The organism is Enterobacter sp. 302C9, from assembly GCF_034106085.1.
In the GTDB taxonomy this organism is placed as follows: Bacteria; Pseudomonadota; Gammaproteobacteria; order Enterobacterales; family Enterobacteriaceae; genus Enterobacter; species Enterobacter asburiae_B.
Window position 1 is genome coordinate 224,706 of record NZ_JAWNBW010000003.1, and the last position, 56,281, is coordinate 280,986.

Sequence of the window (56,281 nt, forward strand, 5' to 3'; positions counted from 1 at the left end):
GGCGCAGCGCATCATGCACCTGTTCAGTACCCGCACCTCGTCGGGCATTCTGTATGAAGTGGATGCCCGTCTGCGTCCGTCCGGCGCGGCGGGCATGCTGGTGACCTCAACGGAATCCTTCGCCGATTACCAGAAGAATGAAGCCTGGACGTGGGAGCATCAGGCGCTGGTGCGCGCTCGCGTGGTGTATGGCGATCCGCAGCTCAAAACGCAGTTTGACGTCATCCGTAAGGAGGTTATGACCACCGTGCGTGATGGCAGCACGCTGCAAACGGAAGTGCGCGAAATGCGCGAGAAAATGCGCGCGCATCTCGGCAATAAACACCGCGATCGCTTTGATATTAAAGCCGACGAGGGCGGGATTACCGATATTGAGTTCATTACCCAGTATCTGGTGCTGCTGCACGCCCACGACAAGCCGAAGCTGACGCGCTGGTCCGATAACGTGCGCATTCTGGAGCTGCTGGCGCAAAATGACATCATGGACGAGCAGGAGGCGCAGGCCTTAACCCGCGCCTACACGACGCTTCGCGATGAGCTTCATCACCTGGCGCTGCAGGAGCAGCCGGGGCACGTGGCGCTGGACTGTTTTGCTCATGAACGTGCTCAGGTAACGGCCAGCTGGCAGAAGTGGCTGGTGGAACCGTGCGTAACAAATCAAGTGTGATATTATCGCGCGCAAATTGTGAATCTTTCTGGAGTCAGGAATGAAAGTAACACTGCCAGAGTTTGAACGTGCTGGGGTAATGGTTGTTGGGGATGTGATGCTGGATCGCTACTGGTATGGGCCTACCAGCCGCATCTCTCCGGAAGCACCGGTACCGGTGGTTAAGGTCGACACCATTGAAGAGCGTCCCGGCGGCGCGGCAAACGTGGCGATGAACATTGCCTCTCTGGGCGCGCAGTCGCGTCTGGTGGGCCTGACCGGCATCGACGATGCGGCGCGCGCGCTGAGCAAGTCGCTGGCGGACGTGAACGTGAAGTGCGACTTCGTTTCTGTTCCGACCCACCCAACGATTACGAAACTGCGCGTGCTGTCGCGCAACCAGCAGCTGATCCGCCTCGACTTTGAAGAAGGGTTCGAAGGCGTTGATCCTGAGCCGCTGCACGAGCGTATCAACCAGGCGCTGGGCAATATTGGCGCGCTGGTGCTGTCCGACTACGCCAAAGGCGCGCTGGCGAGCGTGCAGACGATGATTCAGCTGGCGCGTAAAGCCAGCGTGCCGGTGCTGATCGACCCGAAAGGGACCGATTTTGAGCGCTATCGCGGCGCGACGCTGCTGACGCCAAACCTCTCCGAGTTTGAAGCGGTGGCGGGCAAATGCAAAACCGAGGAAGAGCTGGTTGAGCGCGGCATGAAGATCATTGCTGACTTCGAGCTGTCCGCGCTGCTAGTGACCCGCTCCGAGCAGGGGATGACGCTGCTGCAGCCGGGCAAAGCGCCGCTGCATATGCCAACCCAGGCGCAGGAAGTGTACGACGTGACCGGTGCCGGTGATACGGTGATCGGCGTGCTGGCGGCGACGCTGGCAGCAGGAAACTCGCTGGAAGAGGCGTGCTACTTCGCTAACGCCGCGGCGGGCGTGGTCGTCGGTAAACTCGGTACCTCAACCGTTTCGCCAATCGAGCTGGAAAACGCGGTGCGCGGTCGTGCGGATACCGGTTTTGGCGTCATGACCGAAGACGAGCTGAAGGTGGCCGTCGCCGCCGCGCGCAAGCGTGGTGAAAAAGTGGTGATGACCAACGGCGTGTTCGACATTCTGCACGCGGGCCACGTTTCGTATCTGGCGAACGCGCGCAAGCTGGGCGATCGTCTGATTGTGGCGGTTAACAGCGATGCATCGACGAAACGCCTGAAGGGTGAAACGCGTCCGGTGAACCCGCTCGAGCAGCGCATGATTGTGCTCGGCGCGCTGGAAGCGGTGGACTGGGTGGTGTCGTTTGAAGAAGATACCCCGCAGCGCCTGATTGCCGGTATTCTGCCGGACCTGCTGGTAAAAGGTGGGGATTACAAGCCGGAGCAAATCGCGGGTAGCGAAGAGGTCTGGGCCAACGGCGGCGAGGTGATGGTGCTCAACTTTGAGGACGGGTGCTCAACCACCAACATCATCAAGAAGATCCAGAAAGACAATCAGTAAAAAAAAACGGGCCAGCTGGCCCGTTTTTTTATGTCGGGTGGCGGCTGCGCCTTACCCGACCTACGCGTTCATGTAGGCCCGGTAAGGCGTAGCTGCCACCGGGCACAACAGGCCGCACTTACTCCTGGTCATCCACCGGTGGAATGGCCGGTGCCGGCTTCACTTCTTCCGGCGCATTGCGGTTTTCCAGCTCGCTCAGACGCTGTTCCAGCAGCGCCAGCTTCTCGCGGGTGCGCAGCAGAACCTGGGTCTGCACGTCAAACTCTTCGCGGCTGACTAAATCAAGGCGAACCAACTGCGCCTGCAGCGTCTGGCGGATTTTCTTTTCTACGTCATCACCAAATTCACGAATGCCTTTTGGCATAGATTCATGAACCTGACGCGCGATCTGCTCAATTTTTTTCGGGTCAATCATTGGCGTTTCCCTTGATGGAAAAGTGTTAGTGTCCATTGTAGCGCGTCATGCCCGGGGTAAACAAAATTGTTTGATGCTTATGCATTGCCCAGGATAATCAATAGCGTTATAGTTATCTCGCTTATTCTCAGGGCGGGGCGAAATTCCCCACCGGCGGTAAATCAGCGTGACGCTGAAAGCCCGCGAGCGCTTTGGGTGAAAACTCAAAGGTCAGCAGATCCGGTGTAATTCCGGGGCCGACGGTTAGAGTCCGGATGGGAGAGAGTAACGATCAAGTCGGGCATGGGCCCGCTCACGTTATCTTTTTGCCGCTTATACGGCGCTCCTAAGACTGCCCTGATTCTGGTAACCATAATGTTAATGAGGTTTTTTTACCATGAATCAGACGCTACTTTCCTCTTTTGGCACTTCAACTCAACGTGTTGAACATGCACTGGATGCACTGCGCGAAGGCCGCGGTGTGATGGTGCTTGACGATGAAAACCGTGAAAACGAAGGCGACATGATTTTCGCCGCCGAAAACATGACCGTTGAACAGATGGCGCTGACCATCCGTCACGGCAGCGGCATCGTATGCCTGTGTATTACCGAAGATCGTCGTAAGCAGCTCGATCTGCCGATGATGGTCGAAAACAACACCAGCGCCTTTGGTACCGGTTTTACTGTGACCATTGAAGCGGCGCATGGCGTGACCACAGGTGTGTCTGCGGCTGACCGTCTGACCACCGTACGTGCAGCGATTGCTGATGGTGCGAAGCCATCCGATCTGCACCGTCCAGGCCACATCTTCCCACTGCGTGCGCAGGCGGGCGGCGTGTTGACCCGCGGTGGTCACACCGAAGCGACGATCGACCTGGTGACGCTGGCTGGCTTCAAACCTGCTGGCGTGCTGTGCGAACTGACCAACGATGACGGCACCATGGCGCGCGCGCCGGAATGCATTACCTTTGCCCGCCTGCACAACATGCCGGTGGTCACGATTGAAGATCTGGTTGAGTATCGCCAGGCGCACGAGCGCAAAGCCAGCTGAAAATAAAAACGCCGGGATATCCCGGCGTTTTTTTACCCGATTCCTGCGGTCTGCAGCAGAACCAGACTTAATCCCATCACCGACATTCCGCACAGCACGCCATAGCTGGGGTTGTTGTTAGGATCGATCTCCTTCGCCAGCGGCATCAGTTCATCCACCGAAAGCGCAACCATGATCCCGGCTACCGCGGCCATAATCGCCGCCATCACTACCGGAGAGACCAGACTACCGAGGATCAGCCAGGCCAGTACGCCGCCAAGGATTTCGGCCATCCCGGAAATGCCCGCCCAGAACACCGCGGTGCGTTTCGATCCCGTTGCGGCATACACGGGTCCGGCGACGGCCAGTCCTTCAGGAATATTGTGTAAGGCGACCGCCAGCGCGATGCCAAAGCCCATCTCAAGATTGCTGCTGGCCGTCACGTAGGTAGCGACCCCTTCCGGGAAGTTATGCAGACTGATGCCAAGCGTTAACAGCACGGCGGTACGCTTGATATTGCGCGGCATGGGCGTCACGTTTTTCTGCATTAAATCCTGCGGATGCGCGTGCGGAAGCATCCGATCGAGGGCAAAGTATCCCAGCAGGCCAAAGACAAACATGCCGTAGCCCAGCAGCGGAGACATGCCTTCTGTGCCCAACGCGGCAGGCAGCATCTCCATCAGGGAGATGAGCAGCATGATCCCGGCAGCAAAGCCCAGTGAAAAGGCCAGTACGCGGTTAGAGGGCTTTTGGCCGAGCACGCCGAGGAGCGCACCGATAAAGGTCGCGGCGCCCGCCAGTATGGTCAGGATCAAGGGGACTGACATGCATTGCTCCTTATGATAATCATTCTCATTAATATAAATGATTCATTTCTGGCAAAGCGAGGGTGAAAACCCGGCTTTACACATTCCTTACATTCAAATTTCCTGATGATGATCTTCACGCTTATCTGCGTTCATCTTTGCCGGATTGCGCGTAATGTAGCACCATTAAATTGACACCTTCTGTAAGGATATCACCATGACTTCTTCCCGTATGCCAGCCCTGTTTTTAGGTCACGGTAGCCCTATGAACGTTCTGGAAGACAACGTCTATACCCGCGCCTGGCGTCATCTTGGCGAGACGTTGCCGCGTCCGAAAGCGATCGTGGTGGTGTCTGCACACTGGTTTACCCGTGGGACCGGCGTGACCGCCATGGAAGCGCCAAAAACCATTCATGATTTTGGCGGCTTCCCGCAGGCGCTGTACGACACGCATTATCCGGCCCCCGGCTCGCCTGAGCTGGCGCAAAAGCTGGTAGAGTTGCTGGCACCTGTCCCTGTGACGCTGGATAAAGAAGCCTGGGGCTTTGACCATGGCTCCTGGGGCGTGCTGATTAAAATGTATCCTGACGCGGATATCCCGATGGTGCAGTTGAGCATCGACAGCACTAAACCGGCGGACTGGCATCTGGAGGTGGGGCGCAAGCTGGCAACCCTGCGTGATGAAGGCATTATGCTGGTGGCGAGCGGCAACGTGGTGCATAACCTGCGTACCGCACGCTGGCACGGTGAGAACACGCCGTACCCGTGGGCAACCTCTTTTAACGACTACGTCAAAGCGAACCTGACCTGGCAAGGCCCGGCCGAGGAGCATCCGCTGGTGAACTATCTGGATCATGATGGCGGTTCGCTCTCTAACCCGACGCCGGAACACTTCCTGCCGCTGCTGTACGTGCTTGGCGCGTGGGATGGTCAGGAGCCGGTTACGATCCCGGTCGACGGTATTGAGATGGGGAGTCTGAGTATGCTGTCGGTGCAGATTGGGTAATAAAAGCAAAACGGCAACCTCAGGTTGCCGTTTTTAGTGTTTGCACCCTCTCCCACAAGGAGAGGGGCGAGGGTGAGGGCATCAGGCTGCGGCCTATTCGACAAAAATGTGCGGATAAAAGCGTGACAGATCCTGCGTGATCAGCGCGCGATCTTCGCGAATACCAATCCCGGCCGGTTGATCGTTGATAAGCCAGCTGCCAATCAGCGTATAGCTGTCGCCAAATTTCGGCAGTTGATAGAACTTCTGGACGATCATCCCTTCTTCGCCGTATGGCCCTTCAACCGCTTCCAGCGTCTTGCCGTTTTCGATAATCGAGACGTTTGCGCCTTCGCGGGAGAAGATCGGCTTAACGACGTATTTCTCCATTTGCGGGTAATCATCTTCCGCAAAATACGCTGGCAGCAGGTTCGGGTGGTTCGGGAACATCTCCCAGAGCATCGGCAGCAGGGCTTTGTTAGAGATGATGCTCTTCCAGGCCGGCTCCAGCCAGCGTACGCCAGCATCTTCCAGCTTGGTGGAGAACATCTCGCGCAGCATGTATTCCCACGGGTAGAGCTTGAACAGGTTGCTTATCACCTGGTCCTGCATATCCGTAAACTGACCTTTTTCACCCAGGCCGATATCCTCGATATAGAGGAACTCGGTCGCCACTTCCGCTTCGGCGGCGCAGTCCTGCAGATACTGAACCGTGCCACGGTCTTCTTCCGTGTCGCGGCAGCAGGCGAGATGGAGCAGGTTAAAGCCATGCTGTTCGCGCAGCTCGGCAAAACGCTCAATCAGCTTTTCCTGCAGGCTGTTAAACTGGTCGCTGCCTTCCGGCAGGTTTCCGGCATTGGCCTGGTCTTCCAGCCAGATCCACTGGAAGAACGCCGCTTCATACAGAGAGGTTGGCGTATCGGCGTTGTTTTCCAGCAGCTTCGGTTCACCTTTGCCGTCCCACGCCAGATCCAGGCGAGAGTAAAGCGAAGGTTGATTCGTTCTCCACGACTGGCGCACAAAGCCCCAGGTGTGCTTCGGAATGCGGAACTTTGCCATCAGCTCGTCGCTGTCGATAACCTTTTCCACGACCTTCAGGCACATCTGGTGCAGCTCGGCCGTCACCTCTTCCAGTTTTTCCACCTGAGCCAGCGTGAGCTTGTAATAGGCGTCTTCACACCAGTACGGCTCGCCGTACATGGTGTGGAAGTTAAAACCGTACTCGGTGGCTTTTTCGCGCCAGTCCGGGCGCTCGGTGATACTGACTCGTTCCATGATCAGCCGCCCATTGAGCGAGTAGAGGAGGTGCCTGTCGCACTACGCTGCATGCTGGTCTGCTTCGCCACAGATTCACCAAACCCGCCGCGGGTGATGGTGCTGGTGGTCGCAGGCTTCGGCGCCATCGCCGTTTTCGGAACGTTCACGGTGCGGCCAGGGGTCGCTGCGCCGTAGCCTTTGCCGCTGGCATCGGTATATTGACCGTAAGCCGGGCTGGCCGGGTTTTTCGAGCTAAACAGCGGCTGCTGCTGGTAGCCCGCACCGCCGCCCATCAGACGACCCATCATGTAGCCTGCCATCAGCGGCATCCAGAAGCTGCCGCTGGACTGAGCCTGCGCCTGATTTTCAGGTGCGGTGCCTGCCTGAGCCGGTGCCTGCTGGCACTGACCTTCACCAAACTCCGCCACGCAGTCTTCGCGTGAGGCATATTTCGGCGCAGTACGTTCCGCTTCTTTCAGAGCGCTGGTGTAAGCCGTTTTACATTCGGCGGCTTTGCCGGTTGCGGCGGAGCAGTCGTCTGCGTTTTGATACAGCGAAACCGTTTCGTCATTTTTCTCACAGCCTGCCAGCATAAAGACAGCCGTGACCGCCAGCGCAACAGGGGTGAGGTGACGCGCGTTCCAGCTCTTGCGGAACGAAGCGTGATTTATGGATTTTGTCCGTTTCATGTTTGTCTTCCAGGACCCAGTGGTAATAACGCTCAGGATAGAGGATGAGTGGTTGAAAATGAAGCGAAGAGGGGCGGAATCAGGGGGATCTTTACGTTGGCTTACGTTCGGATGTGATTCAGATGCGCCCCTCTCCCTGTGGGAGAGGGGCGGGGTGGAGGGCATCAGGCCGCAGTGGGCCTGATAACACTCTTAGTTACGGAACGGATTATTGCCTTTGCTGGCGGATGTAGTGGTACGCGCAGCGGCCGGCTGTGCCGCAGGGGTGCTGCTGTTAGCGTTGAAGTTATCAACCGCGGCAACCTGCTCCGGGTTCTCCGGCGCAACGCTGTCCGGAGAGGTGGAGACCGGTTTGCCCAGTGCGCTGTTCAGCATCTGCAGATCTTGCTCGTTCAGCGTACCCAGAGCCTGTTTGATGTTCAACTGGTTAATCAGGTACTGGTAACGCGCGCTGGAGAGCTGCTGTTTCGCGTTGTACAGCGTGGTGGTCGCGTCGAGCACGTCAACGATAGTACGTGTACCGACCGAGTAGCCCGCTTCCATCGCATCCAGAGAGCTCTGTGCAGACACAACGGCCTGTTTATAGGCGTTGATGCTGCTGATCGAGGCGTTCACGTTGTTGAAGGAGGAACGTACGGTCTGCACCACGTTGCGGTGGGCGCTTTCCAGCTGCTCGCTCGCGCCAACAAAGTTGTACTGCGCCTGTTTCACCTGAGAGTTGACCTGACCGCCCTGATACAGCGGCAGGGAGAAGCTCAGACCCACTTTATTCTGACCCATATTGCTGTCGTCATACTGGGACGTATTGGTTTTAGAGCCGCTATAGGACGTATCAGAGACACCGGTAGACGCGCTCAGGCTCAGGGTTGGCAGATGGCCGTCCTGCGCCTGACGAATTTGCTCGCGGGCCAGGTCCTGGCTCAGACGCGCCTGCAGCAAACTCAGGTTGCGGTTTTCCGCCTCTTTCAGCAGGGCGTTAACGGCCTGCGGTTTATCCGTTTTAAAGCTGTCCACGTTCAGCGACGCCAGCTCAGGATAGTAATTCCCGGTGACCTGACGCAGGGATTCCAGCGCGTTGTCGAGGTTGTTACGCGCGGTCACTTCGTTAGCCAGCACGGTGTCGTACTGTGAACGGGCGTTCTGCACGTCGGTGATCGCGACCAGGCCCACGTTGAAACGCTGGGTGGTTTGATCTAACTGGCGGTAAATCGCCTGTTTCTGCGCTTCGGTGTAGGAGAGTGCGTCAATCGCGCTCAGCACGTTGAAGTACGCCGTGGCGGTGTTCAGGATCAGCGTCTGCTGGTCGGTCTGATAGGTCACATCCTGGATACCCGCGCTCTTTTCCTGCAGGGTCAGGGCGCGCCATTTGGACATATCAAACAGCGTCTGTGTCAATTGCAGTGAGGCGCTGGTAGCATTGGAGTTTACGCCGTTAGCGTCGCGGAAACCGTTGCTGTAGGTATAATCTGCACCTAAACCTAACTGTGGCAGCAAGGGGCTACGCGCTTCGTTAATCTTTTCAAACGCAGCATCACGATCGGCCGCTGATTTACGTAAATCAGGGTTGCCCAGACGTGCCTGCTGGTAGACCTGTAACAGGTTTTCCGCCTGGCTCATTGCACTGAAGCCCGTCAGGCTCAGGCCGATAAGGATGGGGAGCAATTTCTTCATTTGCATTCCTTGTTGTGAAGCAGTATTAGCGCTGATCTAATTAAAAAATAATTGCCGATTCTAACAGAATCTTCCATACCAAAAGGTTGGCGTAACGTGCCATCTGGCGGTAATTTGCACCAATCTACCATATAGCCTTACAAACGGCAGCCAAACAGCCTTGAAATTCACAATTTCATCACCATTGCTACCAGGACTCGACTCATGCAGAAACCAGAAAAGTTGCCCGTGACATTCGCCAAAAACGATGTAGAAATTATTGCACGAGAAACGCTTTATAGCGGTTTTTTTTCAATGGATCTTTACCGTTTCAGGCATCGCCTGTTTAACGGGGAAATGAGCGGCGAAATCAGACGCGAAATTTTTGAGCGCGGGCATGCGGCAGTCTTGCTACCCTTTGACCCAGTGCGTGACGAAGTTGTGCTGGTGGAGCAGATCCGCATCGCCGCTTATGACGTCAGTGAGAGCCCGTGGCTGCTGGAGATGGTGGCCGGAATGATCGAAGAAGGTGAAACGGTTGAAGACGTCGCCCGACGCGAGGCGCTGGAAGAGGCCGGGCTGGTGGTGGGCCGTACAAAACCGGTGCTGAGCTATCTGGCAAGCCCGGGCGGTACCAGCGAGCGCTTGTCCATAATGGTGGGCGAAGTGGACGCCACGACGGCGGAAGGGATCCACGGTCTGGCAGATGAAAACGAAGATATTCGGGTTCATGTGGTGAGCCGGGAACAGGCTTATCAGTGGGTAGAAGAGGGGAAAATCGACAACGCAGCGTCTGTCATCGCCCTGCAATGGCTGCAGCTGCATTATCAGACATTACGAAACGAGTGGAAAAAATGAAGCGCTATACACCTGACTTCCCAGAAATGATGCGCCTGTGCGAAACCAATTTCGCACAATTGCGCCGCCTGCTGCCGCGAAACGACGCACCCGGCGAAACGGTAAGCTATCAGGTGAGCAACGCGCAGTATCGGTTAACGATAACAGAATCAACGCGCTACACTACGCTGGTGGAGATTGAGCAAACGGCACCCAGCATTAGCTACTGGAGCCTGCCGTCGATGACGGTGCGTCTCTATCACGACGCGATGGTCGCTGAAGTGTGTTCAAGCCAGCAGATCTTTCGCTTCAAGGCGCGGTATGATTACCCGAATAAAAAGTTGCATCAACGCGACGAAAAGCATCAAATTAACCAGTTTTTAGCCGACTGGCTAAGATATTGTTTAGCACATGGAGCAATGGCGATTCCGGTTTGTTAGCGTCATAAACCTACCTAAGGACACCATTTGGAAAGCCTGTTGAACCTGACTGTTGCTGGTGGGGCGCCAGTCAGGATATTACAAATCACCGATACCCACCTTTTTGCCGAAAAGCATGAAACGCTACTGGGGGTCAACACCTGGGAGAGTTATCAGGCGGTACTTAGCGCCATTCACGCTGAAAACCGTGCATGCGATCTGATTGTCGCAACGGGCGATCTGGCGCAGGATCAGTCCTCCGCGGCCTACCAGCATTTTGCTGAAGGCATCGCGAGCTTTAGCGTGCCTTGCGTCTGGCTGCCAGGAAACCATGACTTCCAGCCCGCCATGTACAGTTCTCTTCAGGATGCGGGAATTTCTCCGGCGAAATGTGTTTTTGCGGGTGAACAGTGGCAGATCCTGCTGCTCGATAGCCAGGTGTTTGGCGTCCCGCACGGTGAGTTAAGCGAGTTTCAGCTCGACTGGCTTGAGACCAAACTGGCTGCTGAACCTGAACGTCACACGCTGCTGTTGCTTCATCATCATCCTCTGCCGGCGGGCTGCAGCTGGCTCGATCAGCACAGCCTGCGCAACTCCGCGGCGCTGGATCGCGTGCTGGCGAAATTCCCACGGGTGAAAAATCTGCTGTGTGGACATATTCATCAGGAACAGGATCTCGACTGGAACGGACGCCGCATGCTGGCGACGCCGTCAACCTGCGTTCAGTTTAAGCCGCACTGCGCTAACTTTACGCTTGACACCATCGCGCCAGGCTGGCGCTGGCTGGAACTGCATGCCGACGGCACGCTGACCACGGAAGTCTGCCGTTTGACCGGTGCAAAATTCCGCCCGGATACCGCTTCAGAAGGCTATTGATGTCTACGCTCCTTTATCTGCACGGATTCAACAGCTCGCCGCGCTCTGCAAAAGCGACACAGTTTCGCCAGTGGCTGAGCGAGCATCACCCCGACGTTGAGATGATTATCCCGCAGCTGCCGCCTTACCCGGCAGAGGCCGCGGAGATGCTGGAATCTATTGTGCTTGCACACGGCGGCGAAACCTTCGGTGTGGTCGGTTCATCCCTGGGCGGGTACTACGCCACCTGGCTCTCACAATGCTTCATGCTGCCCGCCGTTGTGGTTAATCCGGCGGTACGGCCATTTGAGCTGCTGAGGGACTTTCTTGGCGAAAACGAGAACCCCTACACCGGGCAGCAATATGTGCTAGAGTCACGCCATATTTACGATCTCAAAGTTATGCAGGTCGACCCGCTTGAGGCACCGGATCTCATCTGGCTGCTGCAACAGACGGGTGATGAAGTGCTGGATTACCGCCAGGCAGTGGCGTATTACGCCTCCTGCCGCCAGACTATAGAAGAGGGCGGAAACCATGCTTTCACGGGCTTTGAGAATCATTTCACCCAGATTGTCGATTTTCTTGGACTGCACAGCCACTGACAATCAATGCGAATTGCTAGTTTAAATCATGACGCAAACCTATAACGCTGATGCCATTGAGGTCCTCACCGGGCTTGAGCCGGTTCGCCGCCGCCCGGGGATGTACACCGATACGACGCGCCCAAACCATCTGGGCCAGGAAGTTATTGATAACAGTGTGGACGAAGCGCTGGCGGGCCATGCCAAACGCGTTGACGTCATTCTGCACGCCGATCAGTCGCTGGAAGTCATCGACGACGGGCGCGGCATGCCGGTGGATATCCACCCGGAAGAGGGCGTGCCTGCCGTTGAGCTGATCCTCTGTCGCCTGCACGCAGGCGGTAAGTTTTCCAACAAGAACTACCAGTTCTCCGGTGGTCTGCACGGCGTGGGTATCTCCGTGGTGAACGCCCTGTCCAAACGCGTGGAAGTGAACGTCCGCCGCGACGGTCAGGTGTATAACATCGCGTTTGAAAACGGCGATAAGGTGCAGGATCTGCAGGTTGTCGGCACGTGCGGCAAACGCAACACCGGCACCAGCGTCCACTTCTGGCCTGACGAAAGCTTCTTCGACAGCCCGCGTTTTTCCGTTTCTCGCCTGACGCACCTGCTGAAAGCCAAAGCGGTGCTGTGTCCGGGCGTGGAAATCACCTTTACAGACCACGTTAACAATACCGCACAAACCTGGTGCTATGCCGACGGTCTGAACGACTACCTGTGCGAAGCGGTAAACGGCCTGCCGACGCTGCCGGAAAAACCGTTTGTCGGTAACTTTAGCGGCGATACCGAAGCCGTGGACTGGGCGCTGCTGTGGCTGCCGGAAGGCGGCGAGCTGCTGACCGAAAGCTACGTCAACCTGATCCCGACCATGCTCGGCGGTACGCACGTCAACGGCCTGCGTCAGGGGCTGCTGGACGCGATGCGTGAGTTCTGCGAATACCGCAACATCCTGCCGCGCGGCGTGAAGCTGTCGGCGGAAGATATCTGGGATCGCTGCGCCTACGTGCTCTCCGTGAAGATGCAGGATCCGCAGTTTGCCGGTCAGACCAAAGAGCGCCTGTCGTCACGTCAGTGCGCGGCGTTCGTGTCCGGCGTGGTGAAAGATGCGTTTACCCTGTGGCTGAACCAGAACGTTCAGGCGGCAGAGATGCTGGCCGAAATGGCCATTTCCAGCGCCCAGCGTCGTCTGCGCGCCGCGAAGAAAGTGGTGCGTAAAAAGCTGACCAGCGGCCCTGCGCTGCCGGGCAAGCTGGCGGACTGTACCGCGCAGGATCTCAACCGTACCGAGCTGTTCCTCGTGGAAGGGGACTCGGCGGGCGGATCGGCCAAGCAGGCGCGCGATCGTGAATATCAGGCGATCATGCCGCTCAAGGGTAAGATCCTGAATACCTGGGAAGTCTCTTCTGATGAAGTGCTGGCCTCGCAGGAAGTGCACGATATTTCGGTGGCGATCGGCATCGATCCGGACAGCGACGATCTGAGCCAGCTGCGCTACGGCAAGATCTGTATCCTCGCGGATGCGGACTCCGATGGTCTGCACATCGCCACGCTGCTGTGCGCGCTGTTCGTGAAGCACTTCAAAACGCTGGTGAAAAACGGTCACGTCCACGTGGCGCTGCCGCCGCTGTACCGTATCGACCTCGGTAAAGAGGTTTACTACGCGCTGACGGAAGAAGAGAAAGCGGGCGTGCTGGAACAGCTGAAGCGCAAGAAGGGCAAACCGAACGTGCAGCGCTTTAAAGGGCTGGGCGAGATGAACCCGATGCAGCTTCGCGAAACGACGCTGGATCCGAACACGCGCCGTCTGGTGCAGCTGACGATCAGCGATGAAGACGAGCAGCAAACCAACGCCATGATGGATATGCTCCTTGCCAAGAAACGTTCGGAAGACCGACGTAACTGGCTGCAGGAGAAAGGCGATATGGCGGATATTGAGGCCTGATGCCCTCACCCTAACCCTCTCCCGCCGGGAGAGGGAATGGATCGTAGGCCCGGTAAGCGTTAGCGCCACCGGGCTTTTTTACATCAAAACTCCATCTTCACCGTAAACTGCACTTCGCGCGGATCGCCAATCTGGTTGCCCAGGTTGTTGGTCGCAATCGACGACGTGTAGTAGGTCTTATCAAACAGATTTTTCACGTTCACCTGCAGCGTCACCGGATACTGTAGCTTCATCTTGTACGCCGCAAACGCGTCCGCCACGAAATAGCCCGGCAGATAATAATCCGCACCGTTGGTTGCGGAACGACGGCTTACGCCGTGCCCGCCGCCGCCCAGCGTCAGGGTATTCCCGGCAAACGCATTGTGAATATCGTAGGTCAGGAACAGGGAGCCGGTATGGCGCGGCACGTTCGGCAGCGGTTTGCCCGCATAGTCCGGATCTTCCAGCACCTTCGCGTCGGTATAGCCGTAGCTGGCGATAATGTTGGTGTTCTCGGTCAGCGAGCCGGCAAGATCCACCTCCACGCCCTGAGAGCGCACGCGGCCCGCTGTTTTGGCGACGGTTTCATCACCCACGCTCTCGGTGTACAGCACGTTGCGCTTGTGGATATCAAACAGCGCGATGTTGGCGGTAATGCCGTCGAACAGGTCGAATTTAGCGCCAATTTCATACGCATTTGACGTTTCCGGCGGCAGGTCGCCAATGTAGCTCGCAATGGACGACTGCGGCATAAACGTCTGGGAATAGTTGGCAAACAGCGAGACCGCCGGGGTGAGCTTATACACAAAACCCAGCTTCGGCGTCCACTGGTCGTCGCGGCTGTCGGTGTTCACGTTAAACGGACGGCCTTTCCCCGCGTACTGAGTGTAATACTGATAGCGCATTCCGGCGACGGCGATCCACTTATCGGTCAGGTACAGCGCGTCCTGCGCGTAGGCGGAGTAGCTTTCCTGCTTAATGGTTTGATCGCTGTCGGATGCCGAGACGGTGGTGCACTTGCCGAGGCTGCCGTAGCTCGGGTTGTAAATATTGAAATCCTTAACGTTCTTACAGCGGATCATGTCCGTACGCAGCAGATCGTAATTCTCATACGACACGCCGGTCAGGATCTCATTGTAAAAGCCCGCGATGTCCACGTTTCCCTGCAGATCCGCGCGCGTCGTGTGCATACGCTGGGTCGAGCCCTGGGTCGCATCCACGCGGCGGGTCAGGTTGCCGGTTTTTGAATCGTAGGCCATCACGCGGGCCTGGTTATCGCTGTATTTATCCTGGCTGTAGCTGTAGTCGAGCTTCGCGGTCCACTGGCTGTTGAGGCGATACTCCGCGTTGAGCTGAGCGAGATCGGACTGGCCGTCGGTCACGTTAAACGGTTCGTCGAAGCGGGTTTTACGATCGACGTTGACGGCCTTTTTGGTGTTGAGATCGAAGATCGTTCCGCGATCGAACGGCGTTTTATAGTCGCGATGCGAATAGAGCACGGTCACGGTGGCGTCATCGCCAAACCAGGTCAGCGACGGAGCGATAAAGGTGCTGCGTTCGTTGCCGAAATTACGCCAGTAATCCTCGTCCTGATATTCGCCCGTCAGGCGATACGCCAGGCGCGTTCCGTCAATCGGGCCGGTAACATCGATCTGTCCGGTGCCGCCGCCAAAGCTGGACGAGGTAGCGGAAAGGGAACCGCCGAAGGTCTTCTCCGGGCGTTTGGTGACGACGTTAATCAGGCCGCCCGGATCGAGAATGCCGTAGAGCGTCGAGGCCGGGCCTTTCAGCACCTCCACGCGCTCGGTTGCAGCATTAAAGCTGCGCGGCAGCACGGTGCGCAGGCCGTTGGTCATGATCGAGCCGTCGCGGTTCGCGCCAAATCCGCGGCGCACGAAGGCATCCTGCGTGCCGCCCAGGGTGTTGGTCTGCACCACGTTGCTGACGTTATAGAGCGCTTCATCCAGCGTGGTGGCATGCTGATCCGCCAGCACTTTGTCGCTGACGGTATTGACCACCTGCGGGATATCCAGCATCGGCATGTTGGTTAACGTCGCGGTGGAGGTATTCAACGGCTGATAGCCATTCGTGGCCTCCGCCGTCGTATTTGGATCGGCGGTGACGGTAAGCGTTTCGCCGTCTTTAGTCGCGGTGTTATCTGCTGCCTGCACCAGCGGCGCCATAAACAGCAGTGAAAAGAGCGCGCGCCCTTTTACCCCAGAGAGTGAAGGTGTGAACGTAGCCATTACATCTGTTATCCCGAAATATCCCGCGAATGACGTTTCGCGGAAAAATGTGTGAGTCATTGCCCTTTACGGTCTGTCCGTTAGCCACGGCGAGCATCGGACATGTAATTGAGAATCATTCAATCATGCGTGAATGTAGTAGTAAATGGAAAAAAGAAAAAAACTGCTACAACGTTTATCCGGGCGTATAAGCGCAGCGGGATGATTATTAAGTTATTGAATTAAATGCTTTTGAAAGTCCTTTTTTGTTCATTTCCCTTCAGGCTTATCCCTGGTTTTATCAGGGTGTTTCTTCTCTTGACTACTACATGGCGCAGCGTCAAACTCTCAAAAGAGAATGATTTTTATTTATATTTGTTGCGCTTTTTTATTACGTTGGCATTCACGTGGCTCACAACACAAAAAAACCGGGACTGGTTCTGGAGAACCTCTCTGCGGGCTATCAGAAAAAAATCATCGTTGATGATATCTCCCTTGCGATCCCACAGCAGAAAATGACCGTGCTGGTAGGGGCGAACGGCTGTGGAAAATCCACGCTGCTGAGCACCATTGCGCGTTTGCTTCAGCCGCTTGGCGGCGCGGCAGTTCTCGACGGCAAGGCGATCCACGCGCTGCCGACCAAAGCCGTCGCCCGCCAGCTGGGTATCCTGCCGCAGTCTCCGCTGCTCCCGGAAGGGTTGACCGTCTTTGAGCTGGTCTCGCGCGGGCGTTTTCCCTGGCAGAACTTTATGCGCCAGTGGAGCGACGAGGACGAGCTGGCGGTGGAAGAGGCCCTGCGCCTGACCGGCACGGCGGAGTTTGCCCATATGCCGGTGGAAAGCTTATCCGGCGGCCAGCGTCAGCGCTGCTGGATCGCCATGGCGCTGGCGCAGCAAACGCCGTATATCCTGCTTGACGAGCCCACGACGTTTCTCGATCTCCGCTATCAGGTGGAGATCCTGGAACTGCTGCACACCCTGACCCGCCGGCACGGGCGTACCGTCGTGGTGGTGCTGCACGATCTCAACTTCGCCGTAAACTACGGCGATTCGCTGGTCTTTTTACGCCAGGGGAAAGTTGAAGGCGTATTGCATGAGGGCGATGCCTGTACGCCGGAGCTGATTAAAGCGGTGTTTGATGTGGACGTGCATATGTCCATAAACCCGTTGACCGGCAAGCCGTTCTTTATGCCGTTTCGCCAGGGCCCTGTTCAGCCATGATGCGCTCCTCTCTGGCCTTCCCGATCTTCGCTTTGCTGCTGGCGCTGGGCGCGATTATGCATTTGGGCATCGGCGCACGCTTCATCGCCCCGCAGACGGTGGTGGAGGCATTCTTCCATTTCGATCCGCGCAATTTCGACCATAACGTCATTATCAAATTAAGACTGCTGCGCCTCTGCGCCGCGATGGTGACGGGCGCCGCGCTCGGCGTGGCGGGCGTGCTGCTGCAGTCCGTGATCCGCAATCCGCTCGGCGAGCCGCATATTCTGGGGCTAAACGCCGGGGCCGCGCTGGCGGTCGTGATTACCAGCGCGCTTGGGCTGTCGCTGCCGTTTGGTCGCCCGCTCGTTGCCGCCGCCGGTGCCGCCGCGCTGTTTTTGCTGGTGCTGATGTTCTCCTCGTCCGGTCGCACCGGGCTTACGCCGATGAAGGTCACGCTGTGCGGCGTGGCGATGTCGGCGTTTGCCTCGTCGATTACCGCCGCGGTGTTAATCCTCGATGAACAGACGCTGCTCGCCATGCGCACCTGGCTGGCAGGGGACCTGTCCGGGATCAACGTGCAGACGCTCCGGAGCGCCCTGTGGGCCGCAACAGCCGGTTTTGTTCTCGCCATCGGGCTGTCACCCTCGCTCAACATGCTGGCGCTGGGAGACCGAATGGCGCAGGGGCTTGGCGTGTCGCTGCTGAAAACCCGCCTGCTTGCCCTGCTGGCCATCGCGCTGCTCTGCGGTGCGGCCGTCTCAATTGCCGGGCCGATTGGCTTTATCGGCCTGGTCGTGCCGCAGCTCATTCGCCGTCTGGTGTCGGTGGATTTACGCGTTATGGTGCCGCTGTCTGCCCTGTGTGGCGCGCTGGTTCTGCTGCTGGCGGATATCGCCGCCCGCACGCTGTTTACGCCCTGGGAGCTGGCAACCGGCATCATGACGGCCCTGGTCGGCGCACCCGTATTCATCTTTATGGCATCGAGGATGTTCAAATGAACCGGGCCGGATTCCGCGCGATCCGTATTGGCCGTTTATCGGCGCTGGTTCGCCCGAGGGCGCTAGCCTGCCTGACGCTTTTAGCGCTGGTGGCGTTAAGCCTGCTGGGCTTTGGCCTGACGCACGGATCTCTGCCTGTTCCCACCTCTGCCATCGGGCGGGCGCTGTTTTCTCCTGAGAGCCTGACGGCGGAGACGCGCTACATCGTGATGGATATCCGCCTGCCGCGCCTGCTGATGGCGGTGCTGTGCGGCGCGATGCTCGGCATGGCGGGGGCGGCAATGCAGTCCATCACCCGCAATGGTCTGGCCGATCCCGGGCTTATCGGCGTGAAGGAGGGCTGTAGCGCGGCGGTACTGCTGCTGATTTTTCAGTTCCCGGCGCTGGGCCTGGCCTGGCGTCCTCTGGTCGGCATGGCCGGTGGGCTGCTTACCGCGCTGCTGGTTATCGCCCTGGCGCGCGATATCTCGCGCCCGCGATTTATCCTGATCGGCATCGGCGTGTCGTGGGCGTTTGCCGCCGCAATGGGCGTCTTTATCACCACCGCCGACGTGCGCGACGTACAGACGGCGATGCTGTGGCTGGCGGGAAGCCTGCATGCGGCAAACTGGACGCTGGTGGGGTTAGCCGCGCTCTGGGCTGCCCCCGCGTTTGCGCTGCTGCTGTTTACCGCGCGGGCAGCGGACGTGGCGTTGCTCGGCAATCAGGCCGCAGCGGGCCTTGGCGTGCGCATAACCCGGCTGGCGCTGCTGCGGGTTCTCGCCCCGGTGGTGCTGACGGCGGCCTGCGTCTCGTGCGTGGGCAGTATAGGTTTCGTGGGGCTGATTGCCCCGCATATGGCGCGCCTGCTGCTGCGCGGTGGGCAAACCGCGCTCCTGACGGGAAGCGCCGTGCTGGGCGCGCTGCTGGTGCTGCTGGCGGATAACGTCGGACGTCTGGCGTTCCTCCCGCTGCAGCTGCCGGCGGGAATTGTGATTTCATTGATTGGCGGACCGTTTTTCCTGCTGCTGCTCTGGCAGCGTCGGGACAGATTTTAGGGGACTAAAATGCGCGTAGTATTTTCGATGCTGTTGCTGGTGGGGTTCGCGGTGGGTGCGGCGGAGCCGACGCAGACGTTTACTGACGATCTGAACCGAAAAGTGGTGGTGCCGGTTCATCCGAAACGGATTGTCTCCTTACACGATCTGGATATCACCATTCCGCTGATTGAGCTTGGCGTGCCGCCGGTGGCGAGCCATGGCCGCACGCGGCCGGACGGCAGCCACTTTCTGCGCTCCAGCGGCATGTTGACCGGCGTCGACTTCGATAATTCCGACATTACATTTATCGGCACGGCCGATATCGACATTGAAGCCATCGCCGCCGCAAAGCCTGACCTGATCGTTACCGAGCCGACCCGCAACACCCCGGTGGAACAGCTGGCGAAAATTGCCCCGACGGTGAGCATCGATCATCTCGACGGCGGCGCGCCGGAGATCTACCGCAAGCTGGCTCAGCTGACGGGAACGCAGGCGCGGCTCAAGGTTCTGGAGCGGCGCTATCAGGAGCAGATTAAGGCGCTGAAGGCGACTATTGATACCCGCAAGGTGACCGTGTCCGTGATTCAGGCGAATCAGGGAAAGATTAACGCCATGCACAGCTACCACTCGCTGGGCCGCGTGCTGCGCGACGCCGGGTTCACCTTCCCGCCGCTGATTGAGTCCATCCCGGACGGAGGGCGCATCGACGTCAGCGCCGAGCGCCTGCCGGAGCTGGATGCCGATTTCGTCTTCGCCACCTGGCGCGGGGATACGGGCGGTAAACCGCAGGACGAGCTGGCGGCGATGGATGCGGTCATGCCGGGCTGGTGTCAGTTCCTGAATGCCTGCAGAACCGGGCATTACGTGCTGATCTCGCGTGAAGAGGCCATCTCGAATTCGTACGCCTCGTTAGGGCTGATGGCCGCGCAGGTGCAGTCGCAGATTGCCGGGCGTCCGCTGCCGGAGGCGTCACGGTGATCCGCAAAGAGAAAGGGCGCGTGGATGTCTATGGTGACCGCTTTCGCGCGCGTGCGCATCAGCTGACGCCGCGTCTGTTGCAGGTTGCACGCTATATCCATGACAACCGCGAAGCGGTGATGGAACAGACCGCAATGGAGATCGCGACGCTGTTGAAAACGTCGGATGCCACGGTAGTCCGCGCCATTCAGGCGCTGGGTTTCGCCGGGCTGCGCGATCTCAAGCAAACGCTGGAGCAGTGGTTTGGTCCGGTGGTCACCTCCAGCGAAAAGATGTCCACCACGGTGAATACGCTCGCCAGCGACGTCAACGCGAGCATTGATTTTGTGCTGGAGGGGCATCAGCACACCTGCGAGGTGTTATCCGAGCCCCACAACCGCTACGCGATGGCCCAGGCGGTCTCTCTGCTGGCGCAGGCGAGGCAGGTCGCCATATTTGGCATTGGCGCCTCCGGCATTCTGGCCGAGTACACCGCCAGGCTGTTCAGTCGTATGGGGTTACCCGCCACGCCGCTTAACCGTACCGGAATAGGGCTTGCCGAGCAGCTGATTGCGCTTCAGCGCGGCGACGTGCTGGTGATGATGGCGCAGAAATCCGCGCACCGGGAGGGGCAAACCACGCTGCGTGAAGCAAAACGTCTGGGCATTCCCACCATCCTGCTGACCAACGCCCTAGACTCACGCTTCAGCAAGGAGGCCAGCGTGGTGATCCACGTTCCGCGCGGCGGCGAAAAAGGCAAAATCCCGCTCCACGGCACGGTGCTGCTGTGTCTGGAGATGATCATTTTATCCGTCGCCTCCACCGAGCCGCAGCGCACCATTAAGTCGATGAAGCGCATCAACGAGCTACACCGTGGGTTAAAGCCGGGGAAGAAAAGCACCTAAAAACAAAGCCCGGTAGCGCTGACGCTCACCGGGCCTGGATCTGTTCTCCCTCTCCTTTCGGGAGAGGGCGGGGGAGGGGAAACTTAAACCCCTTGCTCCAGAATGCGGATGTGGGTTTCCAGCACGTCACCCTTCACCGCGTCGCTCCACGCTTTCATGTGCGCGGTCTGCAGGTGCGCTTCAAGATGCGCGACGGTTTCCCACTGCTCAACCATGATGATCGAGTCTGGCGCGGTCGCCTGGAAGCTGGCGTCAGTGGCGGCATCCACCATCGGCGCGTAGCCGTGGCAGCCTTCTTCTTTCAGTACGGTCGGGATAATTTTCGCGAACTGATCCAGCACCGCCTGACGGTGATGTTGACCTGGACGAGTACGGATTTCTGCGATTACGGTAAGCATGTTTACTACTCCTTTAATTCCAGGCTACCAGTTAAGCAAAAATTTCCGCGAGATGCTTGCGATATTCTGCGATATAGCTCGGGACGTCAGGCATTTTAATCACGTCGTTGACGATAAAGGTCGGCAGCGGATCCATGCCCAGGAACTGGTTAGCCTTGTGGAACGGCAGGTACGCGCCGTCGACGCCCACGCCTTCGAAGAACTGATCTTTATCGGTGAAGGCTTCCAGCGGTGCGTTCCAGGTCAGCGAGAGCATATATTTTTTGCCCTGAATCAGGCCGCCCGAGCCGTATTTTTTGGAGGCGTCAGAGCGGGTGCGGCCATCGCTGGCATACAGTGAGCCGTGACCTTCGGTGAACACGTCGTCCATGTATTTTTTCACGGTCCACGGCGCGCCCATCCACCAGCCTGGCATCTGCCAGATCACCACGTCAGCCCACAGGAAATTCTGCACTTCGGCCTTCACGTCGTAGTTGCTGTCCGCGCGCACGACCTTAACATCATGCCCGGCGTCGCGCAGGAAACCGTCCGCGACCTCGGTCAGGGTGTCATTCAGCTGGCCTTTAGAGTGCGCAAATTCTTTTGCACCGTTGATAATCAGGATGTTGCTCATTATTTGTCCTCGATGATGAGAGTATGGCCTGTATTCTACGCGCGAGGACGGTGCGGTAAAATGAGCAAAATGTGCAAAGTCTTTTGCGTTAAACGCAATAATCCCTACCAGCTGACCTTCACTTCAAAACCGCCTTCAGGCGCATTGCTCAGCGAAACGCGCATCCCGTGCAGGGTGGCGATGCGTTTTACAATGGATAACCCCAGCCCGCTGCCCGTGGCATCCTGACCCGGCGGGCGATAAAAGCGCTCGCCGATGCGCGCCAGCGCGTCCGGTGAAATGCCTGGGCCGTTGTCGCGCACGGTAAAGCCACGCGCGTCCAGCGTTACGTCCACCACGCTGCCGCGCGGGCTGTAGCGAATCGCGTTATCCAGCAGGTTGCGCACCAGCAGGCTCAGGAGCAGCTGCTGGCCCGAGCGTGTCACCTCTGGTGCATGGATGTTCAGGCGAATATCAATGCCCGCCTGCTGCGCCGGATGCCAGATATCCAGCACGGCCGACTGCAGCAAGTCGGCCAGGGGAATCGGTTCGACATCGTCAAGGTTATCCAGCGAGTCCAGACGCGAAAGCGTGAGGAGCTGATCCACCAGCCGGGAGGCGCGGTCGATGCCCGCATGCAGCTGCGTCAGCGCCTTTTCCCGCGCCTGCGGATCGTCATGAGAGAGCTGGGCCACGTCAGTTTGCACCTTCAGTGCCGCCAGCGGGCTGCGCAGCTCGTGGGCGGCATCGGACGTAAAGCGGCGCTCGCGGGTCATCATCTCCTGGGTGCGCGCGAAGAGATGATTCAGCGAGTCGAGCAGGGGGCGTACTTCCGTAGGGACGCCCTCGGTCGGCAGTTTATCGGTGGCATCCGGCGAGCGGGAGCGCAGGGTCTGCGCCAGCTTTTTCAGCGGCTTCAGCTCCCGACTCAGGAGGACGATCAGCAGCAGCAACATCACGGGCAGCGCCACCAGCCAGGGGGTCAGCTGCGAGCTGACCACGTCCAGCGCCATCTCCTGGCGGTACTCCCACTCCTGGCCGACCACTACGCGGTACTTCCCGTCGGGTGAGGTTAGCCATAAAAAACGCCACTCGTCGTTGTCGCCCTGCAGCTGCCCGTTATCGAACCCGTCGCGGTGATAGTGGTACGGAATATCGCGTCCGTTTTCACCGTCGTTGAGGAGCATTTTGCCGTCGACGGCGTAAATGGCGAAAGCCAGCGCGTCGTCGTCCAGACGACCGTGCTTCACTTTTTTCGGGATCTCGCGCATGCGTTCGGGGGCGCGGATCTCGTCCAGATCCATCGTCAGCAGCCGTTTAGCAAACAGCATCTGCTGGGTATCGAACAGCTTGTCGAGCTTGTGGGTCGTCTGCTGCCAGGCAACCAGGCTGGCGGCAAACCAGGCCGTCAGAGACAGAAGTAAAAAGAGAAGCGTCAGGCGCAGCTTCAGGCTCAGTTTCATGCGTCACCCAGGGTATAGCCGATGCCGTGCACGGTGCGGATAAACTCGCTGCCAAGCTTGCGGCGCAAATGATGGACGTGAACCTCGATGGCGTTGCTGGAGACGTCGTCGTCCCAGGTATAGAGTTTTTCCTCGATCAGCTTTCGCGGCAGCACCCGACCGGCGTTACGCATTAACAGCTCCAGCAGCGCGAACTCTTTCGGCTTGAGCGTCAGCGGCTCACCGTCCAGCGTGGCGACGAGACGGCTCGGATCGAGCGTGACCTTCCCGTGACGCAGCTCGCTACGCGCCTGGCCGTGGCTGCGGCGGACCAGCGCTTCGAGGCGGGCACCCACTTCGATCAGCGCGAACGGCTTACAGAGATAATCATCCGCCCCAAGACGCAGCCCTTCGACGCGCTGGTTAAGCGCATCCCGCGCCGTCAGAATCAGTACCGGCTCGCTGCGCCCGCTCTCGCGCCACGCGCGCAGGATATCCAGACCGTCAATTTCCGGCAGCGTCAGATCCAGCACCACGGCATCATAGGGTGCAGAAGACAGCGCGGCCTGGCCGGTTTTACCGTCGGTAAACCAGTCCACGCTAAAGCCCATTTTGCTCAACCCCGCCTTGATACCGTCGCCGATTAACCTGTCGTCTTCTACCAGTAAAATGCGCATGTTCCCTCCTTGATGTCGTCAGTAAACCCTCTGTAAGCGCCTGCTGTACAGCAATAATAAATAAATTTTTCCCTTAAGAAGTTGTTAAGGATTACCCTGTTAAATGGATTGCGAAACGACATTAAAGGGAGAGATGAAAATGAAAAAATTCGCTGCAATTGCTGCCATCATGATGATGACCACCGCGCCGGTCTTTGCTGCTCAGGGCGGTTTTACTGGCCCATCGGCCACACAGACCCAGACGCAAACTCAGCAGGGCGGTTTTGTCGATAACAACGCCAACCTCACCACCGCGGCAAACGTGAAAGACCTGAAGGACGATGCCTGGGTGAAGCTGCGCGGGAACATCACCGAGCGCCTGTCCGATGACCGCTACACCTTCCGCGATGAGTCCGGCACGGTCGTAGTTGAGATTGACCACAAGCGCTGGAACGGTGTGACCGTCACTCCGCAGGATAAAGTTGAACTGCAGGGTAAAGTCGATAAAGACTGGAACGAGTTTGAAATCGACGTGAAGCAGGTTATTAAGCTGAACAAATAACCCGAAAAGGGCCGCCTGTGCGGCCCTTTTTCTTTGTGACTCAATTCATCAGATGAGGTAGTATCTGCGGCAATATTGCCTGAAACCCTTCGGTTTCTGAGTTGAGGAATCACACGTAATGAGCGATATGGCAGAGCGCCTCGCGCTACATGAATTCACGGAAAACGCCTACCTGAACTACTCCATGTACGTCATCATGGACAGGGCGTTGCCGTTTATCGGGGATGGCCTGAAGCCTGTTCAGCGCCGCATCGTCTATGCGATGTCCGAACTGGGGCTGAACGCCACCGCCAAGTTCAAGAAATCCGCCCGTACCGTCGGTGACGTACTGGGTAAATACCATCCGCACGGCGACAGCGCCTGTTATGAAGCGATGGTGCTGATGGCGCAGCCGTTCTCTTACCGCTACCCGCTGGTGGACGGGCAGGGGAACTGGGGTGCGCCGGACGATCCGAAATCCTTCGCGGCGATGCGTTATACCGAATCCCGTCTCTCTAAATATGCCGAAGTGCTGCTGGGCGAGCTGGGGCAGGGAACCGTTGACTGGGTGCCGAACTTCGACGGTACGATGCAGGAGCCGAAGATGCTGCCCGCGCGTCTGCCGAACATTCTGCTGAACGGTACCACCGGTATCGCGGTCGGTATGGCGACGGACATTCCGCCGCACAACCTGCGTGAAGTGGCGAAAGCCGCCATTACCCTGATTGAGCAGCCGAAAGCGACGCTCGACGAGCTGCTGGATATCGTGCAGGGGCCAGATTTCCCGACCGAAGCCGAGATCATCACCTCGCGCGCGGAAATCCGCAAAATCTACCAGAACGGTCGCGGCTCCGTGCGCATGCGCGCGGTGTGGAATAAAGAGGACGGCGCCGTGGTGATCACCGCGCTGCCGCATCAGGTTTCCGGTGCTAAAGTGCTGGAGCAGATCGCCTCCCAGATGCGCAATAAAAAGCTGCCGATGGTGGACGACCTGCGCGACGAATCGGATCACGAGAACCCGACCCGTCTGGTGATCGTGCCGCGCTCCAACCGCGTGGACATGGAGCAGGTGATGAACCACCTGTTTGCCACCACCGATCTGGAAAAAAGCTACCGCATCAACCTGAACATGATTGGTCTCGACGGACGCCCGGCGGTGAAAAACCTGCTGGAGATCCTCACCGAATGGCTGACCTTCCGCCGCGATACGGTCCGTCGTCGTCTGAACCATCGTCTGGAGAAAGTGCTTAAGCGCCTGCATATCCTCGAAGGTTTGCTGGTGGCGTTCCTCAATATCGACGAAGTGATTGAGATCATCCGTACCGAGGACGAGCCGAAGCCGGCGCTGATGTCGCGCTTTGGCATCAGCGAAACCCAGGCCGAAGCGATCCTCGAACTGAAGCTGCGCCATCTCGCCAAACTGGAAGAGATGAAGATCCGCGGCGAGCAGAACGAGCTGGAAAAAGAGCGCGATCAGCTGCAGGCGATCCTCGCGTCCGAGCGCAAGATGAATACCCTGCTGAAGAAAGAGCTGCAGGCCGATGCAGACGCCTTCGGCGACGACCGTCGTTCTCCGCTGCACGAGCGCGAAGAAGCGAAGGCGATGAACGAGCACGACATGCAGCCGTCCGAGCCGGTCACGATTGTTCTGTCGCAGAGCGGCTGGGTGCGCAGCGCCAAAGGCCACGATATCGACGCGCCGGGGCTGAGCTACAAGGCGGGCGACAGCTTCAAAGCGGCGGTGAAAGGCAAGAGCAACCAGCCGGTGGCGTTTATCGACTCCACCGGCCGCAGCTACGCCATCGACCCGATTACGCTGCCTTCCGCGCGCGGGCAGGGCGAGCCGCTCACCGGCAAGCTGACGCTGCCGCCGGGGGCGACGGTTGACCATATGCTGATGGAAGCCGATGACCAGAAGCTGCTGCTGGCGTCCGATGCGGGCTACGGCTTTATCTGTACCTTCAACGATCTGGTCTCCCGTAACCGTGCCGGTAAGGCGCTGATAAGCCTGCCGGACAACGCCCACGTGATGGCGCCGCTGGTGATCGAGAACGAAAGCGACATGCTGCTGGCGATCACCACCGCCGGACGTATGCTGATGTTCCCGGTCAGCGATCTGCCGGAACTGTCGAAAGGCAAGGGCAACAAGATCATCAACATCCCGTCGGTGGAAGCCGCGAAAGGCGAAGATGGCCTGGCACACCTCTTCCTCCTGCCGCCGCAGAGCACGCTGACCATTCACGTCGGCAAGCGTAAGATCAAGCTGCGTCCGGAAGAGCTGCAGAAAGTGGTGGGTGAGCGCGGTCGCCGCGGCTCGCTGATGCGCGGTTTGCAGCGCATCGACCGCGTGGAGATTGACTCTCCTGCACGCAGCACCGCGGGTGACAGCGAAGAGTAATGTCGTGATATCCCCCTCTGCCCGGAGGGGGAGTTTCAATAAAATTTCCCGTAAAATCGTTGTTAATTCGTGCGTTGCGATTAACAATACGCGCTCGTAATAAAGTCCTTACCTGGCCACAGGTGAAGTATAATTGTCAGCTGTTGGGGCTTCAGAGGTCGCTATGCTATATATTGTTCGTCTTATTCTTACCGTTATCTACTGCATTCTGGTCTGTATTTTCGGCTGCATCTATTGCCTGTTCAGTCCGCGTAATCCTAAGCATGTTGCCACCTTCGGCCATATGTTCGGTCGCCTTGCGCCGCTGTTTGGTCTGAAGGTTGAAAAACGTCTGCCTGAAGGGGCGGAGAATTTCGGTAACGCCATCTATATCGCCAACCATCAGAACAATTACGATATGGTGACCGCCGCAAATATCGTTTTGCCACCGACCGTGACGGTGGGGAAAAAAAGCCTGCTGTGGATCCCGTTTTTTGGCCAGCTGTACTGGCTGACCGGTAACCTGCTGATCGACCGTAACAACCGTGCGAAAGCGCACAGCACCATTGCGGAAGTGGTCAATCATTTTAAAAAGCGCAGAATCTCAATCTGGATGTTCCCGGAAGGAACGCGTAGCCGCGGCCGCGGCCTGCTGCCGTTTAAAACCGGTGCGTTTCATGCCGCAATTGCGGCAGGTGTTCCAATTATTCCTGTGTGTGTTTCCAATACTTCGAATAAGATTAATCTTAACCGCCTGAATAACGGGCTGGTGATTGTCGAAATGCTGCCACCCGTCGATACCAGCAAATACGGTAAAGACCAGGTGCGCGAGCTGGCAGCGCACTGCCGTGAGCTGATGGCTCAGCACATTGCGCAGCTCGACAAAGAAGTCGCAGAGAGAGAAGCCGCCGGTAAGATTTAATCCGGCGTTGAAGGGAAAACGAATTCCCGCGTTGTTAGTCGTTTCAGATGGAGCTTATATGTCACTCAGTCGGCGTCAGTTTATTCAGGCTTCCGGGATCGCCCTTTGTGCGGGTGCGATGCCGCTGACAGCCAGCGCCGCCGGGCAGCAACAGCCGCTGCCCATTCCGCCATTAATTGAATCCCGTCGCGGTCAGCCGCTTTTCCTGACGCTGCAGCGTAGCCACTGGTCCTTTACCCAGGGGACGCGCGCGCCGGTCTGGGGCATTAACGGACGTTACCTTGGGCCGACCATACGCGTGTGGAATGGCGATGACGTAAAGCTCATCTACAGTAACCGTACCCCTGAAAATGTCGCCATGACCATCAGCGGCTTACAGGTGCCTGGCCCGTTGATTGGCGGCGCGGCGCGAATGATGTCACCCAGCGCCGACTGGGCGCCCGTTCTGCCGATTCGCCAGAGCGCGGCCACCCTGTGGTATCACGCCAACACGCCTAACCGCACGGCGCAGCAGGTTTATAATGGCCTGGCCGGAATGTGGCTGGTGGAAGATGAGGTCAGCAAATCCCTGCCGATCCCGAACCACTACGGCGTGGATGATTTCCCGGTTATCATCCAGGACAAGCGTCTGGATAATTTCGGTACGCCAGAATACAGCGAGCCGGGCAGCGGTGGCTTTGTCGGCGATACGCTGCTGGTCAACGGCGCGCAAAGCCCGTATGTGGAAGTTTCGCGCGGCTGGGTCCGCCTGCGTCTGCTCAACGCGTCTAACTCGCGCCGCTATCAGCTGCAAATGAGCGATGGCCGTCCGCTGCACGTGATCTCCGGCGACCAGGGCTTTTTACCGGCGCCGGTTTCCGTCAAACAGCTGGCGCTCTCGCCGGGCGAACGTCGTGAAGTTCTCATTGATATGACCAATGGGGATGAAGTGTCTGTCACCTGCGGTGAAGCGGCCAGCATTGTGGACCGCATTCGCGGGTTCTTTGAACCGTCGAGCATTCTTGTCTCTACCCTGGTGCTGACCCTGCGCCCGACCGGTCTGCTGCCGCTGGTGACCGATAGCCTGCCAATGCGTCTGCTGCCGCAGGAGATCATGAGCGGCTCGCCGGTGCGTAGCCGTGATATCAGCCTGGGCGACGACCCGGGCATCAACGGCGCGCTGTGGGACGTCAACCGCATCGACATTACCGCGCAGCAGGGCACCTGGGAGCGCTGGACGGTCCGCTCGGATATGCCTCAGTCGTTCCATATTGAAGGGGTGGCATTCCTGATCCGCAACGTCAACGGTGCGATGCCGTTCCCGGAAGATCGCGGCTGGAAAGATACCGTCTGGGTAGACGGCCAGGTTGAACTGCTTGTCTATTACGGTCAGCCTTCGTGGCCGCACTTCCCGTTCCTGTTCCACAGCCAGACGCTGGAGATGATGGACAGGGGCTCCGTGGGGCAGATGCTGATCAACCCCGCACCTTAACCCCAACATTCCCGGTTCGCCGGGAATGTTTTATGCCCGCCAGAAAAAGCGCGAGAACAGAATCAGCACCGGGTAAATTTCCAGACGCCCCAGGATCATCGCCGCGCACATCAGCAGTTTTGCCCCCTCGGTTAACGTGCCAAACGTCGACGCCGTCTCGCCAAACCCCAGCCCCATGTTGTTGATGCAGGCGGCAACCGTTGCGAATGCGGTAAACAGGTCGTAGCCCATCAGATTGAGCGACCAGACAAAAAAGCCCGTGATCATGACGTAGAGAAAAAAGAAGCTCCATACCGAGCGCAGGACGCGTTCATTCACCACGCTTTTGCCCACCTTAATGCTCAGCAGCGCTCTCGGATGCGCCAGCTGGTTCATCTCCTGAATACTCTGCTTGAACATAATGAGAAAACGCAGGGCTTTGATCCCGCCGCAGGTCGAGCCTACGCAGCCGCCAAAAAAGCTGGCGCTCAACAGCAGGAAGATGGTGTGTGCGGGCCATTGGGCATAGTCGGCTGTCGAAAGGCCGTTATCGGTCATCATCGAACTGGCAAGGAAGAAGGCGTGCACCAGGCTATCCGTTGCGTTGTACATCCCGGCATGCCAGACCTGCCAGGCGGTGATGACAATAATCACCGCGGCGGCGCTCAGAAAGAATTTAACCTCCGGGCTGCGGCGAATCGGTTTCAGGGTGCGTCTGACAATGGCGACGTACCAGAGGGTGAAATTGAACGCGGAAAGCAGTGAAAACGCCCCGGCGACCAGCTCAATCGCGTGGCTGTCATAAAACCCAATGCTCTCGCTGCGGGTGGAGAACCCGCCCAACGACACGGTCGACAGCCCGTGACAGAGGGCGTCAAAAAATGACATTCCCGCCAGCCAGTAGGCCAGGGTGCATGCCACGCCCAGCGCGAAGTAGGTTACCCACAGCGTGCGCGCGGTATCGGCAAGGCGGGGAGTCAGACGCTCCTCTTTGAACGGCCCCGGCATCTCTGACTGATAGAGCTTCATGCCGCCGATGCCCAGCAGCGGCAGGACCGCGACGGCCAGCACGATGACGCCTAACCCGCCAATGAAATTCAGCTGAGCGCGGTAATAAAGGTATGACTTAGGCAGGGCGCTGACGTCCCCGATGACCGTTGCCCCGGTGGTGGTGATCCCGGAAACCCCTTCAAAGAGCGCGTCGGCAAAGGAGAGCTGTAGCCCGTCATCCATCCAGAGCGGCATGGCGCTAATGAATGAAAACAGCAGCCAGAACAGCACGATAATCACAAACCCGTCGCGGGTGCGAAGCTGTATGCCGGCGTGACGTGTTGCCCGCCAGGTTAGCCCTCCGAGAGTAAAAAAGGTTAAAAAGGTGGTCAGGAAGGCAAAGTAGGTCCGCTCTTTATTCAGCAGGGCGATCACCATCGGCGGCAGCATGGAAAGGCTGTACAGCAGAACCAGAAAACCGCAGAGGTGAAGGACAACCCGCAGCTGGGATACATGTAACGAATCGTTGGGCTTCACGACAGAGCTCCGCGCAATAACACGTTCCGGGACAACTCACCGGAAAATATAGTGAATATTATGATTCAAAATTATCTGGGCGCCGTATTTTAACGACTTCCCCGAATATCTGCCTGCTTCATGCATCCTTTTCTTCAAATCTGGCGGATGAACAGCGTATAATCCCGCTCCTTTTGTCTATTTTTTCTTCGGAAGCATTATGAGCGCAATTTCCCTGATCCAGCCGGATCGTGACCTCTTCTCCTGGCCCCAGTACTGGGCGGCCTGCTTTGGACCGGCGCCATTCCTGCCGATGTCCCGTGAAGAGATGGACCAACTGGGCTGGGACAGCTGCGACATCATTCTGGTCACGGGCGATGCCTACGTTGACCATCCGAGCTTCGGCATGGCCATCTGTGGCCGTATGCTTGAGGCGCAGGGCTTCCGCGTGGGGATCATCTCCCAGCCTGACTGGAACAGCAAAGACGACTTTATGCGTCTGGGTAAACCGAACCTGTTCTTCGGCGTCACCGCAGGCAACATGGACTCGATGATCAACCGCTATACTGCCGACCGCAAGCTGCGCCATGACGACGCCTACACGCCGGATAACGTGGCGGGTAAACGCCCCGACCGCGCGACCCTGGTCTATACCCAGCGCTGTAAAGAAGCCTGGAAAGACGTCCCGGTGATCCTGGGCGGCATCGAGGCGAGCCTGCGCCGCACCGCGCACTACGACTACTGGTCAGATACCGTTCGCCGCTCGGTGCTGGTGGATTCCAAAGCCGACATGCTGATTTACGGTAACGGCGAGCGTCCGCTGGTGGAAGTGGCGCACCGTCTGTCGCAGGGTGAGCCGGTGAGCAGCATCCGCGACGTGCGCAATACCGCCATCATGGTAAAAGAGGCGCTGCCGGGCTGGAGCGGGGTGGATTCCCGCATCATTGATATGCCGGGCAAAATCGACCCGATCCCGCACCCGTACGGCGAAGATCTGCCGTGTGCCGATAACAAGCCGGTTGAGCCGAAAAAAGCGGAAGCGAAGGCTATCGTTGTGCAGCCGCCGCGCCCGAAACCGTGGGAAAAGACCTACGTGCTGCTGCCGTCCTACGAGAAGGTGAAAGCCGACAAGGTGCTCTACGCGCACGCGTCCCGTATTCTGCACCATGAAACCAACCCGGGCTGCGCCCGCGCGCTGATGCAGAAGCACGGCGAGCGCTTTATCTGGATCAACCCGCCGGCGATCCCGCTCTCCACCGAAGAGATGGACAGCGTCTTTGCGCTGCCGTACAAGCGCGTGCCGCACCCGGCGTACGGTAACGCCCGTATCCCGGCGTATGAGATGATCCGCTTCTCGATCAACATCATGCGCGGCTGCTTCGGCGGCTGTTCCTTCTGCTCTATTACCGAGCACGAAGGGCGCATTATCCAGAGCCGCTCTGAAGATTCGATCATCAATGAGATCGAAGCGATTCGCGACTCGGTTCCGGGCTTTACCGGCGTGATTTCCGACCTTGGCGGCCCAACCGCGAACATGTACATGCTGCGCTGCAAGTCGCCGCGCGCGGAGCAAACCTGCCGTCGCCTCTCCTGCGTCTATCCGAGCATTTGCGAGCATATGGACACTAACCATGAGCCGACGATCAACCTCTACCGCCGCGCGCGGGACCTGAAGGGCATCAAGAAGATCCTGATCGCGTCCGGGGTACGTTACGACATCGCCGTGGAAGATCCGCGCTACATCAAAGAGCTGGCGACGCACCACGTCGGCGGCTATCTGAAGATTGCGCCGGAGCACACCGAGGAAGGCCCGCTGTCGAAAATGATGAAGCCGGGCATGGGCAGCTACGATCGATTTAAAGAGCTGTTCGATACCTATTCAAAGCAGGCGGGTAAAGAGCAGTATCTGATCCCATACTTCATCTCCGCCCACCCGGGCACGCGCGATGAGGACATGGTGAACCTGGCGCTGTGGCTGAAGCAGCGTCGCTTCCGCCTGGATCAGGTGCAGAACTTCTATCCGTCACCGCTCGCTAACTCGACGACCATGTATTACACCGGCAAGAACCCGCTGAGTAAGATTGGTTATAAGAGTGAAGAGGTGGTGGTGCCGAAAGGGGATAAACAGCGCCGTCTGCATAAAGCGCTGCTGCGCTACCACGATCCGAAAAACTGGCCGCTGATCCGTCAGGCGCTGGAAGAGATGGGTAAAAAACACCTGATCGGCTCGCGCCGCGACTGCCTGGTACCGGCCCCGACGCTCGATGAGATGCGCGAAGCGCGTCGCCAGAACCGCAATACGCGCCCGGCGCTGACCAAGCACACGCCGATTGTGCATCAGCGTTCGAACGGTAATTCGAGTGTGAAGAAGCCCGTGAAGCGCAAAGCGTAAATAAAAAACCCCGGCGAGCCGGGGTTTTTATGTCGACACGTAGGCCGGGTAAGGCGAAGCCGCCACCCGGCTTTTTTACGCGATTACCCGCCAAACTGGTCTGGGTCCGGGCCTAAACGTTTACCCTTATCCAGCTTCGCAATCTCACCCAGCTCGTCTTTGTCCAGACGGTAATCCCAGACGTCGAAGTTCTCGGCGATGCGCGATGGCGTGACCGATTTCGGGATGACCACCAGGCCGTTGTCCAGATGCCAGCGAATGACGATTTGCGCCGGGGTTTTACCGTATTTATCCGCCAGCTCACGGATAATCTTTTGATCAAACACCCCTTCGCCGCCCTGCGCCAGCGGGCTCCAGGACTCGGTCTGGATTTTATGCGTAGCGTTCCAGGCGTGTAGCTGGCGCTGCTGCATCAGCGGGTGCAGCTCGATCTGGTTAATCACTGGCGCAACGCCAGTCTCGTCAATCAGCCGCTGCAGGTGATGAACCTGGAAGTTACAGACGCCGATGCTTTTCACCAGCCCCTCTTTCTGCAGGTCAATCATCCCTTTCCAGGCATCAACGTAGTGATCGATAGCCGGAACCGGCCAGTGCATCAGCCAGAGATCGACGAAATCGAGCTGGAGTTTCTCCAGGCTCTCCTCCAGCGCTTCGCGGGGACGTTTTTGATCGTCGTTCCACAGTTTCGTGGTGATGAATAACTCATCGCGGGGGACGCCAGCGCTGGCCAGTGCCTTACCCACGCCGTCCTCGTTTTTATATGCGGCGGCGGTATCAATGGACCGATAGCCGACTTCCAGGGCTTTATGAATGGCGGAGACGACCTCGTCGTTACCGGCTTTCCATACACCTAGCCCCAGCTGGGGCATCACGTTGCCGTCCTGCAGCTTGATTACGGTTTGGTTTGCCATTTTTCCTCCTTCAGGTGCGCATCGCCGGAGGGTTCCTCCGGCGATGGGTTGTGCATTAAGTCTGGACGAAATGTCAAAAAACGAAAGTCGGGAGGGCAAAAACGCTTAGCGTGCCGCTTCGTAGATGCGACGGCTCACGTCGAGCGTAATATCGCCGTGCTCGCCCAGGTGGGTCATGCCGTGCTCTTCGAGTTTCGCCAGCAGGGCAGGGATGGAGCTGCCGTCCAGGCCGTAGCCGGACAGACGCGTTGGCACGCCCAGACCTTCAAAGAAGCTGCGGGTCGCTTCGATGGCGGCATCAATACGCGCATCGTCAGAACCCTCGGTGATGTTCCACACGCGCTCGGCATACTGCAGCAGTTTGGCACGCTTGGTATCCCGTTTTTCGTTCCACAGGGCAGGCAGCACAACGGCTAGCGTCTGAGCGTGATCCAGACCGTGCATCGCCGTCAGCTCGTGGCCCAGCATATGGGTTGCCCAGTCCTGCGGCACGCCAGCCCCGATCAGGCCGTTCAGCGCCTGCGTTGCCGCCCACATGACGTTGGCACGCACGTCGTAGTTTTCCGGCTCTTTCAGCGCTTTCGGACCTTCTTCGACGAGCGTCAGCAGAATGCCTTCCGCGAAGCGATCCTGAATTTTGGCATCTACCGGATACGTTACGTACTGCTCAACGGTATGAACAAAGGCATCGACCACGCCGTTCGCCACCTGACGCGCAGGCAGGGTGTAGGTATAAACCGGATCCAGGATCGCGAACACAGGCTGAACGTGTTCGTTCATAAAGGCCTGTTTGTCGCCGGTCGTTTTACGGGAGATCACCGCGCCCTTGTTGGATTCAGAGCCCGTCGCTGGCAGGGTCAGCACGGAGCCCATCGGGATGGCGCTTTTAATGTCGCTGCCGCGGGTTTCCAGAATGTGCCACGGATCGATGCCGTCAGCGTAGTGCGCTGCCGCCGCGATGAATTTGGTGCCGTCCAGCACGGAGCCGCCGCCGACGGCCAGCAGGAAGGTGATATTTTCTTCGCGGGCAATTTTCACCGCGTCCATTAGCGTTTCGTAAGACGGATTTGGCTCGATGCCGCCGAACTCACGCACGTCCAGACCGTCCAGGGCGCTGTAAACCTGATCCAGCACGCCGGTTTTTTTCACGCTGCCGCCACCGTAGGTGATCAGTACGCGGGCGTCAGCGGGGATCTGCGCGCGCAGATCGGCGATAGCATCTTTACCAAACAGAATGCGGGTTGGGGTGTGAAGATTAAAGTTGTTCATTGCTCGTTCCCTTTAGTGGGTGAAAAACCGTGGTGGCGCAGAGGGCGACCTGATGCTGCACATTGTGGCCGTCCGGGGCTATCCTCTCAATGCACATTTCTGCCGATGTCTTGCCCATTTCTACAGAGCGCTGGAGAAAGCGCGGAAAAGCACGCACACTGTCAACGTCGGAAACCGTACCCGGAGTAACGTAATATGAACCGTGAAGCGATCTGCCATCAGCTCACTGCGCAGATTAAAAGACTGATAGATAAAGAAAATGGCGTCAGCGATCTGCTTCCTGACATTCGCCTGCTCTACGGCACGCAGCCCGGGACGCGCACGCCGGTCATGTACCAGCCGGGCATCGTTTTTCTCTTCTCGGGCCATAAAATTGGCTATATCAACGAGCGCGTGTTCCGCTACGACACCAATGAATATCTGCTCCTGACGGTACCTTTACCCTTCGAATGTGAAACCTTCGCGACAGAGGCCGTTCCGCTGGCCGGTATTCGCGTCAACGTCGATATTCTTCAGCTGCAGGAGCTGCTGATGGATATTGGCGAAGACGAATTCTTCCAGCCGTCTATGGCGTCGAGCGGGATTAACTCGGCGACGCTGTCGGAAGAGATCCTCTGCGCCATTGAACGTCTGCTGGACGTGATGGAAAGGCCGCTGGACGCGCGTATTCTGGGCAAACAGATCGTCCGCGAAATTCTCTACCACGTGCTGCTAGGCCCGGGCGGCGGGGCGTTACTGGCTCTGGTGAGCCGACAGACCCACTTCAGCCTGATAAGCCGCGTGCTCAAGCGTATCGAAAGCCAGTACACGGAAAACCTCAGCGTCGACCAGCTGGCGGCGGAAGCGAACATGAGCGTCTCGGCGTTTCACCATAACTTCAAGTCGGTAACCAGCACCTCGCCGCTGCAGTACCTTAAAACCTACCGGCTGCATAAGGCGCGGATGCTGATGATCCACGACGGCATGAAGGCCAGCGCGGCGGCGATGCGGGTGGGTTACGAAAGTGCGTCGCAGTTCAGTCGGGAGTTTAAGCGCTATTTCGGCGTCACGCCGGGAGAGGATGCATCACGCATCCGAACCATGCAGGGAGCTTAAGCTTTTCCCCTCTCCCCTATGGGGAGAGGGTCAGGGTGAGGGGATCAGGCGCTGCAGTACTTCTTCTTAATCACTACCGCGATGGTTCCCACCAGTCCTGCCACCAGCAGGAACATCGGCAGCACCATCAGGAAAGTCATCACCTGATCTTCATGGTGTTTCACAAAGGGGATCATATTCAGCGCGTAGCCGAGCGTGGTGACCACACCCACCCACAGCAGAGCGCTCAGCCAGTTGAAGAACTGGAAGCGGCGGTTTGACAGACCGGAAATGCCCGCCATCGTAGGCAGAAGCGTGCGAACAAACGCGAGGAAACGCCCCGCCAGCAGTGCCAGCAGGCCGTGGCGATCGAACATGCAGGTCGCACGCTGATGATATTTATGCGGTAACTGCGCCAGCCAGCCTTTCACGACGCGGGTATTCCCGAGCCAGCGGCCCTGCAGATAGCTCAGCCAGCAGCCCAGGCTTGCTGCGGAAGTGAGAATAACCATCGTTGGCGTGAAGTCCATGACGCCTTTTCCGATTAACGCCCCGGCAAGTAAAAGCAGGCTGTCACCGGGTAAAAAAGAGGCTGGCAGTAATCCATTTTCCAGAAACAGAGTTGCGAACATCACGAGGTAAACGATACCGACGACGTGAGGATCCGCCAGCGCGGCAAAGTCGTGTTGCCAGAGCGCCGCGATAATATCTTGAATAACAGCCATGGACTTTCCTGTGGAACAGCAGATATAGCGCTATTGTACTCCCTTATTCGCCCGTCGGGTTTGATCCCGGGCGCAACTCAAGCAGACTTTTCTGCTTGCGGTGTCCACAAAAGCGTCCAGGGAGTACATTTTCAGCCAGCACTTTACACGATACGCTCGAACCCTGCTGCTAAATCGGCAATCAGATCGTCAACGTTTTCTAAACCGATATGCAGTCGAATCAGGGTGCCGCTGAAGTCCACTTCACCGCCGGGGCGCAGAGCCGCAACCTGTTCCGGCTGGTTAGGCAGGATCAGAGATTCAAAACCGCCCCAGGAGTAGGCCATGCTGAAGAGGGTAAAATTATCCAGATAGCTCGCCAGCTCGTCGTTATTTAGCCGCTTTTTCAGCACGAACGAGAACAGACCGCTGCTGCCCGTAAAGTCACGCTGCCAGAATTCGTGGCCTTTACTGCCCGGTAACGCGGGATGATTCACGCGCTCAACCAGCGGATGCTGCGCCAGCCATTCGGCCACCTTCAGGCTGCTTTCATGGTGCTGACGCAGGCGAACGCCCAGCGTGCGGAGTCCGCGGCTGGTCATGTAGGCCGTATCTGCATCCACCATCTGGCCCATCAGGTAGGCATTTTCACGCAGCTGATCCCAGCAGCGCGCGTTGGAAACCGCGGTGCCAATCATGCCGTCAGAGTGGCCTATCAGGTATTTCGTCGCCGCCTGAATCGAGATATCAATGTCGAACTCCAGGGCTTTGAACAGCACGCCCGCCGCCCAGGTGTTATCGATCATCACGATCGCCTCTGGCGCTTTGCTGCGCACGGCCTTCACGATAGCCGGCACGTCATGAACTTCCATGGTGAGCGATCCCGGAGATTCCAGGAACACAATGCGCGTGTTTGGCTGAATAAGTTCGGCAATGCCTTCACCAATCAGCGGGTCGAACCAGCCGGTCGTTACGCCGAGCTTGCTGAGGATTTTGGTGCAGAAGTCCTGGCTGGGCTCGTAGGCGGTGTTGGTCATCAGGATATGGTCGCCCTGTTCCACAAACGCCAGAATGGTGTTGGCGACCGCCGCCGCCCCGCACGGGAACAGCGCGCAGCCCGCGCCGCCTTCCAGCTCGCACATCGCTTCCTGAAGAGAGAAATGGGTTAGCGTGCCGCGACGGCCATAAAACAGCCCGCCTTTCGCGCGATTGCGCGTGGCGATTTTTTTCTCCTCTACGGTATCAAACACCAGCGAGGAGGCTCGTTGAATCACGCTGTTGACCGATCCCTGCGTATATTTTTTGCTGCGTCCTGCCTGTACCAGCGTGGTATCAAGATGCTTCTTTGTCATGTTCGCTAACCCTGTTTTTATACGTCTGGACGTCCAGACTACCACGATTGGAAAAAACTGCACCCCGGGGCTTATCGAATAAGCAGAAAATATTAGCAAAAATTTGCATAAGAAATTTTTACTGCGTAAGCGCAAGGAAAGTGAACGAAAATTACGGCACCATGCAAATACTAATGAGAACTACTATCAATTCGACGACGTTTTGATATTATTACGCTCAGATTTTGTGATTTGCGTCCTGGAGATACAGAGTGGGTAATAATTTGATGCAGACGGATCTCTCCGTTTGGGGCATGTATCAGCATGCTGACATCGTGGTTAAGATTGTGATGATCGGCCTGATTCTGGCGTCCGTTGTCACCTGGGCTATCTTCTTCAGCAAAAGCGCCGAGCTGCTTTCACAGAAGCGTCGCCTTAAGCGGGAACAGCAGCAGCTGGCCGAAGCCCGCTCTCTGGATCAGGCTGCAGACATGACCTCATCCTTCCACGCGAAAAGCCTGACCACCCTGTTAGTGAACGAAGCGCAGAACGAGCTGGAACTCTCCGCTGGCAGTGAAGATAACGAAGGGATCAAAGAACGTACCGGTTTCCGCCTGGAGCGTCGCGTTGCGGCCGTTGGCCGACACATGGGACGCGGCAATGGTTATCTGGCGACCATCGGCGCGATCTCACCGTTCATCGGTCTTTTCGGTACGGTCTGGGGCATCATGAACAGCTTTATCGGTATCGCGCAGACCCAAACCACCAACCTGGCGGTCGTTGCGCCGGGTATCGCAGAAGCGCTGCTGGCGACGGCAATCGGTCTGGTTGCCGCTATTCCGGCGGTGGTCATCTACAACATCTTCGCGCGCATGATTGGCAGCTACAAAGCCACGCTGGGTGACGTTGCCGCGCAGGTTCTGCTGCTGCAAAGTCGCGATCTCGACCTGAACGCCAGCTCGGTTAAGCCGGTGCACGCGGCGTCTAAACTGCGCGCAGGTTAAGAGTATGGCGATGCGTCTAAACGAAAATCTGGACGATAACGGCGAAATGCATGAAATCAACGTGACGCCGTTTATCGACGTCATGCTGGTTCTGCTGATTATCTTCATGGTGGCCGCGCCGCTGGCGACGGTGGATGTGAAGGTGAATCTGCCCGCCTCTTCCAGCCAGCCCCAGCCGCGCCCGGAGAAGCCTATCTACCTGTCGGTGAAAGCGGATAAATCTATGTTCCTCGGGAACGACCCGGTGACGGCCGACTCGGTCATCCCGGCGCTGGAGCAGCTTACGGGCAGTAAGAAAGACACCACGGTCTTCTTCCGCGCGGATAAAACCGTTGATTATGAAACCATGATGAAGGTAATGGACACGCTGCATCAGGCGGGTTACCTGAAGATTGGACTGGTCGGCGAAGAGAAAGCGGCCTCGAAGTGATAAAGAAGCTGGCGAAAGCCGGCTTTTTTTATGCCTGTCGGTTTATGCGTTTTTATTATCCGTCGGTGCGGTAGAAGGGGTTGCCAGCGCGTCCTCATCAAGCGCCACGCAGGTGACGTTTGAGGTACGGTACTCACCGTCGGACAGCTTGCGCGTCAGACGCAGGGTGGCGATTTCTCTGGCAAGCAGATACTGATAATTGGCCTCAAGACGTCCCAGAAGCTTCTCTTTCAGCTCGGGACGCTGCTCTATGATGGCGTTCATCACGGCACCGTAAATCTCTTCTTTGACCTGTAGCGGATAAATTTCACGGCGATTCTGCCACTTCAGACGAACCAGCGTCGCCGGGATCGATACCAGGTCTTGCGTAATACGCGTCATCTCGTCATTTTTTGTGTTTCTTAGCGCGTCGAGATTTTGCTTTAAGATAAATTCATCACTTTTTTTATCATCTAAAGTCAAATAAACGTCGTTGTTTTTAACTTCTTTCACGTTAATCTTCCCCCAGGCTATAAAAGATTGGGTTGTTTTTTTCGCGCGTAATTAAATTAAGCCAAATTTCATTGCCCGCTTCATTAATTTCTTCGGTTTTCTCGGCCATTATTTGACTTAGTTTCTGGGCATCTATTTCACCCTCGGCCTGCAGGTCATTCAGCAGGTGGACAAAGGCTTCAATTTTTATGGCGCGAAATAAGCGGTCTTTTATATGGCGATCGTGCTCTTCCAGCAACATATTTCGGGATTTGCCAGTTCGGGAAACACCAATTAATATATCGGGCTCGAAATCAGAGAGCTTTCTTTTCCCCTGAGTGAAACTGGCCTCTTTTTCTGCTTCCGTCGGTTGCTGTTCCACAGGCGTAATGTGGTACTTAGCCGGGACGAGATAGTCGGGCAGCATTTTTAATTTCCTTTATTTTCAACAGGGTGGGGTTGGTAAAGGCGTGAGATTCGTTGACAATATCATGAGGCAAATTTAAAATCAAAAAAAATGGAGCCTACCCATGAACAGCATCTTTTTTACGGTCATCACATTACTATTACTGACCGCTGGTGTGCTTTTATTGATGCAGGAGTTCAATAAAACGAAAGTGTCGAAAGACACCAGTGAACCCCCGCAACCTGAACTGATGACAAAAGAGGAAGGGGAAGACCATTTCTCTGTATTGATGAACTCCGTTACGCCTGTCTGGTACTGGCGTGTGAACCACGAATATATCGACTTTTTACATGCGACAATTAAGCGCATGAAAATGTCGGAAATTAATGACACGCCTGGACTGTTTGAGGCACAGCGTCGCTGTAGCGATCTGAATTCAGCAGTCTATAAATATTATGACAATATTAAAAAGCGCTGTCTTAACGGCGAGAAGGTCTCTTATTCCGATCTGGACGTATTAAATTTGCGTCAGTGTTTTCGCGAGTTCAGCCTGGAAGCCTATCCTGAACTGGTGGCGCTTGTCTGGCCGGAGTACGCACGTCCCGAGGTTAACCCAGACAACGTCTGAGTGACGTACCGTTGAGTTATTGCAAACAGCCAGCGCCGTTGAGATATACTGGGCGCTGGTTTCTTTTGCAAACAGGACTTTATGGAACGCTTTTTTGAAAATGCCATGTACGCCTCCCGCTGGATACTGGCCCCCGTCTATTTTGGCCTCTCGCTGGCACTTATCGCACTGACGATTAAGTTCTTTCAGGAAATCTGGCATGTTCTGCCGAACATTTTTTCTATTGCCGAAGCGGATTTGATTCTGGTTCTGCTGTCGCTGGTGGATATGACCCTGGTGGGCGGGCTGCTGGTGATGGTGATGTTCTCCGGCTACGAGAATTTTGTCTCCCAGCTCGATATCGACGAGCGTAAAGAGAAGCTCAGCTGGCTGGGCAAAATGGATGCTTCGTCGCTGAAGAATAAAGTGGCCGCGTCGATTGTGGCGATCTCCTCTATCCACCTGTTGCGCGTGTTTATGGACGCGAAGAACGTGCCGGATAACAAACTGATGTGGTACGTCATCATCCACCTGACGTTTGTGCTGTCTGCGTTTGTGATGGGGTATCTGGATAAGATCAGTAAGAAATAAAGTACACCTTACCCCTCACCCTAACCCTCTCCCCAAAGGGGCGAGGGGACCGCTCGGTGCGGCCTTTCTCCCTCTCCCTGTGGGAGAGGGCCGGGGTGAGGGCATCAGACCGCACTATTTATCCGACGACGCCTGCCACAGATTCAAAGCGCTTTCCCACTCTGCACTTATCACATCATAAATTGCATCACTAAGCGCGGGCCTAATGATTAACGGCAGCTGTGTGACCAGTGAAGCCACGCTAATTAAAAATGATCACAAAACGTTATAATTTCCCTCTTTCCTGCCGATAACGAGAGTAGTACTCGCCTCTGGGCGAACTCACCCTCACGGCAAGGAAGACTTATGAATATGCTCCGTAATTTCACGATCCGTTTCGTCATGCTGACGATTCTCGGGATCTTTTGTTTAATGTGGGCGGGCGTTGGGTTGTACAGCACCTGGTCCCTTTCTCGCGTATCGGATGGCAATGAAGTCGATCGCCAGCTGGTTAAACAGATGACGGTACTCAGCCAGGGTAACGATCAATATTTCCGCTTTGTGACCCGTCTGAGCCGCGCAATGGAAGTCAAAGCCGCAGGCGGCACGCCGGATCTGTCCTCCGCCCAACAGGCGCTGGATAACATGGGCAAGAAACTGGCCGAGATGAAAGCGATCTCCCCAGGCCCGATGGACGAGCAGGTCTCTTCACGGGTGATCGGCTCCTGGCAGGCGCTGCTTGAACAGGGCGTCACGCCGCAAATGCAGCAGGCGAAGCAGGGGGCTCTGGAGGGGTATCGCCAGCAGGCCAACAACGTCACGCCACCGCTGAGCCGCGCGTTCGGTGCGGCCGCTGAGGCGTTCAACAATGCCGCCGCGAAGTCGCTCGACAGCACCCGCGTGGTGGTGGACGGCCTGACAAGCATGACCCGCACGGTGATTATCGTCGCCACGATTATCGGCCTGCTGATCCTGCTCTTCACCGACCGTTATCTGGTGGCGATGCTGGTCAAACCGCTGGCTCGCATTCGCCAGCAGTTCCGCCAGATTGCCCAGGGCGATCTCAGCCAGCCCATTGAGCCGTTCGGCCGCAACTGCGTGGGGCAGCTGGTGCCGCTGCTGAGCGCGATGCAGGACAGCCTGCGCGAAGCGGTCAGTACGATTCGCTCCGGCAGTGAAAATATCTGGCGCGGCGCGACAGAAATCTCCAGCGGTAACAACGATCTCTCTTCCCGTACCGAAGAGCAGGCGGCTGCGCTGGAAGAGACGGCAGCGAGCATGGAACAGCTAACCGCCACGGTGAAACTGAACGCGGAAAGCGCGCGTCAGGCCAGCCAGCTGGCCGATGTCGCCTCAACTACCGCCAGCCGCGGCGGCTCGCTGGTGGAAGAGGTGGTGACCACAATGAGCGGTATTTCGGAAAGCTCGAAGAAAATTGCTGAAATCACCAACGTGATCAACAGCATTGCCTTCCAGACCAATATTCTGGCACTCAATGCGGCGGTTGAAGCGGCGCGTGCCGGCGAACAGGGGCGTGGTTTCGCCGTGGTGGCAGGTGAAGTTCGTAACCTGGCAAGCCGCAGCGCCAACGCGGCTAAAGAGATTGAGGGGCTGATTACCGATTCCGTTTCCCGCGTAGAGCAGGGGGCGCAGCTGGTGAGCGACACCGGCACCACCATGGATGCGATTTTGCGCGACGTGACGGAAGTGACGACCATCATGAAGCAAATCGCTTCCGCCTCTGAGGAGCAAAGCAAGGGTATTTCGCAGGTCGGGATTGCCATTACCCAGATGGATGGCGTGACCCAGCAAAACGCCTCGCTGGTTGAAGAGGTTTCTGCGGCAGCGGCGGCGCTGGAGCGCCAGACCGAAGAGCTTCAGCGCTCGGTGCAGAAGTTCCGCCTGACGGCATAACGCAACGTACAAGGCCGCCTTGTGCGGCCTTATATTATTAACGCCTTCCCCATTCAGCCCCTTCTGAAACTGCTATTCTTTTGCTAACCCCCTGACGTTCTGGGCTCTCTTCTCCGAGGTGTTGCTATGAACAGATCGTTATCTGTCATTCCTGTCCTTTCTTGCATTCTTCTGATGCTGTTCTCGGTTTCTGCCAGTGCGACCCAGCAGGCGCAGGAGCGGCGCGTGGCGCGTGATGTCAGGCAGGAAACCCGCGACGCGTCGCGGCAGGTGAAGCAGACCTGCGTGGCGAACAATAACCAGAGTAATCACGACTGCCGTCAGGACAAGCGTCAGATGAAACAGTCCGGAAGACAAAAAGCGCGGGACATTAAGTATTAATGCAACAGATGAGGCGGCATGCAGGCATGTCTCTTACCGCCTTTTCCAATGGCGTTTCAGCATGACGATCGTCATTGATGCTTCGCCCGGCCAGAACTTAGGGCGTATTTTGACGTGCGTCTCACGCTGGTGCGTTTAACCCTGCAGCTGCAATTCTGGAAATCGGATATCCCGTTGCGGATGCCACTTCCGCAATACGCTTAAATGAAGGGTTACCGTTTGGTGAAAGTGATTTATAGAGTGATTCGCGAGAAATGCCTGCACGTTTAGCAATGACGGTCATCCCGCCAGAGGCTTCAATCACATGTCGTAAAGCCAGCATGAACGCCTCATAGCCTCCGGGCTCGTCAATTTCAATGAAAGCCTGATGAAGATATACGGGCGCGAAATCCGGAGAATCTTTCAGGAGCTGTACCATTGCGTCATCATGAAGTACTGATTTAGCCATTCCGATTTCCTCTTATATTCTGCGCTTGTAGTCGTTGAGATACTCAACGGCCCTGTCAATATCTGCATTTTGCTTTTTTTTCGTTCCAGTCAATAGCACCAGACTTACTGCGCCATCTGCCGGATCGAAGACTTCGCTGAAATAGACGCGGTAACCCGGCCCCTGGTCAATCCTGAGTTCTGAAACGCTCTCTCTGCATGGCTTGCAATCACCATAGTTACCCGTAGACATTCTGGCGACACGTGTAGCAATCATGGCTTTAGCTATGGGATCTTTCACACTTCTCAGATATGCATCAAAAGGGTCGTACCCGTCTGCTGTGATGTAGTGTTTGACCTTAGCCATTATTGTAGCCTGTAGTTTACGATAAGCAAATGCATTGTAATCTTCAGGCTACGACAGGCAACTGTTCACAGGGTTGTTGCAGTGGGGAAGATGTGATTTCTGAAAGCGGATCGCAAAAATGTGAGATCTTGTGCGGAGGGATTACTGCATAACAACGAGGCCGGGCTCGCAGAGCGCTGCCCGGCTGTATTTATCAGTGCGTCGCTTCACCAATCAGCGCGCCCGTGCCCGCACCAACGGCTGCACCTTTCAGCACGCTCTTGCCGGTAACCGCCGCGGCACCTGCGCCTACGGCAGCTCCAACCGCGCCGCCCTTACGCGCGGCTTTACCTTTGCCGCCGTTTTTGAACATGGCACCGGTGCCTGCGCCCACGACGGCGCCGCCAACGGTCGATTTCAGATCTTTGCCCGTGGCCGCACCAATGGCCGCGCCTGCTACCGCGCCAGCGGCGGTTTTGTCGATAGCCATTCCCGAGGTGGAAAAAATGAGGGCGCTGATAACCAGCGTTGTTTTAATAAGTTTTATAACAGATCCTTTGTGACTGCTGTCGGTTGAGACGTCATTTCTCAATCTCTGACGCGAGAAAAACGCACAGATAGTGCCAGCAATACCGGCTCAACCTTTAAGCTAATCATGCCCTGGGCTGGGATCTCAGTTGCCGGGCGGGGACCCGCCCGGCGGAACATTACGCCTGACGCTTATCTTCCGTATTGGTATTGAAGTCGCTCGCCGCGTGGCGTTCGTGGAGCTGCTCGTTCAGCTCGCCGCTGGTGCGGTTAACGATACGGCCGCGCTTAACGGCATGGCGATTCGCCACGTCTTTCGCCCAGCGCTGCACGTTTGTGTACTTCTCTGCATCGAGGAACTCGGCGGCGTTATAGACGCTGCCAAGCGCCACGCAGCCGAACCACGGCCAGATGGCGATATCCGCGATGGTGTACTCTTCACCCGCCACGTAGCGACCGCGCGCCAGCTGTTTATCCAGCACGTCGAACAGGCGCTTGGCTTCCATGGTGAAGCGGTCAATCGCGTATTCAATTTTTACCGGCGCGTAGTTGTAGAAGTGGCCAAAGCCGCCGCCGAGGAACGGCGCTGCGCCCTGCAGCCAGAACAGCCAGTTCAGGGTCTCGGTGCGTCCAGCCGGATCTTTCGGCAGGAAGTGACCGAATTTCTCTGCCAGATAGAGCAGGATAATGCCGGATTCAAAGACGCGCGTTGGCGGGTTCGTGGAGTGGTCACGCAGCGCCGGTATTTTCGAGTTCGGGTTCACCTCAACAAACCCGCTGGAGAACTGATCGCCCTCGCCGATGCGGATCAACCATGCGTCGTACTCCGCGCCCGTCACGCCCAGCGCCAGCAGCTCTTCGAGCATGATCGTCACTTTCTGACCGTTCGGTGTTCCGAGAGAGTAAAGCTGCAGCGGGTGGGAGCCCACGGGCAGATCTTTCTCATGGGTCGCGCCGGAAATCGGGCGGTTGATGTTGGCGAACGCGCCGCCGCCGTTCTTTTTCCATTCCCACACTTTTGGTGGCTGATACGTGTTGTCTGACATGTTGGCCTGCCTTTTGAGTGATGTGTTGAGGCAGTGTAGCAGGAGATTTGTGAAGCGTTTAACGAACTGAGCGTAATCGATCTGCCGCTATTCCTTCCGGCGCTTATATATATCAAATCCGGCATAAGCTTAATCGAAAATCGCATTTTCATAATTAATGCGTAAACCGATAAAGCTGAATATGATGCTTCAACATAAATAAAAGATGCAGTAATAAACACTTTATAAGGCAAGGAGTTAGTGAGATGCGCAAGCTTCTGTTATCGGCAGTGGTCGTTTCGCTCGCGTTAGGCCTGGCGGGCTGTGATGATGCGAAAAATAAAGAGACAAATACGCCCTCAGCGGCAAAAAACGACGCGCCAAAAGAGGGCGGTTCGCTAATTATTGGAATTACCTCCGGCGACCCGTTAGCCGTTAATCCGCTCTATGCCAGTGACCGTACGACGTTAACGATCATGCAGGCGCTCTATGCCCCGCTGTACAGCTTTAATAACGGCAACATTGAGTGGGGCCTGGCGGAAAGCCTGACGCCTTCCGCCGATAACCTGAGCTATACCCTGACGTTAAAACCCAACCTCAAATGGCAGGACGGCCAGCCGCTGACGGCGGACGACGTGGTCTTTACGTTCAACAAGCTGCTGGATGCCAAACAGCACAGCTTCTTCCGCAGCATGTTCACCTACGGCGACAAGCCGGTACAGGTGAGCAAGGTGGATGAGCGCACCGTTAAGTTCACCCTACCGCAGGTCAGCGCGGCCTTTACCGGCACCCTGGTACAAATCTACCCGATTCCGCAGCACGTGTTCGCCGGTGAAGGCGACCTGGAAAAGAGCAGCAAAAACGATGCGCCGGTCGGCTCCGGGCCGTTCAAATTCAAAGAGTACCGCGCCGGGCAGTATTACGCCCTGACCCGTTTTGACGATTACTGGAACGGCAAAGCGAAGCTTGATTCGGTCACCTACCGTTTCGCCAAAGACAGCAACGCCGCCAACCTTGCGCTGCAAAACGGGGAAATCAACCTCAAGATGGTTGACCCGCAGGATGTGAACCGTCTGAAAAATACCGGTAAGTTTGACTTCGTGGTCTATCCGGAAGGCCGTCTGGCCTATATGACGTTCAACCAGAACGTGCCGGTGATGAAGAGCAAAGCGCTGCGCCAGGCCATCGCGTATGCCATCAACAAAGACGAGCTCACCCAGACCGCCTTTACCTCGCTGGACTACGCTAAACCGGCGACCTCCTTCCTGACGCCAGATACGCTTTACAAGACGGATGACGTCGAGCAGTACAAGTTCGATCTGCAAAAAGCCAAAGAGCTGCTGAAGACGTCCGGCGCGCCGGACAACCTCAAGCTGCGCCTGGCGTATGTGAACACCAACAAAACCCAGGAGAGCATGGCGCTCTACATTCAGCAGGCGCTGAAGGGCATTGGGGTGAACGTGGAGCTGATGCCGCTGGACTCCAACGCCATGTCTCAGCGCAGCCTCGATATGAACAACACCGCGTGGGAGCTGAACCTGGGCGGCTACATCATGGGCTCCGAGCCGGACGGTTACAAATCGCTGTTCATGAGCAACGAAGCCTATAACTACGCGCACTACAAAAATCCGCAGTTTGATGCCCTGTGGGATAAAGGTGCAGTGGAAACCGACGCCGCAAAACGGGCCGATATCTATAAGCAAATTCAGCAGACCGTGGCGAACGACATGACCTACTACCCGATTGCCTACACCAATGCGACCGTCGCGGTGGACAAGCGCTTCGGCGGCACCCAGGAAGCGGAGCCGAAACCGGTCTATCTGTTCCAGGATCTGTCAAAAATCTATCAGAAATAAGTGATTGCCCCGGCCGTCAGGTCGGGGCCTTGGTAAGGGCACGTCGTGAACACACTCCTCACGCGTCGGCTGCTGCAGCTGCTGCCGATGCTGTTCTTTATTTCACTGGTGGCGTTTCTGCTGGTCAAGCTCGCGCCTGGGGATCCGGTGGCGGCGTACATTACGCCGCGCATGGCCCCGGAAGACATCGAGCGTATTCGCCAGAGCCTGGGGCTGGATAAGCCGCTGGTCATACAGTACGTCCTGTGGCTGAAAAACGTCCTGCGGGGCGATCTCGGCTATTCGCTGATCTACCACCGTCCGGTGCTGGAGATGATCGGCGAACGCATTCCGGCCACGCTGGGGCTGATGGGCGCGTCGCTGCTGATGGCGATCGTGCTGGCGATCCCGCTGGGCCTGCTGGCCGGGGCATTTAAGCACCGCTGGCTGGATCATCTGCTCAATTTATTCGCCTATATCGGCATTTCTGTTCCGATATTCTGGTTCGGCATCTTGCTCATCACCGTTTTTGCCGTGCAGCTTAACTGGTTCCCCAGCATGGGGATGCGCACCATCGGCATGGAGGATAACGGGCTGGATCTGCTGCGTCACGGCGTGCTGCCGTGTATTGCCCTCACGTTCTACAACCTCTCCAGCTACGTGCGCTACATCCGCTCCAACACCATCTCGCAGCTCTCGGCCGACTACGTGCAAACCCAGCTTGCCTACAGCGCGACGCGTTCCAGTATTCTGTTTCGGCACGTTCTGAAAAACGTGCTGCTGCCGGTGATCACCCTGTTCGGGCTGTCGTTCGGAGAGCTGATTGTGGGGGCCTATGTGACGGAAAGCGTCTTCTCCTGGCCGGGGATGGGGCTGCTCGGGATCCAGTCGATCGCCTCGCTGGATTACCCCCTGATTATGGCGATCATCATGCTCTCGTCGATGATGCTGATCGTCGGTAACCTGATCGCCGACGTGCTTTATCGCTTCGCCGATCCCCGCATTCGTACGCTGAGGTAACCCGGATGAGCAGACGCTGGCAGCAGGTTCGTCACCAGCTGCGCCGCAACCGTCCGGCGCAGTTCTCTCTGTTTGTGCTTTTTATTTTCGTCGTCGCCGCGCTCTGTGCGGGCTTAAGCCCGTACGATCCGGATCGGATGTTGCTCGGCGCGCGCACGTTGCCGCCGGATGCCGCGCACTGGTTTGGCACCGACGAATACGGCCGCGACTACTTCACCCGCGCGCTGTATGGCGGCCAGATCTCCCTGATGGTAGGTTTTCTGGCGATGCTCTTTTCCACGCTTATCGGCACGGTGGTGGGAACGGTGAGCGGCTATTTTGGCGGCTGGCTGGATAACCTGATGATGCGCGCCGTGGATATCCTGATGGCCATTCCGGCCTTCTTCCTGCTGCTGGTGGTGAATGCTTACCTCAAGCCGGGCGTGGATAACATCATTCTGATTATCAGCCTGCTGACGTGGATGAACATGTCGCGTCTGGTGCGTGCTGAAACCCTGTCGGTGAAAGAGCGCGAGTACGTGCTTTATGCCCGCGCATCGGGAGAGCATCCGCTGCGCATCATCGTGCGCCACATTATTCCCGGCGTGCTGCCGACCATTATCGTGGCGGCCACGCTCAATATCGCCTCGGCCATTCTGATGGAGTCAACGCTCAGCTTCTTAGGGCTGGGCGTGCAGGCGCCCGCGGCGTCGTGGGGAAGCATGCTTAACAACGCGCAGTCTTATATTGGCGAAGCGTCGTGGCTGGCGATGTTCCCCGGCATTCTGATCCTGCTGACGGTGTTCAGCTTTAACGTGCTGGGCGATGTGTTCCGTACCGCCTTTGAGCCGGGAGCGAATCGCGATGAATAACCTATTAGCGCTTGAGAACCTGCAAACCACGTTCCGCACGCGCGAGGGCGAGGTTCACGCGGTGCGCGGCGTGAGCTTTCAGGTTCAGCCGGGGGAGCTCGTCGGCATCGTCGGTGAGTCGGGCTGCGGGAAAAGCGTCACCTGCAAGTCGATTATCCAGCTTCTGGGGAGCAACGGACGGATAACCGGCGGCAGCATCCGCTTCCAGAATGAGGATCTGGCGCAGAAAACGCCCGCGCAGATGCGCGCCATTCGCGGCAACAAGATCGCGATGATTTTTCAGGATCCAATGACCGCCCTGAACCCGGTGCTGACCATCGGCAAGCAGATGGCTGAGATCCTGATGCGCAACAAAGGACTCAGCAAAAAAGCGGCCAAAGCGGCGGCCATCGCCATGCTGGAACAGGTAGGCATTGCCGGGGCGGAACGGCGATACGACCAGTATCCCCACGAGTTCAGCGGCGGGATGCGACAGCGGGTGATGATCGCCATTGCGCTCTCCTGCAACCCGAAGCTTCTTATTGCTGATGAGCCGACCACCGCGCTGGACGTGACCATTCAGGCGCAGATCCTGCGCCTGCTGAAAAGCCTGCAGCAGCAGACCCGGACCGCGATTTTGCTGATCACCCACGATCTCGGCGTGGTGGCGCAGGTCTGCAGCCGCGTGGTGGTGATGTACGGCGGGCTGGTGATGGAGGAGGGGAGCGTAGAGGACATTTTTTATCGCCCTGCGCATCCTTACACCCAGGGGCTGCTGGCCTCGCTGCCGCGCCCGGATGAGGTCAATCAGCGTTTATCGCCGATCGAAGGTTCGCCGCCTGGCCTGCTTAACCCGCCGCCGGGCTGTCCGTTCGCGGAACGCTGCCCGAAACGCATGCCCCAGTGTGAACGGCAGCCCGCATTTTACACCGCCGGAGAGGGCCATCGCGCCGCCTGCTGGCTATGGGCAGACAAGGAGATTCAGGCATGAGTGAACAACTGGCGCCATTAGTGAGCGTGCGCGATCTGCGCAAGCACTATCCGCTCAACGGCGGTTTGCTGCGTAAAGGCGTGGCCGTGAAGGCGGTTGATGGCGTGAGCTTTGATATCCAGCCCGGCGAGACGTTTGGCCTGGTGGGGGAGTCAGGCTGCGGAAAATCTACCCTCGGGCGCGCCATCCTGCGCCTTTTCGATATCACCTCGGGTGAGATCCACTTCGCCGGGCAGGCGATTGCCCACGCCCGTGAAAAAGAGCTTAAGCCGCTGCGTAAACGGATGCAGGCGATTTTTCAGGATCCTTACTCCTCGCTCAACCCCGGTATGACGGTGCGACAGCTGGTGGCCGAGCCGATGCAGATCCACGGCTACAGCCGCGAAGAACAGCGGGAACGTACGGAAACGCTGCTCTACAAAGTGGGGCTGAAGCACGAGCACCTTGAACGGTTCCCGCATGAGTTCAGCGGCGGCCAGCGTCAGCGCATCAGTATCGCCCGCGCGTTGTCCGTGCATCCTGAATTTGTGCTGTGCGATGAGCCGCTCTCTGCGCTGGACGTCTCGGTGCAGGCGCAGGTGGTGAATATTTTACAGGATCTGCAGCAGGAGCTGGGGCTAACCTATCTGTTCATCGCCCACGATCTCTCCATGGTTCGCCATATCTCCAGCCGCATTGGGGTGATGTATCTCGGTAAACTGGTGGAGGTTGCCCCAGCGAATGAACTGTATCAACGTCCGGCGCACCCTTACACCCGCGCGCTGCTGGCGGCGGTTCCCCAGCCCGATCCGCGCATCCGCAATCTCGAAGACGCCACCCTGCGCGGCGACATTCCCGGCCCCACGTCCGCGCTGCCGGGCTGTAAGTTCTGCAGCCGCTGCCCGCACGCCATGCCGGTGTGCCAGACGCAGGAGCCTGCCATGCAGGAGATCGCGCCAGGGCATTTCGCGGCATGCTGGCTGTTTAACATGTAGTTAATGCGCCGCGCAGGTGTATGATAAATGTCCCTCTGTCAGGTTAATTACAACGTGCAGACGACGACAACCCTTAAAAAAATTGCCGCCTGCCTGTTTTAGGTTGGATACATGCGTAAAGGAAAATTAAGCAGTGATGCGCCATTCGGGACATTGTTAGGCTATGCGCCCGGTGGCGTGGCGATTTACTCTTCAAATTACGGCAGTCTGGACCCGCGCAGCTACCCGCAAGACGCCGATTTTCGCAGCTATATCGGCAACGAATACATGGGCCACAAGTGGCAATGCGTTGAGTTTGCCCGCCGTTTCCTGTTTCTCAACTATGGCTTCGTGTTTACCGATGTCGGCATGGCGTGGGAAATCTTCTCCCTGCGCTTTTTGCGGCAGGTGGTGAACGATAACATTCTGCCCCTTCAGGCCTTTGCCAACGGCTCAAAACGCGCGCCGCGCGCCGGGGCGCTGCTGATCTGGCAAAAGGGCGGCGAGTTTCACGAGACCGGCCACGTGGCGGTGATCACCCAGCTTCTCGACGATAAGGTTCGAATTGCGGAGCAGAACGTGATTCACTCCCCGCTGCCGCTCGGGCAGCAGTGGACGCGCGAGCTGCGTCTGAGCGTGGAGAACGGGTGTTACACGATCCATGACACCTTCAACGACACGGAGATTCTCGGCTGGATGATCCAGACCGACGACGCGGAACACAGCATTCCCCAGCCGGAAATCGACGGCGAACTGTTGAAAATCAGCGGCGCGCGGCTGAAAAACAAGCGTCAGTTCGACGGCAAATGGCTTAACGAAAATGACGCGCTGCAGCAGGCGTATATCCGCGCCAACGGCCATGTGATCAACAAAGATCCCTGCCAGTACTTCACCATTACCGAAAGCGCCGAGCAGGAGCTGATCAAGGCCACTAACGAACTGCACCTGATGTACCTGCACGCGACGGACAAGGTGCTGAAAGACGACAGCCTGCTGGCGCTTTTCGACATCCCGAAAATCCTCTGGCCGCGCCTGCGCCTCTCATGGCAGTGGCGTCGCCACCATATGATCACCGGTCGTATGGATTTCTGCATGGATGAGCGCGGCATTAAGGTCTACGAGTACAACGCCGACTCCGCCTCCTGCCATACCGAGGGCGGGCTGATTCTCGAAGAGTGGGTGAAAAACGGCTATCGCGGCAACGGGCATAACCCGGCGGAAGGGCTGCTGGAAGAGCTGACCGGGGCGTGGAAGCACAGCCACGCGCGGCCGTTCGTCCACATCATGCAGGACAACGATGTCGAAGAGGATTACCACGCGCTCTTTATTCAGCGTTCGCTGATGCAGGCCGGGTTCGAGACCAAAATCCTGCACGGGCTGGAGGCGCTCAGCTGGGATGCCGCCGGACAGCTGATTGACGACGAAGGTCGCCACGTCAACTGCGTGTGGAAAACCTGGGCGTGGGAAACGGCGATAGAGCAGATCCGCGAGGTCAGCGAAACAGAATACGCCGCCGTGCCTATTCGGACCGGACATCCCGAGGGCGAGGTGCGCCTGATTGACGTCCTGCTGCGCCCGGAGGTGCTGGTCTTCGAACCGCTGTGGACCGTGATTCCCGGCAACAAGGCGATTCTCCCGGTACTGTGGCAGCTGTTCCCGAATCACCGTTATCTGCTCGACACCGATTTTGAGGTTAACGATCTGCTGAAGCAGACCGGATATGCCGTCAAGCCGATTGCCGGCCGCTGCGGCAGCAATATCGATCTCATCAGCGCTCAGGACGAACTGCTGGATAAATCCAGCGGCAAGTTTGTCGACCGCAAAAACATCTACCAGCAGCTGTGGTGCCTGCCGAAGGTCGACGGCAAGTACATACAGGTCTGCACCTTCACCGTGGGCGGGAACTACGGCGGAACCTGTCTGCGCGGCGATGACTCGCTGGTGGTGAAGAAAGAGAGCGATATCGAGCCGCTGATTGTGGTGAAGGACTCGCTATAAAAATCTCCCCGCAGGGCTGAGGGTTGCCTACAAAATAATGCCTGCACGGACGGCCCCCTCTCCCTTGAGGGAGAGGGCTGGGGTGAGGGGGAATATACGGCTCAGGTCACGTTATGTTCCTTGCTACAAAATACTGTGGATCCCTCAACCCGCAGCGTCTCCTGCGGGGGCTTTTCGCTACTGTTCTTCCTCTTCCTGCTGCTCGTTGATCTTCAGATCGATGATGCGGCCAATCTGATCGTGGTACACCGTCAGCAGGTTGTACTGGCTCATCTCGGAGATGATCTGCGGTGAGACGTTAAAGCTGCGGGCCAGCTCCTCCTGGTGAAAATAGCCCGGCTGGCGCCGCCTCACGTTGGCGCGGCGGCGGTTGTACTGATACCACAAAATCAGCAGCCAGCCGTTGATCGCGGCGAACAGCAGGTAGAGCAACACCGTATTAAAGGACGCGATAATCACGCCCCAGCGGTGGTCGCTCTCATCGGTTAGCTGCATCCACAGACGGGCATACAGGAAAAACAGAAATCCTCCCCACGCCACCAGCGTTAGCGCGGCATCAAAAAGACGCGGCAAGAGCCGATGCTCGGTCAAAATTAAGGTGTTTTCGTTCATTAAATGCTCCCTTTTCCCCGGTCCGGACTGATCCAGCGCGCGCGGGCGCGCTGGCGTTTAAGCATGACTTTTGGAAATGCGACGAGGGTGGTGAACAGGCCGATCATCCAGTACACCATCGGGAACCAGATCACCCAGAAAAGCGAGCTGGCCACTTTACGTTCATAGCGCCGCTCGATGTACAAGCTGACCAGGAACTGCAGCAGGCACATCACGCCCAGCAGCAGCCCGGTAAACTCCGGTGGAAAAAGGCTCTCCACGGTCAGCCTGGCGGGAACAGGCGCAACCTGGCTGAGGAGGAACAGCAGCACCGTCATCGCGTACGCGAAGGCCCACAGCGTTGACAGCGCGTACTCCATAAACAGCGGCCACATGCGGTGATGTTCCCAGCGCACAATCCGGCGAAGGTTAACCAGAAACACCTCCGCGCCCCCCTGGGCCCAGCGCAGGCGCTGTTTCCACAGGCCCCTCAGCGTCTCCGGCATCAGGATCCAGCACAGCGCCCGCGGCTCAAAAAAGATATCCCAGTGGCGCAGCTGAAGCTTCCAGCTGATGTCGATGTCTTCGGTGATCATGTCCGGACTCCAGTACCCGACGTCCGCCAGCGCCTGTCGGCGAAACGCGGCGATGACGCCGGAGACGGTAAAGACCCGGCCATAGATCCGCTGCGTCCGCTTGATGAGCCCAATAATGGATGAGAACTCGCCCACCTGAATGCGGCCAATCAGCGTGGAGCGCGTGCGAATGCGCGGGTTCCCGGTAACCGCCCCGACGTGGGGGTACTGAATCAGCGGGGCCACCAGATAAGCGGCGGTATCGCGATCGAGCAGGGCGTCGCCGTCAATGCAGACCAGCAGATCGCCCCGCGCCGCCGCTGCTCCGGCCTTGAGCGCCAGCGCTTTCCCCTGGTTCTCCGCGAGGTTAATCACCCGCAGGCGCGGCTGTTCCTGCGCCAGCGCCTGCAATACCTCCGCCGTGTTGTCAGACGAACCGTCGTTGATGGCGATAACTTCTATATTTTCATACCGCTGATCCAGCGCGGCGCTGATGGTCTCCCGGGCATTTCGTCCCTCGTTGAAGCAGGGGATAAGAATGGAGATGAGCGGCTCACCGGCGAGCGTCGGGGCGGGCGTGTCTTTATCCCACGACCAGTGGCGTTCAAGCTGAAACCAGAAATAGAGGCCGCCTGTTATCCAGAGCACCGACATGAACAGCGGCCAGAAGAACACAAAATCCAGAATCAGTTCGCCGGTAAAGAGGGCGGCCACGCCTAACGGCAACCCGAATACCAGACATAAAATAGAGAAGGCGATAATGCGATCAGTCATTGTCAGGGTACCAGTACGAAGAAAATTCAGGCCTGATGCGTGAGATATCAGGTTGGTTGTTGAGGAAGTCGTCGGGATAGTAACCGTAGTTTTTGACGCCGTTCAGCTGGAGCACGCGCATCCACTGCGCAAGCTGGCTGTCGGACACGGCGCGCTGCGGTTTCTGGTCCCAG

Annotated in this window: 55 protein-coding genes, 1 pseudogene and 1 riboswitch (2 of these 57 only partly in view); of the genes and pseudogenes, 32 read left to right on the forward strand and 24 right to left on the reverse strand. The window is 57.5% G+C overall.

What is annotated here, in order from left to right:
• Both glnE and hldE read left to right on the forward strand, forming a co-directional pair.
• Nucleotides 1–667 carry the 3' end of a bifunctional [glutamate--ammonia ligase]-adenylyl-L-tyrosine phosphorylase/[glutamate--ammonia-ligase] adenylyltransferase gene (glnE, locus tag UR289_RS09075; RefSeq protein ID WP_320709800.1) on the forward strand. The gene continues 2,189 nt to the left of window position 1, outside the view, so the window shows 667 of its 2,856 coding nt (coding positions 2,190–2,856); its start codon lies off the left edge, out of view; its stop codon occupies nt 665–667.
• Nucleotides 668–707: 40 nt separating this feature from the next.
• A complete protein-coding gene (gene hldE / locus UR289_RS09080; protein WP_320709802.1) occupies nt 708–2,138 on the forward strand; it encodes a bifunctional D-glycero-beta-D-manno-heptose-7-phosphate kinase/D-glycero-beta-D-manno-heptose 1-phosphate adenylyltransferase HldE in 1,431 nt (476 codons plus the stop codon).
• Between the two features lie 118 nt (nt 2,139–2,256).
• On the opposite strand, the gene ubiK is transcribed toward hldE, so the two are convergent.
• Nucleotides 2,257–2,553: a ubiquinone biosynthesis accessory factor UbiK gene (gene ubiK / locus UR289_RS09085; protein ID WP_028014454.1), complete on the reverse strand. Its 297-nt coding sequence runs from the start codon at nt 2,551–2,553 to the stop codon at nt 2,257–2,259.
• A 119-nt stretch (nt 2,554–2,672) separates the two neighbouring features.
• A riboswitch (FMN riboswitch) is annotated at nt 2,673–2,823 on the forward strand.
• 106 nt (nt 2,824–2,929) lie between these two features.
• Between ubiK and ribB the strand changes: the two genes are divergently transcribed.
• Entirely contained in the window at nt 2,930–3,583 is a 654-nt protein-coding gene (gene ribB, locus UR289_RS09090; protein WP_320709803.1) for a 3,4-dihydroxy-2-butanone-4-phosphate synthase, read from the forward strand.
• A gap of 32 nt (nt 3,584–3,615) precedes the next feature.
• Here the strand turns inward: ribB and zupT are convergent, their stop codons facing one another.
• Complete coding sequence (gene zupT, locus UR289_RS09095) at nt 3,616–4,389, reverse strand: zinc transporter ZupT (protein ID WP_033146665.1); 774 nt, start codon at nt 4,387–4,389, stop codon at nt 3,616–3,618.
• Nucleotides 4,390–4,585: 196 nt separating this feature from the next.
• On the opposite strand from zupT, the gene ygiD reads away from it, so the two are divergent.
• Nucleotides 4,586–5,374 carry a 4,5-DOPA dioxygenase extradiol gene (gene ygiD, locus UR289_RS09100; protein ID WP_320709804.1) on the forward strand — a complete coding sequence of 263 codons (789 nt, stop codon included), beginning with the start codon at nt 4,586–4,588 and terminating at the stop codon, nt 5,372–5,374.
• Nucleotides 5,375–5,467: 93 nt separating this feature from the next.
• Here the strand turns inward: ygiD and UR289_RS09105 are convergent, their stop codons facing one another.
• From UR289_RS09105 to tolC, 3 genes are all read right to left on the reverse strand, one after another.
• A complete protein-coding gene (locus tag UR289_RS09105) occupies nt 5,468–6,628 on the reverse strand; it encodes a glutathionylspermidine synthase family protein (RefSeq protein WP_320709806.1) in 1,161 nt (386 codons plus the stop codon).
• A 2-nt stretch (nt 6,629–6,630) separates the two neighbouring features.
• The gene (locus UR289_RS09110) at nt 6,631–7,299 is read right to left on the reverse strand and encodes a DUF1190 family protein (protein ID WP_029740695.1); all 669 of its coding nucleotides are present in this window, start codon (nt 7,297–7,299) and stop codon (nt 6,631–6,633) included.
• Nucleotides 7,300–7,491: 192 nt separating this feature from the next.
• Entirely contained in the window at nt 7,492–8,970 is a 1,479-nt protein-coding gene (gene tolC, locus UR289_RS09115) for an outer membrane channel protein TolC (protein WP_033146662.1), read from the reverse strand.
• A gap of 204 nt (nt 8,971–9,174) precedes the next feature.
• Between tolC and nudF the strand changes: the two genes are divergently transcribed.
• Genes nudF through parE form a run of 5 tightly spaced genes read left to right on the forward strand, consistent with a single transcriptional unit; the run spans nt 9,175 to nt 13,583 of the window.
• Nucleotides 9,175–9,807: an ADP-ribose diphosphatase gene (gene nudF, locus UR289_RS09120; RefSeq protein ID WP_008502974.1), complete on the forward strand. Its 633-nt coding sequence runs from the start codon at nt 9,175–9,177 to the stop codon at nt 9,805–9,807.
• Complete coding sequence (locus UR289_RS09125) at nt 9,804–10,226, forward strand: DUF1249 family protein (protein WP_003862516.1); 423 nt, start codon at nt 9,804–9,806, stop codon at nt 10,224–10,226. The genes nudF and UR289_RS09125 overlap by 4 nt, the downstream gene beginning before the upstream one ends.
• Nucleotides 10,227–10,253: 27 nt before the next feature.
• Complete coding sequence (gene cpdA, locus UR289_RS09130) at nt 10,254–11,081, forward strand: 3',5'-cyclic-AMP phosphodiesterase (RefSeq protein WP_024906493.1); 828 nt, start codon at nt 10,254–10,256, stop codon at nt 11,079–11,081.
• Complete coding sequence (gene yqiA, locus UR289_RS09135) at nt 11,081–11,662, forward strand: esterase YqiA (protein WP_008502976.1); 582 nt, start codon at nt 11,081–11,083, stop codon at nt 11,660–11,662. The genes cpdA and yqiA overlap by 1 nt, the downstream gene beginning before the upstream one ends.
• Before the next feature lie 28 nt (nt 11,663–11,690).
• Nucleotides 11,691–13,583 (forward strand): DNA topoisomerase IV subunit B, encoded by a 1,893-nt coding sequence (gene parE / locus UR289_RS09140; RefSeq protein ID WP_029740698.1) that lies wholly within the window; start codon nt 11,691–11,693, stop codon nt 13,581–13,583.
• Nucleotides 13,584–13,666: 83 nt separating this feature from the next.
• Here parE and UR289_RS09145 read toward each other — a convergent pair whose 3' ends face one another.
• Nucleotides 13,667–15,808: a TonB-dependent siderophore receptor gene (locus tag UR289_RS09145; protein ID WP_320709811.1), complete on the reverse strand. Its 2,142-nt coding sequence runs from the start codon at nt 15,806–15,808 to the stop codon at nt 13,667–13,669.
• Nucleotides 15,809–16,194: 386 nt separating this feature from the next.
• Here UR289_RS09145 and UR289_RS09150 point away from each other — a divergent pair, with 386 nt between their 5' ends.
• The 5 genes from UR289_RS09150 to UR289_RS09170 are packed head-to-tail and all read left to right on the forward strand — an operon-like array spanning nt 16,195 to nt 20,868.
• Nucleotides 16,195–17,007, forward strand: a complete 813-nt coding sequence (locus UR289_RS09150) for an ABC transporter ATP-binding protein (protein ID WP_047060367.1) — start codon at nt 16,195–16,197, stop codon at nt 17,005–17,007.
• On the forward strand, nt 17,004–17,987 hold the full coding sequence (locus tag UR289_RS09155) for a FecCD family ABC transporter permease (protein WP_087823194.1): 984 nt from the start codon (nt 17,004–17,006) through the stop codon (nt 17,985–17,987). The genes UR289_RS09150 and UR289_RS09155 overlap by 4 nt, the downstream gene beginning before the upstream one ends.
• A complete protein-coding gene (locus UR289_RS09160) occupies nt 17,984–19,024 on the forward strand; it encodes a FecCD family ABC transporter permease (RefSeq protein ID WP_039263001.1) in 1,041 nt (346 codons plus the stop codon). The genes UR289_RS09155 and UR289_RS09160 overlap by 4 nt, the downstream gene beginning before the upstream one ends.
• A 9-nt stretch (nt 19,025–19,033) precedes the next feature.
• Nucleotides 19,034–19,984 carry an iron-siderophore ABC transporter substrate-binding protein gene (locus UR289_RS09165; protein ID WP_087823195.1) on the forward strand — a complete coding sequence of 317 codons (951 nt, stop codon included), beginning with the start codon at nt 19,034–19,036 and terminating at the stop codon, nt 19,982–19,984.
• Entirely contained in the window at nt 19,981–20,868 is an 888-nt protein-coding gene (locus UR289_RS09170; protein WP_033146656.1) for a MurR/RpiR family transcriptional regulator, read from the forward strand. The genes UR289_RS09165 and UR289_RS09170 overlap by 4 nt, the downstream gene beginning before the upstream one ends.
• An 83-nt stretch (nt 20,869–20,951) precedes the next feature.
• Here the strand turns inward: UR289_RS09170 and UR289_RS09175 are convergent, their stop codons facing one another.
• From UR289_RS09175 to qseB, 4 genes are all read right to left on the reverse strand, one after another.
• Nucleotides 20,952–21,266 (reverse strand): putative quinol monooxygenase, encoded by a 315-nt coding sequence (locus UR289_RS09175; protein WP_008502984.1) that lies wholly within the window; start codon nt 21,264–21,266, stop codon nt 20,952–20,954.
• 31 nt (nt 21,267–21,297) lie between these two features.
• Nucleotides 21,298–21,879, reverse strand: a complete 582-nt coding sequence (locus tag UR289_RS09180; RefSeq protein WP_023333418.1) for an NAD(P)H-dependent oxidoreductase — start codon at nt 21,877–21,879, stop codon at nt 21,298–21,300.
• 104 nt (nt 21,880–21,983) lie between these two features.
• Nucleotides 21,984–23,321, reverse strand: a complete 1,338-nt coding sequence (gene qseC / locus UR289_RS09185; protein ID WP_320709816.1) for a quorum sensing histidine kinase QseC — start codon at nt 23,319–23,321, stop codon at nt 21,984–21,986.
• Nucleotides 23,318–23,977 carry a quorum sensing response regulator transcription factor QseB gene (gene qseB, locus UR289_RS09190; RefSeq protein ID WP_047060375.1) on the reverse strand — a complete coding sequence of 220 codons (660 nt, stop codon included), beginning with the start codon at nt 23,975–23,977 and terminating at the stop codon, nt 23,318–23,320. The genes qseC and qseB overlap by 4 nt, the downstream gene beginning before the upstream one ends.
• 139 nt (nt 23,978–24,116) lie before the next feature.
• On the opposite strand from qseB, the gene UR289_RS09195 reads away from it, so the two are divergent.
• From UR289_RS09195 to ftsP, 4 genes are all read left to right on the forward strand, one after another.
• The gene (locus tag UR289_RS09195; protein WP_182382681.1) at nt 24,117–24,518 is read left to right on the forward strand and encodes a YgiW/YdeI family stress tolerance OB fold protein; all 402 of its coding nucleotides are present in this window, start codon (nt 24,117–24,119) and stop codon (nt 24,516–24,518) included.
• A gap of 118 nt (nt 24,519–24,636) precedes the next feature.
• Nucleotides 24,637–26,895 (forward strand): DNA topoisomerase IV subunit A, encoded by a 2,259-nt coding sequence (gene parC, locus UR289_RS09200; RefSeq protein WP_320709819.1) that lies wholly within the window; start codon nt 24,637–24,639, stop codon nt 26,893–26,895.
• Between the two features lie 163 nt (nt 26,896–27,058).
• Nucleotides 27,059–27,796 (forward strand): 1-acylglycerol-3-phosphate O-acyltransferase, encoded by a 738-nt coding sequence (gene plsC, locus UR289_RS09205; protein ID WP_023333413.1) that lies wholly within the window; start codon nt 27,059–27,061, stop codon nt 27,794–27,796.
• Nucleotides 27,797–27,854: 58 nt separating this feature from the next.
• Nucleotides 27,855–29,267, forward strand: a complete 1,413-nt coding sequence (gene ftsP, locus UR289_RS09210) for a cell division protein FtsP (protein WP_033146650.1) — start codon at nt 27,855–27,857, stop codon at nt 29,265–29,267.
• A 30-nt stretch (nt 29,268–29,297) separates the two neighbouring features.
• On the opposite strand, the gene UR289_RS09215 is transcribed toward ftsP, so the two are convergent.
• Nucleotides 29,298–30,773: a TrkH family potassium uptake protein gene (locus tag UR289_RS09215; RefSeq protein WP_033146649.1), complete on the reverse strand. Its 1,476-nt coding sequence runs from the start codon at nt 30,771–30,773 to the stop codon at nt 29,298–29,300.
• 199 nt (nt 30,774–30,972) lie between these two features.
• Between UR289_RS09215 and UR289_RS09220 the strand changes: the two genes are divergently transcribed.
• Nucleotides 30,973–33,144 carry a YgiQ family radical SAM protein gene (locus UR289_RS09220; protein WP_045356051.1) on the forward strand — a complete coding sequence of 724 codons (2,172 nt, stop codon included), beginning with the start codon at nt 30,973–30,975 and terminating at the stop codon, nt 33,142–33,144.
• Nucleotides 33,145–33,227: 83 nt separating this feature from the next.
• On the opposite strand, the gene dkgA is transcribed toward UR289_RS09220, so the two are convergent.
• Together dkgA and yqhD are read right to left on the reverse strand one after the other, a co-directional pair.
• Nucleotides 33,228–34,055: a 2,5-didehydrogluconate reductase DkgA gene (gene dkgA / locus UR289_RS09225; protein ID WP_320709822.1), complete on the reverse strand. Its 828-nt coding sequence runs from the start codon at nt 34,053–34,055 to the stop codon at nt 33,228–33,230.
• A gap of 105 nt (nt 34,056–34,160) precedes the next feature.
• Nucleotides 34,161–35,324 (reverse strand): alcohol dehydrogenase, encoded by a 1,164-nt coding sequence (gene yqhD, locus UR289_RS09230; protein ID WP_320709824.1) that lies wholly within the window; start codon nt 35,322–35,324, stop codon nt 34,161–34,163.
• A 195-nt stretch (nt 35,325–35,519) separates the two neighbouring features.
• Here yqhD and UR289_RS09235 point away from each other — a divergent pair, with 195 nt between their 5' ends.
• On the forward strand, nt 35,520–36,419 hold the full coding sequence (locus UR289_RS09235) for an AraC family transcriptional regulator (RefSeq protein WP_033146645.1): 900 nt from the start codon (nt 35,520–35,522) through the stop codon (nt 36,417–36,419).
• Between the two features lie 44 nt (nt 36,420–36,463).
• On the opposite strand, the gene yghB is transcribed toward UR289_RS09235, so the two are convergent.
• Complete coding sequence (gene yghB / locus UR289_RS09240; protein ID WP_023309176.1) at nt 36,464–37,123, reverse strand: DedA family general envelope maintenance protein YghB; 660 nt, start codon at nt 37,121–37,123, stop codon at nt 36,464–36,466.
• A gap of 143 nt (nt 37,124–37,266) precedes the next feature.
• A complete protein-coding gene (metC, locus tag UR289_RS09245) occupies nt 37,267–38,454 on the reverse strand; it encodes a cystathionine beta-lyase (protein ID WP_039262935.1) in 1,188 nt (395 codons plus the stop codon).
• 251 nt (nt 38,455–38,705) lie between these two features.
• On the opposite strand from metC, the gene exbB reads away from it, so the two are divergent.
• A complete protein-coding gene (gene exbB, locus UR289_RS09250; RefSeq protein WP_023309174.1) occupies nt 38,706–39,437 on the forward strand; it encodes a tol-pal system-associated acyl-CoA thioesterase in 732 nt (243 codons plus the stop codon).
• Nucleotides 39,438–39,441: 4 nt separating this feature from the next.
• Nucleotides 39,442–39,867: a TonB system transport protein ExbD gene (exbD, locus tag UR289_RS09255; protein WP_320709828.1), complete on the forward strand. Its 426-nt coding sequence runs from the start codon at nt 39,442–39,444 to the stop codon at nt 39,865–39,867.
• A gap of 42 nt (nt 39,868–39,909) precedes the next feature.
• Here exbD and UR289_RS09260 read toward each other — a convergent pair whose 3' ends face one another.
• Entirely contained in the window at nt 39,910–40,359 is a 450-nt protein-coding gene (locus UR289_RS09260; RefSeq protein WP_032659963.1) for a hypothetical protein, read from the reverse strand.
• A gap of 1 nt (nt 40,360) precedes the next feature.
• Complete coding sequence (locus UR289_RS09265; protein WP_023309171.1) at nt 40,361–40,765, reverse strand: hypothetical protein; 405 nt, start codon at nt 40,763–40,765, stop codon at nt 40,361–40,363.
• Nucleotides 40,766–40,868: 103 nt separating this feature from the next.
• On the opposite strand from UR289_RS09265, the gene UR289_RS09270 reads away from it, so the two are divergent.
• The 4 genes from UR289_RS09270 to UR289_RS09285 all read left to right on the forward strand — a co-directional run bounded on the left by UR289_RS09270 (nt 40,869) and on the right by UR289_RS09285 (nt 44,216).
• A complete protein-coding gene (locus UR289_RS09270) occupies nt 40,869–41,372 on the forward strand; it encodes an ESA_00282 family adhesion-associated protein (protein WP_023309170.1) in 504 nt (167 codons plus the stop codon).
• 81 nt (nt 41,373–41,453) lie between these two features.
• On the forward strand, nt 41,454–41,942 hold the full coding sequence (locus tag UR289_RS09275) for a TIGR00645 family protein (RefSeq protein WP_023309169.1): 489 nt from the start codon (nt 41,454–41,456) through the stop codon (nt 41,940–41,942).
• Nucleotides 41,943–42,287: 345 nt separating this feature from the next.
• The gene (locus tag UR289_RS09280) at nt 42,288–43,835 is read left to right on the forward strand and encodes a methyl-accepting chemotaxis protein (RefSeq protein WP_045888191.1); all 1,548 of its coding nucleotides are present in this window, start codon (nt 42,288–42,290) and stop codon (nt 43,833–43,835) included.
• A 126-nt stretch (nt 43,836–43,961) separates the two neighbouring features.
• Entirely contained in the window at nt 43,962–44,216 is a 255-nt protein-coding gene (locus UR289_RS09285) for a hypothetical protein (protein WP_023309166.1), read from the forward strand.
• Between the two features lie 121 nt (nt 44,217–44,337).
• On the opposite strand, the gene UR289_RS09290 is transcribed toward UR289_RS09285, so the two are convergent.
• From UR289_RS09290 to yghU, 4 genes are all read right to left on the reverse strand, one after another.
• Nucleotides 44,338–44,664, reverse strand: a complete 327-nt coding sequence (locus tag UR289_RS09290; RefSeq protein ID WP_032640599.1) for a DNA-binding protein — start codon at nt 44,662–44,664, stop codon at nt 44,338–44,340.
• A gap of 12 nt (nt 44,665–44,676) precedes the next feature.
• On the reverse strand, nt 44,677–45,009 hold the full coding sequence (locus UR289_RS09295; RefSeq protein WP_033146641.1) for a type II toxin-antitoxin system RelE/ParE family toxin: 333 nt from the start codon (nt 45,007–45,009) through the stop codon (nt 44,677–44,679).
• Nucleotides 45,010–45,202: 193 nt separating this feature from the next.
• Nucleotides 45,203–45,535 carry a hypothetical protein gene (locus UR289_RS09300; RefSeq protein WP_029740720.1) on the reverse strand — a complete coding sequence of 111 codons (333 nt, stop codon included), beginning with the start codon at nt 45,533–45,535 and terminating at the stop codon, nt 45,203–45,205.
• A 160-nt stretch (nt 45,536–45,695) separates the two neighbouring features.
• Nucleotides 45,696–46,562 (reverse strand): glutathione-dependent disulfide-bond oxidoreductase, encoded by an 867-nt coding sequence (gene yghU, locus UR289_RS09305; protein ID WP_320709834.1) that lies wholly within the window; start codon nt 46,560–46,562, stop codon nt 45,696–45,698.
• Nucleotides 46,563–46,807: 245 nt separating this feature from the next.
• Here yghU and UR289_RS09310 point away from each other — a divergent pair, with 245 nt between their 5' ends.
• The 6 genes from UR289_RS09310 (at nt 46,808) to gss (ending at nt 54,168) form a co-directional block, all read left to right on the forward strand.
• Nucleotides 46,808–48,397: an ABC transporter substrate-binding protein gene (locus tag UR289_RS09310; RefSeq protein WP_320709835.1), complete on the forward strand. Its 1,590-nt coding sequence runs from the start codon at nt 46,808–46,810 to the stop codon at nt 48,395–48,397.
• Nucleotides 48,398–48,442: 45 nt separating this feature from the next.
• Entirely contained in the window at nt 48,443–49,396 is a 954-nt protein-coding gene (locus tag UR289_RS09315) for an ABC transporter permease (RefSeq protein ID WP_087823205.1), read from the forward strand.
• A 5-nt stretch (nt 49,397–49,401) separates the two neighbouring features.
• On the forward strand, nt 49,402–50,247 hold the full coding sequence (locus tag UR289_RS09320; protein WP_069303304.1) for an ABC transporter permease: 846 nt from the start codon (nt 49,402–49,404) through the stop codon (nt 50,245–50,247).
• Nucleotides 50,240–51,217, forward strand: a complete 978-nt coding sequence (locus tag UR289_RS09325; protein WP_320709838.1) for an ABC transporter ATP-binding protein — start codon at nt 50,240–50,242, stop codon at nt 51,215–51,217. The genes UR289_RS09320 and UR289_RS09325 overlap by 8 nt, the downstream gene beginning before the upstream one ends.
• Nucleotides 51,214–52,191, forward strand: coding sequence for an ABC transporter ATP-binding protein (locus UR289_RS09330; RefSeq protein WP_058841934.1), 978 nt, complete (start codon nt 51,214–51,216; stop codon nt 52,189–52,191). Before UR289_RS09325 ends, UR289_RS09330 begins: the two co-directional genes overlap by 4 nt.
• A 111-nt stretch (nt 52,192–52,302) precedes the next feature.
• On the forward strand, nt 52,303–54,168 hold the full coding sequence (gene gss / locus UR289_RS09335; protein ID WP_063439501.1) for a bifunctional glutathionylspermidine amidase/synthase: 1,866 nt from the start codon (nt 52,303–52,305) through the stop codon (nt 54,166–54,168).
• Nucleotides 54,169–54,345: 177 nt separating this feature from the next.
• Here the strand turns inward: gss and pgaD are convergent, their stop codons facing one another.
• The 3 genes and pseudogenes from pgaD to pgaB all read right to left on the reverse strand — a co-directional run.
• On the reverse strand, nt 54,346–54,780 hold the full coding sequence (pgaD, locus tag UR289_RS09340) for a poly-beta-1,6-N-acetyl-D-glucosamine biosynthesis protein PgaD (RefSeq protein WP_069303300.1): 435 nt from the start codon (nt 54,778–54,780) through the stop codon (nt 54,346–54,348).
• A complete protein-coding gene (gene pgaC / locus UR289_RS09345; RefSeq protein WP_069303299.1) occupies nt 54,780–56,108 on the reverse strand; it encodes a poly-beta-1,6-N-acetyl-D-glucosamine synthase in 1,329 nt (442 codons plus the stop codon). Before pgaC ends, pgaD begins: the two co-directional genes overlap by 1 nt.
• A pseudogene (pgaB, locus tag UR289_RS09350) lies at nt 56,101–56,281 on the reverse strand (poly-beta-1,6-N-acetyl-D-glucosamine N-deacetylase PgaB); it runs 1,757 nt beyond the window's last position. The gene pgaC and the pseudogene pgaB overlap by 8 nt, the downstream one beginning before the upstream one ends.

Coding starts and splice junctions, on each gene's coding strand:
- hldE (WP_320709802.1), top strand. CDS start 708: ATGAAAGTAACACTGCCAGAGTTTGAACGTGCTGGGGTAATGGTTGTT.
- ubiK (WP_028014454.1), bottom strand. CDS start 2,553: ATGATTGACCCGAAAAAAATTGAGCAGATCGCGCGTCAGGTTCATGAA.
- ribB (WP_320709803.1), top strand. CDS start 2,930: ATGAATCAGACGCTACTTTCCTCTTTTGGCACTTCAACTCAACGTGTT.
- zupT (WP_033146665.1), bottom strand. CDS start 4,389: ATGTCAGTCCCCTTGATCCTGACCATACTGGCGGGCGCCGCGACCTTT.
- ygiD (WP_320709804.1), top strand. CDS start 4,586: ATGACTTCTTCCCGTATGCCAGCCCTGTTTTTAGGTCACGGTAGCCCT.
- UR289_RS09105 (WP_320709806.1), bottom strand. CDS start 6,628: ATGGAACGAGTCAGTATCACCGAGCGCCCGGACTGGCGCGAAAAAGCC.
- UR289_RS09110 (WP_029740695.1), bottom strand. CDS start 7,299: ATGAAACGGACAAAATCCATAAATCACGCTTCGTTCCGCAAGAGCTGG.
- tolC (WP_033146662.1), bottom strand. CDS start 8,970: ATGAAGAAATTGCTCCCCATCCTTATCGGCCTGAGCCTGACGGGCTTC.
- nudF (WP_008502974.1), top strand. CDS start 9,175: ATGCAGAAACCAGAAAAGTTGCCCGTGACATTCGCCAAAAACGATGTA.
- UR289_RS09125 (WP_003862516.1), top strand. CDS start 9,804: ATGAAGCGCTATACACCTGACTTCCCAGAAATGATGCGCCTGTGCGAA.
- yqiA (WP_008502976.1), top strand. CDS start 11,081: ATGTCTACGCTCCTTTATCTGCACGGATTCAACAGCTCGCCGCGCTCT.
- parE (WP_029740698.1), top strand. CDS start 11,691: ATGACGCAAACCTATAACGCTGATGCCATTGAGGTCCTCACCGGGCTT.
- UR289_RS09145 (WP_320709811.1), bottom strand. CDS start 15,808: ATGGCTACGTTCACACCTTCACTCTCTGGGGTAAAAGGGCGCGCGCTC.
- UR289_RS09155 (WP_087823194.1), top strand. CDS start 17,004: ATGATGCGCTCCTCTCTGGCCTTCCCGATCTTCGCTTTGCTGCTGGCG.
- UR289_RS09160 (WP_039263001.1), top strand. CDS start 17,984: ATGAACCGGGCCGGATTCCGCGCGATCCGTATTGGCCGTTTATCGGCG.
- UR289_RS09165 (WP_087823195.1), top strand. CDS start 19,034: ATGCGCGTAGTATTTTCGATGCTGTTGCTGGTGGGGTTCGCGGTGGGT.
- UR289_RS09175 (WP_008502984.1), bottom strand. CDS start 21,266: ATGCTTACCGTAATCGCAGAAATCCGTACTCGTCCAGGTCAACATCAC.
- UR289_RS09180 (WP_023333418.1), bottom strand. CDS start 21,879: ATGAGCAACATCCTGATTATCAACGGTGCAAAAGAATTTGCGCACTCT.
- qseC (WP_320709816.1), bottom strand. CDS start 23,321: ATGAAACTGAGCCTGAAGCTGCGCCTGACGCTTCTCTTTTTACTTCTG.
- qseB (WP_047060375.1), bottom strand. CDS start 23,977: ATGCGCATTTTACTGGTAGAAGACGACAGGTTAATCGGCGACGGTATC.
- UR289_RS09195 (WP_182382681.1), top strand. CDS start 24,117: ATGAAAAAATTCGCTGCAATTGCTGCCATCATGATGATGACCACCGCG.
- parC (WP_320709819.1), top strand. CDS start 24,637: ATGAGCGATATGGCAGAGCGCCTCGCGCTACATGAATTCACGGAAAAC.
- plsC (WP_023333413.1), top strand. CDS start 27,059: ATGCTATATATTGTTCGTCTTATTCTTACCGTTATCTACTGCATTCTG.
- ftsP (WP_033146650.1), top strand. CDS start 27,855: ATGTCACTCAGTCGGCGTCAGTTTATTCAGGCTTCCGGGATCGCCCTT.
- UR289_RS09220 (WP_045356051.1), top strand. CDS start 30,973: ATGAGCGCAATTTCCCTGATCCAGCCGGATCGTGACCTCTTCTCCTGG.
- dkgA (WP_320709822.1), bottom strand. CDS start 34,055: ATGGCAAACCAAACCGTAATCAAGCTGCAGGACGGCAACGTGATGCCC.
- yqhD (WP_320709824.1), bottom strand. CDS start 35,324: ATGAACAACTTTAATCTTCACACCCCAACCCGCATTCTGTTTGGTAAA.
- UR289_RS09235 (WP_033146645.1), top strand. CDS start 35,520: ATGAACCGTGAAGCGATCTGCCATCAGCTCACTGCGCAGATTAAAAGA.
- yghB (WP_023309176.1), bottom strand. CDS start 37,123: ATGGCTGTTATTCAAGATATTATCGCGGCGCTCTGGCAACACGACTTT.
- metC (WP_039262935.1), bottom strand. CDS start 38,454: ATGACAAAGAAGCATCTTGATACCACGCTGGTACAGGCAGGACGCAGC.
- exbD (WP_320709828.1), top strand. CDS start 39,442: ATGGCGATGCGTCTAAACGAAAATCTGGACGATAACGGCGAAATGCAT.
- UR289_RS09265 (WP_023309171.1), bottom strand. CDS start 40,765: ATGCTGCCCGACTATCTCGTCCCGGCTAAGTACCACATTACGCCTGTG.
- UR289_RS09270 (WP_023309170.1), top strand. CDS start 40,869: ATGAACAGCATCTTTTTTACGGTCATCACATTACTATTACTGACCGCT.
- UR289_RS09275 (WP_023309169.1), top strand. CDS start 41,454: ATGGAACGCTTTTTTGAAAATGCCATGTACGCCTCCCGCTGGATACTG.
- UR289_RS09280 (WP_045888191.1), top strand. CDS start 42,288: ATGAATATGCTCCGTAATTTCACGATCCGTTTCGTCATGCTGACGATT.
- UR289_RS09285 (WP_023309166.1), top strand. CDS start 43,962: ATGAACAGATCGTTATCTGTCATTCCTGTCCTTTCTTGCATTCTTCTG.
- UR289_RS09290 (WP_032640599.1), bottom strand. CDS start 44,664: ATGGCTAAATCAGTACTTCATGATGACGCAATGGTACAGCTCCTGAAA.
- UR289_RS09295 (WP_033146641.1), bottom strand. CDS start 45,009: ATGGCTAAGGTCAAACACTACATCACAGCAGACGGGTACGACCCTTTT.
- yghU (WP_320709834.1), bottom strand. CDS start 46,562: ATGTCAGACAACACGTATCAGCCACCAAAAGTGTGGGAATGGAAAAAG.
- UR289_RS09310 (WP_320709835.1), top strand. CDS start 46,808: ATGCGCAAGCTTCTGTTATCGGCAGTGGTCGTTTCGCTCGCGTTAGGC.
- UR289_RS09320 (WP_069303304.1), top strand. CDS start 49,402: ATGAGCAGACGCTGGCAGCAGGTTCGTCACCAGCTGCGCCGCAACCGT.
- UR289_RS09325 (WP_320709838.1), top strand. CDS start 50,240: ATGAATAACCTATTAGCGCTTGAGAACCTGCAAACCACGTTCCGCACG.
- UR289_RS09330 (WP_058841934.1), top strand. CDS start 51,214: ATGAGTGAACAACTGGCGCCATTAGTGAGCGTGCGCGATCTGCGCAAG.
- gss (WP_063439501.1), top strand. CDS start 52,303: ATGCGTAAAGGAAAATTAAGCAGTGATGCGCCATTCGGGACATTGTTA.
- pgaD (WP_069303300.1), bottom strand. CDS start 54,780: ATGAACGAAAACACCTTAATTTTGACCGAGCATCGGCTCTTGCCGCGT.
- pgaC (WP_069303299.1), bottom strand. CDS start 56,108: ATGACTGATCGCATTATCGCCTTCTCTATTTTATGTCTGGTATTCGGG.